The sequence below is a fragment of the Pararhizobium sp. LjRoot255 genome, from assembly GCF_964252905.1.
Classification (GTDB): domain Bacteria; phylum Pseudomonadota; class Alphaproteobacteria; order Rhizobiales; family Rhizobiaceae; genus Pararhizobium.
Genome location: NZ_CAXUPQ020000001.1, coordinates 1960001 through 2016900 on the forward strand (window position 1 = coordinate 1960001; position 56900 = coordinate 2016900).

Consider the following 56900-nt stretch of genomic DNA (forward strand, 5'->3'; position numbering starts at 1 on the left):
TCGATGGGAACCACGTTAATATTCGTGGGCCTGGTGGTAGTGACGGATTGCTTAACTTGTTCAGCCTTATTGGATTGGCTGGGCGGGGACGCGGTTCCAGGAAATAGCTCCACCGTATAGACCGTACCCGAAACCGACACAGGTGGTCAGGTAGAGTATACCAAGGCGCTTGAGAGAACTATGCTGAAGGAACTCGGCAAATTGCACGCGTAACTTCGGAAGAAGCGTGACCCCATCGCACGCAAGTGTGTTGGGGTGGCACAGACCAGGGGGTAGCGACTGTTTATCAAAAACACAGGGCTCTGCGAAGTTGCAAAACGACGTATAGGGTCTGACGCCTGCCCGGTGCTGGAAGGTTAAGAGGAGAGGTGCAAGCTTTGAATCGAAGCCCCAGTAAACGGCGGCCGTAACTATAACGGTCCTAAGGTAGCGAAATTCCTTGTCGGGTAAGTTCCGACCTGCACGAATGGCGTAACGACTTCCCCGCTGTCTCCAGCATAGACTCAGTGAAATTGAATTCCCCGTGAAGATGCGGGGTTCCTGCGGTCAGACGGAAAGACCCCGTGCACCTTTACTATAGCTTTACACTGGCATTCGTGTCGGCATGTGTAGGATAGGTGGTAGGCTTTGAAGCGGGGACGCCAGTTCTCGTGGAGCCATCCTTGAAATACCACCCTTATCGTCATGGATGTCTAACCGCGGTCCGTTATCCGGATCCGGGACAGTGTATGGTGGGTAGTTTGACTGGGGCGGTCGCCTCCGAAAGAGTAACGGAGGCGCGCGATGGTGGGCTCAGACCGGTCGGAAATCGGTCGTCGAGTGCAATGGCATAAGCCCGCCTGACTGCGAGACTGACAAGTCGAGCAGAGACGAAAGTCGGTCATAGTGATCCGGTGGTCCCGTGTGGAAGGGCCATCGCTCAACGGATAAAAGGTACGCCGGGGATAACAGGCTGATGACCCCCAAGAGTCCATATCGACGGGGTTGTTTGGCACCTCGATGTCGGCTCATCGCATCCTGGGGCTGGAGCAGGTCCCAAGGGTTTGGCTGTTCGCCAATTAAAGCGGTACGTGAGCTGGGTTCAGAACGTCGTGAGACAGTTCGGTCCCTATCTGCCGTGGGTGTAGGAATATTGACAGGATCTGTCCCTAGTACGAGAGGACCGGGATGGACATATCTCTGGTGGACCTGTTGTGGCGCCAGCCGCATAGCAGGGTAGCTATATATGGAATGGATAACCGCTGAAGGCATCTAAGCGGGAAACCAACCTGAAAACGAGTATTCCCTTGAGAACCGTGGAAGACTACCACGTTGATAGGCCGGGTGTGGAAGCGCAGTAATGTGTGAAGCTTACCGGTACTAATCGTTCGATTGGCTTGATTGTTCTCATTGCTAGTGCTCATCGAAGCGCCCAAGGCGCTTCAATGATCCCGAGCTGTTTTGTTTTGTCCTGACGCTGTCGGCCCTTTAGGCCTGCGCTCCGGACGGGCCGGGCAACGTTGCCCGACGGCCCTTGGCCTTGCGGAGCTTTCGCTCCGGATGGGCTCAAAACAGCTCTGAAAAGACGTGTTCAAAAGATAAAAGAGGGTTTCCCTCGCCAGCTTCTCATTTTGGTTTTGCGCTGTCGCCAGCGCAATTCTTGCCCTTAGTTGACCTGGTGGTTATTGCGGGGTGGCTGCACCCGTTCCCATTCCGAACACGGCCGTGAAACGCCCCAGCGCCGATGGTACTCCGTCTCAAGACGCGGGAGAGTAGGTCGCTGCCAGGTCTATTAAAGGCAAGAAACAAACCAAACACAGGCGCCAGAAGCCGCTTTCGACGAGCCGCATGTGAAACAAAAATCTTCTCTTCAATCTCCGGCCCAGCCGAACAACCGGGCCGCCCTCAAGCGGCCTTTTTGCTTCGGTAATATATGCCGGTTAAAACCAACGGCATTTGGTTCGGCCAAATGCCGGATGCGACAAATCCCTCCGGGATTTGCACGGATGCGACAAGTCCTTCGGACTTGCACAGATAACGCGGGGTGGAGCAGCCCGGTAGCTCGTCAGGCTCATAACCTGAAGGCCGCAGGTTCAAATCCTGCCCCCGCAACCAAACCAATCGCAAAAAACCCTTGTGTCCAAAGCACAAGGGTTTTTGCGTTTCTGCGTCACCCAACACCAAGGCGCAAGCCCGCCAAAAACAAAAAGCCCTTGCAACATCCGGCTCCCGGCAAAGGGATAGTCGAGATGTAGTTCGTCGATCCGCCGCATCAGGGCCAGATCGCCGTCAGACACAGGACCGGGCGAATAGACGCTGCTCCGACTGAGGCCGAGAAGCTTCGCCTGGCGAACAACCGACAGCTTATGCGCGCGGTTGATCATTTCTTTCCGCTCAGCAACCCGGCTTTGCCGAGCGCACCGGATAAAAAATCATTCTCAAGCGTCAGTTCTCCGAGGCATGCAGGGTTTTGACATCGACGGTGGGTACCGCCGGTTCCGAATACGTCTGTCGTTCCCTCAAGCAGTTGGTCTTTCCATTGCCTGATTTGTTGACGTGCACGTCGAACTGCTGGAACAACTCAACCAGCGTCTGCTCGCCCCTGATGGCGGCTGCAAGCAAGGTGCCGGCGGTAGAGCGCCCCCATCAGGATTCGCGAGAACATGTCGCGGCCGAGCGAGACGCACAATCTGCCAAAGCCGGCTTCGGATATGAAGGAATCTGCTTTGACAATTCGGATTTCGGTAGAGCTCGTGGTCGAGCGTCGGCCTATGATGGTCGCAGATGAAACCCCGCATCAGTTCAGGACCAGTTCATGTCTCACTTCCGTCCGAAATACATCACCTTCGACTGCTACGGCACGCTGACAAACTTCCAGATGGCAGAAGCCGCGCGCGACCTTTACGGCGAACAGCTCGACGAGCCGCGCATGGTCGAGTTCATCAAGAACTTCGCGGCTTACCGTCTGGACGAAATCATGGGTGATTGGAAACCTTACAACGAGGTGGTTCACAATTCGCTCGAACGGGCCTGCAAGCGCAACGGCATAAAATTCCACGAGCAAGCGGCGCAGATGGTTTATGAACGCGTTCCGACCTGGGGGCCACATCCGGATGTGCCGGCCGGCCTTGCCAAGGTCGCCAAGGAAATCCCGCTGGTCATCCTTTCCAACGCGATGAATTCGCAGATCATGTCGAATGTCGAAAAGCTGGGTGCACCGTTCCATGCCGTCTATACCGCCGAGCAGGCGCAGTCCTACAAACCGCGCTTCAAAGGCTTCGAATACATGCTTGATATGCTGGGCTGTGGCCCGGAGGACATCCTCCACTGCTCGTCCTCCTTCCGCTACGACCTGATGTCGGCGCACGACCTCGGCATCAAGAACAAGGTTTGGGTCAATCGTGGCCACGAGCCGGCGAACCCCTATTACGGTTATGTCGAAATCAGGGATATCTCGGGCCTGCCCGGCGTCGTCGGGCTTTGACGGACACATGGCGATGAAGTTTCAATCCTACTGGCACGACACCGCCCCCGGCTTCGGCGATGCCGCTCAAGGCCCGGTCCAGGGGCATTACGACGTCGCTGTCGTCGGCGGCGGGTTCACCAGGCTTGCAGCCGCGCGCCAGTTGGCCAAGGCCGGGTAAAACTCTTGAACAGCGGGATTGTCCTTCAATCGATCGCTTCTCATGTCCCTATGCATGAAAGGCAACGATCCCCGACAGGCGAGGAGCTTCAAATTGGGTGTTTGTAATGATCTCACCGAGGACGACTTGGGACACCGCGAGGGCTCCCAGGCTCTTGATGCCGGCTCGCCTTTCTCGGCAGCTTCAAGCGAAGCCTATTTTCGAGCTGCCACGGCGATCCTGGCCACGCAGCCGAGCGCGATTGGGGCCGAACGGTCCGCCGAACTTCTAAGGCACCACTATGGCTTAACGGGATCGGTAGCGACGTTATCGTCGGAGGTCGAACGTACGGAGGAGGTAAACCTGTCGGATGGCCGCCGACTGATCCTAAAGACATCGACACGGTCGGAAACGATTGACAGTTTCCGTTTCCAGGCCGCAGCTATTGACGGATTGCAAGGAGCGCCTGGCTTCATCGCGCCTGAAATCCTGCGCACCAGCGGCGACACATTGATGTTTGAGGAAGAAGGTATTTGCGGATACCTGCAGACCCGGATTGAAGGAGTTCCGCTGCACCAAGCGAGCATAACTCCCGACCTGCTTTTCCGGACCGGTAGTGCGCTTGCCCGGTTGAACTTGGCTCTTGGGCTTGTCAACGTGCCCGCGATCCACCGCCCAATTCTTTTGCACGTCGGTTGCTGGCCGAGGCTGATGGAACTAAACGAATATCTGCCGTCCGGGCGAATTGCTGACCACGTACGTGTCGCAATGGACAACTATGTCGAACGCGTTGAACCCCAACTCTCAAATGTGGCATGGCAGGTGACGCATAATGATCCGAGCCCATTTAATATACTGGTGACTGACAATGGAATGGGTTTCATTGACTTTGGCGATGGCTGCTGGAGCCCTAGAATTCAAGACCTCGCGATTGCTGCAAGTCACGTGGTAAAGGACCCGACTACAGCTTTGGGCGGGGCAGAATATCTTATTGCTGGTTATGCCTCGGTCATTCCACTTTCGGCGCTGGAAGCAAGACTGCTTGTCGGACTAATGCGGGCGCGACAAAGCGCACTGATCTTGATCAACTACTGGCGGTCCCACCTTTTCCCTGCCGACGCCCAGTACATCAAAAAGAATGTCCCGCGCGCCGAGCACGGCCTTTCCATTCTTACACCCCTTAGTGTCGATGAGGGCGAGGCGGCAGTCCTCGCGGCGATGTCATCGTTCCACCCGTCATGCAATGCCGGTTCGATCGGACCCTGACACGGTGCCCGAAAAAAGAAGAACCGCGAATTGATCAAGGTACTCTCTCAAGCAGGTTGAAGCCCATGTCCACAGACCTCATGCCAAATCGCTACATACCCGGTGAAGCTGATCTTCCTACGCGCGAGTCCGAGCTTATTGCCCGCCGAAACAACGTTCTTGGAGCTTCCTATCGGCTCCAGTATCGGCGACCGGTCCATTTTCTTCGCGGCGAAGGCATGTGGCTCTACGATCCTGACGGCCGGGCCTACCTTGATTTCTACAACAACGTACCGTCTCTCGGCCACTGCCATCCAGAAGTAAACGCTGCCATGGCTGAGCAGGCAGGCCGGATAAGTGCCAACACGCGCTATCTCGAACCAAAACTTGTCGACTATGCCGAGCGACTAGTCGAAACCTTCCCTCAAGAGCTGGACCGGGTGGTTTTTACTTGCACGGGAAGTGAATCCAACGACTTGGCCCTGCGTATCGCGCGATTGGCAAGCGGCAACGAAGGTGTGATCGTCTCGTCCCATGCGTATCACGGCACCAGCGCGGCCACAGCAACGGTGTCACCCAACCTGGGTGACGCGGTCAAGCTCAGCCCGTTCGTGCGCATGGTGTCTCTACACGGCCCCGCAGGCGTGCCGGAATCGCAAGCTGCGGATTTTTTCGAAACGCAGGTTCGCGCTGCCATTGTAGATCTAAACCGCCGGGGCATTGGCGTTGCCGCCCTCCTCATCGACAGCATTTTCTCCAGCGATGGCGTATGGGTCGATCCCCCAGGCTTCATCGCCGGTGGTGTTGCGGCAGTGCGGGAAGCAGGGGGCCTCGTAATCGCCGACGAAGTTCAACCCGGCTTTGGCCGAACCGGCGCTCATATGTGGGGCTTTGAGCGGCACGGGATAGTTCCGGACCTGGTCACCCTTGGCAAGCCCATGGGCAATGGATTTCCGATTGGCGCTGTTGTTGGGCGGAAATCACCGATGGACCAATTTGGTGCTACAGCTCGATATTCAAACACATTTGCCGGAAACACAGTGGGGATAGCAACGGCGGACGCCGTGCTGACAATTCTCCAGCGCGATCAGATCCCTCAAAACGCGCTTGCCATGAGCGAGCGGCTCCGAGCCGGGCTGGAGAAACTTGCAATCCTGCCCTACGGCATATGCGGCATTCGAAACGCAGGTCTGTTCTTTGGCATCGATCTGGGTCTGGAGGGCGCAACGGCTGCAAGCCGGCAGGCCATGGCTTTGAATGTGGTGAATGCGATGCGCGACGACGGCGTCCTTGTTAGCACGACGGGCGCCAATGAAGACTCGCTTAAGGTGCGCCCTCCGCTCGTTTGCCAAGCAGAGCATGTGGACCAATTTCTTGCAGCCATGGAGCGTGCCCTCATCAAAATCGCAGGCTAGATTCTGGGCGTTGCAAAAACATGCTTGTTGCGCCAGCTGGCTCGGCTGTATTCGCAGCGGCATTTTCGCAGACATGATCCTGGCCGTCCGTTGGTACGGCAAATGCGGCATCAGTTACAGCGCCGCGCGTCTTTTCAGACGCGCAAAGGTCGCTGTAACACTTTGGAATGCTGCATAATTTTACCCTTTAACCGATTCCGATTTAAGGAATTATGCAGGAGCGTGCCGTGGTGGGCAGGCTTGTCGGTACCGCTTTCAGTAAGATGGGTGGGAAAGCTGTGGCCCAGCGTGCGTCGAGCGAGCAGTCTCACTCTACAAGGCGTTTGACGCTTCCATCGACACCATCGAGGCGATCATTGCGGAGGAAGGAATAGACTGTAATTTCCGCCGCGCCGGAAAACTCAAGCTCGCTTCCAAGCCACAGTATTTCGATGCCATCGCCCGCAATTTCGACTCTGTTCATCGAGAGGTTGATCCGGACACAGGTCTTCTCAGTGCAAATGACCTTAAGAGCGAAGTCGGATCGCTATTCCACGCGTGATGCTGTCGAAGAAGAGCGCAATGATGCATATGGGCCGCTATGTCGCCGGCCTCGCAACCGCTGCCGCCCGTCACGACGCGGTCATCTTCGAAAAGGCGGCAGTTACAGCCCACAAAAAAGACAACGGTCGCCATAGCCTGACGACTGCGCGGGGCACCGTCAGTGCGGACCATGTTCTCGTGGCGACCGGCGCGTATACGCCGCCTGTCTTTGGCTATTTCCGGCGGCGCATTGTCTCCGTCGGCAGCTTTCTCATTGCCACCCGCCGCTGACCGATGCCGAAATCGCCATAACGATGCCGGGGAACCGGACGTGCGTCACGTCGATGAACATCGGCAATTATTTCCGGCTGTCGCCAGACAACCGGCTGAACTTCGGCGGCCGGGCCTGGTTTTCTGCTACTTCCGATCAGAGTTCAGACGCAAAGAGCGGCGACATTCTCCGCACGAGCCTACTTGGAATCGTCCCACAACTCTCAAGGGTCGAGATCGACTATTGTTGGGGCGGCCTCGTCGATATGACCAAGGACCGCTATCCGCGCGCCGGCTATGTCGATGGCGTCTGGTATGCCATGGGCTATTCCGGCCATGGCGCACAGTTGTCGACCCATCTCGGCATGATCATCGCCGATGCCATTCTTGGCAAAGCTGATCGCAATCCTCTCAAGGGACTCGACTGGCCGGCCGTTCCCGGACCATTTCGGCAAGCCGTGGTTCCTGCCGCTTGTCGGGCTGTACTATAAGACCCTCGACCGATTTTTCAGTAACCGACGCAGCGACAACGAAAAGGGCGCCGGGATGATCTCTCGGCGCCCTTTTCGTTATTCTTTCCAGTCGGTCAGGCAAGCCCCCCGATGTGCAAGCTCTTCATTTCCAGTAAAAAGGGGTGGCTCTGCAAGGCGAACCATCCTCGCGTTTAGAGTCCGAAAACGCCAGGCAGCTCAGAAACATCGCGTATTTCCGTATACTCGTAGTATGGGTTGGCGGGCTCATGGCCACGATTGACCCAGACCTTGCTCTTGATCCCGAGATCATAGGCAGACATCAGGTCGTGGCGGAAAGACGAGGAAACGTGAGTTATGTCCTCTGGGCCGCATCCCAGCATGTCGAACATATATTCGAACGCTTTGAAGTGTGGCTTATAGGCACCCGCCTGTTCAGCGGTGTAGACGGCATGAAATGGCGCGCCGAGCTTTGCCACGTTCGACGGAATTTGGGCCGTCATGGAGTTCGTGAGGATAACAAGCGGAATTTCCTTGGCCAGTTTAGCCAATCCCTCGGGTACGTCCTGATGCGGTCCCCAGGTCGGGATGCGGTTGTAGATCGTTTCAGCGTCTTCGGCACGGAATGTGACATTGTTGCGGCGGCAGGTGCGCTCCAGTGCGTTGTGAACGACATCTGCATAAGGCTTCCAGTCCTGAGTCACCTCGTCGAGACGATAGCCTTGGAAGTTCTTGATGAATTCGTCCATGCGCGGCCGGTCCAGAAGATGACCGAAGAGATCCCTGGCGGCTTCCGCCATTTGGAAATTTATCAGCGTGCCGTGACAATCAAAAGTCACGTATTTCGGCCGGAAGCGGTTCATGTCCTTGGCTCCTGTCAATTTGACTTATGAGCTGAGGATAGCTGCATGCCTGTGGCAGCATGTGCCGAAGTGCATGGTCATTCGGCAGAAGGCCCCATCCGTTCACCGCAAAACCAGCACGACCTTTTGCACTGCTGCCTCAAACGAGTCTTTCGCACTCCACCCGTCCGAGGAAGCGAGAGGATGGTTGGCACCACCGCCACAATCGTTTGCCGGTCCCCCGCCGCTCTGCTGGCTTTGCTGAATGTTGATCATCACGGCGGCCCCCGGATCGATTTCGACAGCGTAGGCGCATGAGTTACTGACACAAAATGCTCGATGCAAAAGTCAGGCGCACAAGTCTAATTTTCTGGGGAGTCCTGCGAAACGATTTTGGCGTGCAACCATTCCTACACTTTCTACATCTTCTTGAACGATCTCTCGGACTCTGCGGTCAGCCAATCGCACAATGCGGATAGGCCGGGAGAAACAATGATCGACTTCGGATGGATCAGGCCGTAGTCGGTCCCGTCGCGATCAAAGCCGAGTGGTGCTTCCAATCGCCCATTCGCGACGTCATCCGCTGCAATCGCCTGTGGTGCAAGAGCAACGCCAAGACCACCCAGCGCCGCTTCAGCCATCAGGAAATGATGATCCAGCAATCGGGTCGTTCGAGGACGCGGCGCATCCATGTGCTCGTCGAACCACGCTTCCCAAGCATTCGGTCGCGTCCGTGATCCGAGCGCCACATAGTCGCCACTCTCGAACCGCTTGCGCAGGGATGGTAGCATCACCGGACCAACACGCTCGGGCATCAACCTCATGATGGTCCATTCCGGGTCCACCGGAAAATCGAGACGACGGATCGCAAGCGTCACCCGGTCGCGCGCGAAGTCGAGCCCACCGCCGCCGGTCGACAGATGCACCTCGACATCCGGGTATCGATCCTGAAACCCAGACAGGCGCGGAATCAGCCAGCGCATCGCCAGCGAGCGCTCGCAGGACAGGATGATCGGAATGGGCGTCGAGCTGGATCTGATTTCTGCCAAAGTATCAGTAATTAAGCTGAACGCCTTGGCGGTCGCCTCCGCCAGCTTCTCGCCATCGGAGGTCAGGCGAACTCCGCGTCCGTCCGCTTCGAGCAAGCGCAGACCAAGATCGGCGGAAAGTTTTGAGACGCGACGGCTGACTGCACCATGCGTCAGAGCGAGTTCGGCAGCCGCAGCACGCACAGACCCGAGACGTGCTACTGTTTGGAAGGCACGCAGATCGTCGAGAGAAGGTATGTCAGATCGTTTCATTGGTGATTTCATATCACCATTAATCGTCAGATCATATGGATATTCGGTTTTGACCGTTCTGCTATTCTCACCAACATGAAGCAGAACACATCTCTCCTCGTCGGGATAATCGCCGACGACCTGACCAGTGCTACCGACGGCGCGGCGGCCTTTCTCGAGAAAGGCCATGCGCCTCTGATCAAGCGAAATGCCGACGGCCCGGAAATTGGGGCCGTCGTTTCGATCGACACCAACAGCCGCGCCTCTGCCATCCAGCAGGCGACAAAGGCTACGGCCGACGCCGTGTCGGCTCTCTCGAGTGCCCGCCTTCTGTTCAAGACGATCGATTCGACCCTGCGCGGCCACATCCGCTTGGAAGTCGCCGCTGCCTTTCGCGCAAGCGGCCGGAGCAGGCTTGTTATCGCTCCAGCCTTTCCCGAAGCGGGGCGGCTCACCGTCGGCGGTATCCAGACGGTGAACGGCATTCCCGTGAGTCAAAGCGTCTACGGCTGTGATCCAGTCCATCCCGCAGGCACATCGCACATTGCCAATCTGATCGACCCGTCCCTGGGAAGACCGATCATTCTCGCCCAAGACAGTTCCGGCGATGCGGCGACGATCGCATCCATTCTGATCCTCGACGCCGACAGCCAAGATGTACTGAACCGGCAAGTCGCCAGCATCCCCGATCCTGAAACCGTCCTGTGGGTGGGCTCTCCTGGTCTCGCCATCGCGCTGGCATCGCTGGTCCCGGCCGTGCCGGATATACGCCCGGTAACGGGCAAAGCCGCCGGGCGCATGGTGATCGTCGCAGGAAGCGCCAATCCGGTAACGCGCGCCCAATGCGAGATCTTGCGGGCACAAGGCGTTCCCGTCGTCGCCGACCTGGCCGACGCTCCCGGCGATGCCCGTGTGATTTGCCTTCGGGCACCGCTGCAACGGCAGGCGAATGCCAGCGCCGTGATGGCGAACCTCGCCGGACAAGCAGCCGCAGCGGTCGTCCGGCATGACTATGACGCGGTGATCGCCACCGGCGGCGAGACGATGGCGGCGATCCTCGACCGCCTCGGCGTCAGCCGTTTCTTTCTCACCCGCGAGCTCGAGCCCGGCTTTCCGGTCGGCCGCGCCGAACGGGCCGACGGAACGTCACTCACCATCGCCATGAAGGCGGGAGGGTTCGGCTCACCCTCGGCACTCCTTGATGCCGCCCGCGACCTGCTGGCCAAACCGTTTTCACGAAAGGCTCTGATCCATGACCGCCCATGACGCTCCTCTCGCCGTGACCATGGGCGATCCCTCCGGCATCGGCCCCGAGATCATCGCAAAAATGTATCTCCGTCGCCCGGACAAACGGCACTGGATCGTCGTCGGTGATCCGCTGGTGATGAACCACGCCCTTGCCGCGCTGGATGCTGATGTGCGGGTCCGGCCGATCGCTTCCGTCGGTGAGACCGTGCTCGAGGACGGAACGCTCAACGTGCTTTGCTCCTCACAGCTTCGCGTCCTGCCACCGGTCAGCCAGGTTTCCGCCATCGGTGGACGCGCGGCGTTTGACGCCATCGTTGTCGCGATCCGACTGGCGCAGGAGGGTCGCGTAAGCGGCATCGTTACGGCGCCGATCCACAAGGAAGCGCTCGCCGCGGCCGGTCTGCACTATCCCGGCCACACCGAAATTTTGGCCGATCATGGCGGCGCTTCCAAGGTCGCCATGATGCTGGCGAACGAGGATATTCGCACGGTCCTCGTCACCATCCATTGTTCGCTGTCCGAGGCGATCCGCAAAGGCGATTTCGCGGCGCAGATGGACGCGATCCGGCTGGCCCATGCCGGTGCGCAGGCGCTCGGCATCGCCCATCCGCGTGTCGCTGTCGCGGGCCTCAATCCGCATGCCGGCGAAGGCGGTCTCTTCGGAGACGAGGAAATCCGCATCATCCGGCCGGCGATCGAGGCGGCCCGTGACGAAGGTATCGACGCATCCGGCCCATGGCCCGGCGACACCGTGTTCATGCAGGCCCGCAAGGGCCGCTTCGACATCGTGGTCGCGCAGTATCACGACCAGGGCCTCATCCCGGTCAAATACATGGGGCTCGACCATGGCGTGAACGTCACGCTGGGTCTGCCGTTCGTGCGCACCAGCCCCGATCACGGCACCGCCTTCGACATCGCGGGGTCCGGCGTTGCAGACCCTTCCAGCCTTGAGACCGCCTTCGACTATGCCCTTCGGCTGAAGGCTTCCCTCCCGAACCTGAAAGCCGACACCCCATGACACCATTCGACTTCATCTTCATGCTGACACGCAACGACCGCACCGTGGCCGACGCCGCCGTCCACGCCGAAACGGCGCTCCAGGCCGGAATCCGCCACATCGGCTTCAAGGACGTCGGCCTGCCGTTCGACGCGCTCGCCGGCCTCGCCCGCCAGATCCGCGAGGGCGGAGCCAGCACCTATCTCGAAGTCGTATCGCTCGACCGCGACAGCGAGATCCGCTCGGTCAAGGCGGCGATCGACCTTGGCGTCGACTATCTTCTCGGTGGCACCCATGCCGAAGACGTGCTGCCGCTTTTGGAAGGGACGCCCATCCGCTACTATCCGTTTCCGGGCCGCATTCTCGGGCACCCGAGCATTCTCGAAGGCTCGCAGGCCGAGATCGTCAAAAGCGCCGTCGCGCTCGCCAGCTACCCCGGTGTCGCCGGTCTCGACCTTCTCGCCTACCGTTCGGCAGGCAATGTGCCATCTCTCATCGACGCTGTGTGCCGGGCCGTGCCCAAGCCCATTATCGTTGCGGGATCGGTGGACCGGCCGGATCAGATCGAGACTATCCGCAAGAGTGGCGCAGCGGGATTTACCGTCGGTACCTCTGCGCTGGACGGCCGGTTCCCGGCAGAAGGTCCCGCACTGGAATTCCAGCTGCGGGCGATCTCGGCGTGCCTCGAACGACATCAAGAGAGCATGCCGCTGTCGCGCAGTTCCTGATTTTTGGCGGAAGCGAGTTGAACTAAAATCGCTGATAATACCTCCGGCGCCTAGCGAGCGGCCTTGAGCGTTGTCAGCCGGAGGCTCGGCTCAGGGGATTCACGAAAAGACATCCAAATCGATGGGCACGGAGAACCCGGTTTTGACCCGATCCATCACAACCATTGTCTTGAAGGGACATTGCGCAGACCGCTGACGGCGTTGCTCGCTCCGGTTTATGGGAAGCGACGCCCGGCGCCTATCGCTCGATCAAGGGCGGGACCTTCGAGGTTTGTGTTATTCTTTCCGGCGTTTCGGAACTGAGCGAGGACGGCTGCGAACCGCGCCGAATCGTCGCCGGTGACACCTTTGTCATGCATCCGGGCTTCGTGGGGACCTGGAAGGTCATTGAGACCACGCGCAAGCTCTGGATCTGCCGCGACTAAATCATCACCGGCATTACGGTATCCGCTCATGACCCAAGCTCTTCAGCATGCGGTTAAATCAACGCCCTACTGGTGGGACGACTGCATCTTCCCCTCCCTGCCGGTTCGAGAGGTGGGTAAGACCTGCAACGTGGCCATCGTTGGGGGGTGGTATACCGGCCTGTCCGCCGCGATCGAACTGGCGCGGGCAGGCAGACATGTCCAACTCTTTGATCGTCAAGCTTTGGGTCAGGCAGCATCCAGCCGTAACGGTGGGATGGCGAGCGGCAGCATCCGGCCGGGAGCCGCACTCGCAGAATTAATTGACGCAACCAAATTGATCTATATTGACACCAATTGCAAGACCAATTCATATATTGATCGCATGTCAACCCTGATTGGTAGCGAATGGTGCTCAACATGAAACTAACTCCCGCACAAGAAACAAACCCTGTTGCCTTTTCGGACGCGACTGCTGCAGTCCGCGATGCTCCTGCGCAACTGTTCATCGGCGGCGAATGGGTCACTGCAAAAGAAGGCCGGACCTTCGAAGTGGTCGATCCCTCGACCGCGGGTGTAATCGCCACCGTTTGCGATGGCGATATCGCAGATGGAATATCTGCGGTCGACGCGGCGGAAAAGGCATTTGCGGCTTGGAAGACGACCTCTCCGCGGCGTCGATCCGACATTTTGATGAAATGCTTTCACCTTCTGCTCGAACAAGCCGAATGGTTGGCGCAACTGATCACCGTGGAAAACGGCAAGGCACTTCCGGACGCTAGGTCGGAGGTCGCCTACGCGGCCGAGTTTTTCCGCTGGTACGCGGAAGAGGCTGTACGGGCACCCGGAGAATTCGGATCTGCACCTTCAGGCGCGAATCAGATCATCGTGAACCATGAGCCAATTGGTATCGCAGTGTTGGTAACGCCTTGGAACTTCCCGGCAGCAATGGCGACCCGCAAGATGGCTCCCGCATTGGCCGCGGGCTGTACGTGCATCCTGAAGCCCGCAGCGGAGACCCCTCTGACGGCGCTGGCGATTGGCGAAATTATGCGGCAGGCAGGCGTTCCGGCTGGAGTGGTCAACATCGTGACAACGAGGAAAGCCGGCCCCGTAGTCAGCGCCATGCTGCATGACAAGCGGGTACGGAAGCTGTCATTTACCGGCTCGACACGCGTCGGCAGGGCACTGCTGCGCGAGGCTGCCGACCAAGTTATCAGTTGTTCAATGGAACTGGGCGGCAATGCACCCTTTGTTGTATTCGACGATGCCGACCTGGAGACGGCTGTCGCTGGAGCAATGGTTGCCAAGATGCGCAATGGCGGCGAGGCATGTACTGCTGCGAACCGCTTCTATGTCCAGAAGGGGATCCTGGGCAACTTCACGCGGCGGTTTGCGGAAGAGATGGCCGCACTCAAGGTCGGACCAGGACTGGCTCCGGACACTCAGCTTGGGCCACTTATCACCGAGGCCGCCGTCGCCAAGGTGGAACGCCTGGTGGACGACGCCGTTGCCAAGGGAGCCCGCCTGATTACGGGTGGCAGCAGGTTGAACGGCGACGGATTCTACTACCCGCCTACCGTACTGGCCGACGTTTCTCCCGAAGCCGAGATACTTGGCGAAGAAATTTTCGGGCCGGTTGCGCCAGTCGTCGCATTCGAAACTGAGGACGAGGTCGTCCACATGGCCAACGACACCGAATACGGACTGGTGTCGTATGTGTTTAGCGGAGACCTCAAGCGCGCGCTTGCGGTCGCCGGACGGCTGGAAAGTGGCATGGTTGGAATCAACCGCGGCGTTGTCTCCGACGCTGCCGCACCGTTCGGCGGCATGAAGCAGAGCGGTCTGGGCCGCGAGGGAAGCCACCACGGCATGCTCGAATATCTCGAAACAAAATACATCGCGGCAAGCTGGTAGGCACCCCCCGATTCGCGCAGGCGCCTGTCGAGGCCTCGGCAGGAGGTTGGGCCTTGTCACGTGAAGCCGGCTGGCCGCACCGGAAGGAAGACTGGGCCATGATATGGTCGCTGACTGAAGGCCGGGTCACGCACTTGGGCGACAGAGTAGTGGGCGCGGCCTTCATGACCCCCTTCGACGACACGTGCACAGCCGTCAATCTGATTATTTGTCGACCAGAGCTTGCGCGGCCTTGGGCTGGACGACGATTGACCACCGCTGTGACGAGCTCGCCGGGAATCGCGAATGCCGTCTGACAGCGACAGCAGGCGGGTTAGGCCCTGGCCGGCGACGACCCAAATCTCGGTGAGCTTGGTCGGCCGGGGCACATGCGCTTTCCTTTAGGGCTCCGAGGAAAGCCACAGAGGCATTCGGTCGGCAACCGGACCGTTGATGGGGGCCTCCACGCAATCGGCAAGACTGCCAGGACGTACCGCGCGACCAGAAAGGCCAGGCCCATAGTGCGCATACTGTTGATTTTCACCAGGAACTGACCCGGCGTTGCGGGATATCTCCATCGAGAATTGATGGAGTGGATGCCCCCTCGATCAATTCTTGGCGGAAACGCCGGGGCAGTTCCTGGTGCAAATCAACAAGCAGTGCGCAGTAGGCATTCCCTTCACGTTCAGCACCATTCGCTACCAATCTGGGTTTAACACGCGATCAAAATAGGATTGGTATTGCCATTGGTGCCAATATAGATCAATTTGGTTTGTGTCCGTAATTTTGCGAGGGCTCATGAGCGTCGTGTTGAAAGATTTCATCGAGGCGGAAGGTCTTGAGCCCGGGGATCGATTGCCGCCTGAGCGCGACCTGGCGCTCAAACTCGGGCTGCCCCGCACCGCACTTCGACGGATGCTGGCTTCTCTGGAGAAGGAGGGCCGGCTTATCAGGCATGTGGGCAGAGGGACATTTATTGCTGGTAGCGGGGTAAGCTCGATAGCGCTGCGTCGGCCGCCAGGCAGTACGGGAGCCGCGTTGCGCACCTATCCGGCCGAAGTTTTCGAGGCTCGGCTTATCATGGAACCCAAGATCGCCGCCTTGGCAGCGTTACGGGCGACGAGGCAGGAAATCGACGAAATGCAGAAATCAATCGATCGGGGCAGCGCGGCGGAAACCCTCGTTGAATTCGAGAAATGGGACGCTGTCTTTCACCGCATCATCGTCGAAGCCGCCCGCAATGGTCTTCTCGCCTCGCTCTACGAGGGTATTCACGTGGTACGAGCGGGAAATCTCTGGGGGAAAATGAAGGAGCAGTCATTAACCCCTGAGCGCATGAAGGCCTATATCGCGAAGCATCAGGCCATTCTTGACGCCATCAAAGATCGGGACAGCGGGGAAGCCGAACTAAACATGTACGACCACATTGTCGAAGCCAGAACAAACATACTTGGCCCAAATAGCTGAGCAGCCGGCCATCTTTGTGGATGCCGCAGTCTCGTCGATGAAGGTCAGCCTTGCGGGATCGAAATCGAATTGGCCATCGAACCAGGCTATGCGGCGACGCAGGACTCACTCGGCCTTCCGTATGCAATACCCGCTACCATGCATCGGCAGAAAGATGGTGAAGCACGCTGTCGCAAGGCGGGTTTCGCCCTGGGTGACACGGATGCCGCTATAGCCAACGCGGGCGCCAGCCTCAGCCAGGGCGAAATTGCCCGCTGCTTTTCCCGCCGGATAGATCTGCGGGCGCGTCAGGAACGGTGCCGAGCACGCCCTGCGTTGTCGGGTCGATGACCTCGATTGTGCGTCCCGCCGCCGCGCCGCGCCGCGCCATTCGCCGCCGATGACCCCGTCTCGCGAAACAGGCTGGGTCCTTCAGCTCGTTCATTGTGTCCTCTCCCTGTCAGTCAAGCGCCGAAAGCACGGCTGTAGTGATTGCTTCTGTTTTGTCCTTGCCGGGGATTGCGCCGATGCCGCGCGCAGTCGTCGCCTCGATGGCAGCCATGACGTTGTCAGCGGCAGTTTTCTCGCCAAGGTGATCCAGCATCATCGCGCCCGACCATATGGCGGCGATTGGGTTGGCAATGCCGAGATGGGCGATGTCCGGCGCCGAGCCATGAACAGGTTCGAACATGGACGGCGCGGTGCGGTCCGGATTGATATTGGCGGACGCTGCAAAGCCAAGCCCGCCCTGGATGGCGGCGCCAAGGTCAGTGAGGATGTCGCCGAACAGATTGGAGGCAACGACGACGTCGAGGCTTTCCGGCGCCATGACCATGCGGGCGGCCATGGCGTCGATATGATAGCTTGTCACCGCGACATCTGGATACTCACGCGCAAGCGCCTGCGTGATCTCGTCCCAGAACACCATCGAATACTTCTGCGCGTTGGACTTGGTGACGGAAGCGAGCTTGCCGCGCCGCGCACGCGCCTGTTCGAAACCGAAGCGCAGGATGCGCTCGACGCCCTTGCGGGTGAAGATCGAGGTCTCGATCGCCACTTCGTTGTCAGCACCCTGATGAACGCGGCCGCCGGCGCCGGAATATTCACCCTCGGTGTTTTCGCGAATGCAGAGGATGTCGAAGGCGTCCGCCTTCAGCGGGCCCTGAACGCCGGGCAGCAGCCGGTGCGGGCGGATGTTGGCATATTGGACGAAGGCCTTGCGGATGGGCAGGAGAAGCCCGTGTAGCGAGACCGAATCCGGCACCTTTGCCGGCCAGCCGACCGCGCCGAGCAGGATGGCGTCGAAGGTCTTCAGCGTGTCGATGCCATCGGCGGGCATCATCGTGCCATGTTGGAGATAATAGTCGCAGGACCAGGGATAGCTGGTGCCCGACAAGGCGAACCCAGCCATCTTCGATGCTTTTTCCAGCACCGCCCAGGCCGCATCGGTCACGTCACGGCCGATACCGTCTCCCGGCAGAAGGGCAATTTTGTAGGTCTTCATCGGTTATCCTTAGAGGCTAATAAGCACTTGCTCTAGCGGTTGGCGAGATAGGCTTCGCGGCCGAGATCCTTGCCGATCCCCGATTGCTTGTAGCCACCGGTCGCGCGAGCGACCGTAACGATTGACCCAAGCGGCCTGCAGCCGCCGCGTCATGCGAATGGCGAGCGACAGGTCGCGAGTGGCCGCCGAAAGTTACAAGCGAGCGGGGATAGCTCAGGATCGTGTCACATGATGGTGACGTAGATCTTGCGGACTGTCTCAATGGTTTTCCAGACGCCGGTAAAGCCGGGCTTCATGATGAAGCTGTCACCCGCCTTGTAAAGCATCGGCTCCCCATCGTCGGGCGTGATCTCAATGATGCCGGACAGGATGTGGCAGAACTCAAACGTCTCGCCCTTGATCGAGCGCGTCTCGCCTGGCGTCGCTTCCCAGATGCCAGTGTGGATCATCTCGCCGCGGGCTATGTCCTGTGGCCAGGTTTTGAAGGACGGGTCGCCGCTGATGAGGCGTTCCGGCAAGGGCTTCGATTCCCGCGGCGTCGCGGCAGGATTGGTGTCGATGGTTTTCAGCAGAGTCATGGTTAACCTTTCTTGGTTGACTGTCAGATCAGTAGCCGCGGGTCCGATTGACCAGGCCGATCGGATCGAGACCTGTGCGGTGGCGCTTGATGTTGTCGATGACGGCGCTTGCCGCCGTTTCCGCCTGGGTGACGCTCGCGATATGGGGGGTGAGAATGATCTTCGGGTGCGACCAGAAGACATGGCCGGGCGGTAACGGCTCCGGGTCCGTTACGTCGATCACCGCATTCGCCAAATGGCCACTGTCAAGTGCTTCGACCAAAGCGGCATGATCGAGCTGCGGGCCGCGTCCGGTGTGGATGAGACTGGCACCGTCCGGCAGCATGCCGAACAGGTCCGAATTCAGGAAACCGCGCGTTTCCTCCGTCAATGGCAGCAGACAGATCAGAATATCGACATCCCTCAGAAAATCTCGCAACCCGTCCTGTCCGCTAAAGGTGGCCACACCTTCGATTTCGCGACAGCTGCGGCTCCATCCGGACAATGAAAATCCAAAAGGCTTCAGGCGATCGAGCACAGCAGTGCCCAGTGCCCCCAGACCGAGAACGCCGACCGTCCGGTCTGCTGCCCGCGCCTGCGGAATGCCCTGCCAGATCTGGTTTCTCTGTTGGAGGAGATAGGCCGGAAGATTGCGGTGCAGCGCCAGCACTGCAAGCGCCACATATTCCTGCATCATGCGGATGATCCCATCCTCGACCATGCGCACCAGCTTTACATTCTCCGGCAGGCGGTCGATCTGAAATTGATCAACGCCGGCGCCGATTGAAAAGAGGATCTCCAGATTGGAGTAACGGTCGAGGTCGTCGGGCGCCGTCCAGGTTATCAGGTAACGGACGTCGTGGGGATCGACGGTTGTCGGGTCCATGGAAAAGGGAACGTCCGGAAGCTCACGGGCAAAAGCTTCCCGGAAAATAAGGCCGCGTTTGGCGTCGGAGTTGAATAGCAAAGTCATTGGTATTCTCTCGTTAGGTCGGCTGCTGCATCCGCGCCCGTCACGGTGCGTGCCTTCTTCATCTGGAAAGCCGCGCGCCGAGCGTTTCGATCATGGATTGGCAAGCGATCAACTCATCCACGAGAATGAACTCGTCCGGTCGGTGTGCGCGGGAGATATCGCCCGGGCCACAGATGATCGCGTCGATCCCAGCCTCCTGATAGAGACCGGCTTCCGTTCCGTAGCTAACCGCCGCAAGCGGCTCCTGCCCTGTCAACTCCCTGAGCAGTTGCGCGAGTGGTGCATCGTTCGCAAGCGACAAGGCTGGATACGCGCTGATCAGATCCCAGTTCACCTGCAGCCCCCGGCTTCGCAGGCTCTCGGCCTTTTCTCTGATTGGGGCGAGCAGTTCAGAGGGGGAAATGCCGGGAATGGCGCGCGCTTCAAGTTCAGCGACGCACAAATCCGGGATGATGTTGACGGCCTGTCCGCCCTTGACCGTACCGACCTGAAGGGAGGAGTAAGGGGGGGCGAAGGCCGGATCGAAAGGACCAAGTGCAAGACGTCCGGCGCCGGCTGCTGCGTCGGCCAGCACCTCCGCCATGGCGTGGATGGCATTCAGGCCTTGATCGGGTCGCGAGGAATGGCCCGACCGGCCGCGGATTTCAACGCGCGCTGCTGCCTTGCCTTTATGGGCGCAGATCGCGCGCATGTTGCTCGGTTCGCCGATAATCGCGCCTTCGGGCTTGGCGCAGAGCTCGGGAAGGCGCTTGATCAAATGCGGCACGCCGCGGCAGCCCGCTTCCTCGTCATACGAAAAGGCAAAATGGATAGGTTGCGAAAGCTGCCTTGATGCGAGTTCCGGCAAGGCGGCAAGTGTTGCTGCAAGAAAGCCCTTCATGTCAGAGGTGCCGCGACCGTAGAGACGATCAGCCTGCGCGCGCAACTCGAAAGGATCCGACGACCATTCCGGTTCGTTGGCCGGCACCACGTCCATGTGGCCCGAAAGGATATAGCCGGGGACGTTCTTCGGACCAATTGTTGCGAAAAGGTTCGAGCGATCGCCTTCCGGTCCCGGAAGAATGGTCACCTCTTGATTGAACCGCGCCACATAAGCGCGAATCCATTCGACGATTGCACCGTTCGCCTGGCCAACGACGGAGGGAAAAGCCACCAGCTGTTCGAGAATTTCAACGGCTTGCATTATCTGAACCTCGACTTGAGGGCTTCTCTGGGCATTGATAGGCATCCTGTCGGGACATGGCAGATGGCTTTGGATCAAAGCTTAGTGGCTTATTGCCCGATTGCGTGCCGAAAGCGGGCCTCTTTTCAGCGTTTTCTTCCGAAGGAAAGGCTGTCTCGAGCAATTCCTGTCGGCCATTCCACTTACATTCCATGCGCGATGAGACTCACATCGCGGGACGCGGTTTTTCCGCCTTGCCGAGCAAACAACAGATCTCTGATGATCGCTTCCATACAGATGGCCATCGCAGATATGTCCGAGGCCGCGCGAAACCTACCGGATCGATGCCCGCATCGCCCGTGCTCCCGCGGACGGTCGATGGTGATTGTCGGGGGCGCTTTGATTGAGCTCACGGCTCGACATTGGTCCGAAGGCTGGCCCTAACGGCTTAACAACGCGTCGCCATCGTTAAGGTTCGCCATCGCGTTTAGCCTTTCGATTTCACACCTTTCGTTGCCGAAAGCCGATGCCGAAGTCGCGTGAGTTAGCCCAACGCGTGGCCGGCAAGGCCAAAAACCGCTGGTTCGCCGTCAATACGGTTCAGGAAGCGGCGTCCTTTGGACATGGTCGTGACGGTCTCGGAAAGCGTCAGCCGGCTCTGCTGAAGAAACTCGGCGAATGGGCCTGTCTCGCGCGTATCAATGCGCACGAACTGGCCTGCCAGATCCTTAAGATGCACGGCTACGAGATGGATTGCATCCTGATCATTGCTTGCGACGATCGGTCCGACCAAATGGCCGCGCCCGAACTCGCGACACATGGAATAGCCAACGATTTCGTCGCCGCGCCGGAGTGTGCAAATGGACGCGCCTTCTGAAAGTAACGCGAGCAGCCTCTCGCGATTGATCCCGAAGGCCTGGGTGTCGAGAGCTTTGATCTCATGGAGCTTGTCGTTCGACAGCTCGCTCAGTTGCCCGTTTAGATCAGGCAGCGGAGGAAGCCCAGGTGTGACGTCTCCCTGGTATTGATAGACAATCGCTTCCTTCGTGAATCCGAGCGAAATATAAAGGTTGTAAGCGGCTTTGGTCGAATTCAGGCTCAGATTTCGGTCGCCGCACTGCTCAAACACTTGTTCCATGAGCCAGCGCCCATTTCCTTGTGCTTGCGTGCGGGGTGAGGTGATCACGAGGCCGATGGTGGCGAAATCGTCCCCATGGGGGAACCACATTGCGCTTCCAAAGACACGCCCTATCCCATCGACCGCAACGATGCCCCGGCCGGCGCGGCGTAGGAAATCCCAGTCTTTGGGCCGGTGTGGCCAACCGACGCCCATCGACAGGGCGTGAAGCAGGCTCACATCAACACTGTTGATATCCTGGGCGATCAATTCGAATGACTTGAGGCGCACTGATTTTTGCATTTCGGCTATCCGCTCCGTTCGCCGGATCGCGCAACTCCACCACGGGCCCAGCAGTGTCTTTGATCCTCGCGCAGATTGCAATCTAGTCACAATATCGCACGCCAAGATCAGCAGATTTGGCCTGTTCGTGGTATTCCTTCGAAATCTTCAGCTGAACCCATTCCCTATTCAGCAGAAAAAACTTTTACCTCGGCGTGTTCTAGGTAGCATCTGGCCAACCCCAAAGGCAACTTGATCGGTCATGAACGTATCAGTCATCGATCGAACTCCGATTTTGGATGAGTTGTTCGTAGAGCTGACGTTGCCATGAGTTGATGTGCGGGATCTACCAAGGCCACGACAGGGTCGTGCCTTGACCTTTTGCGGTGGCCAGGTGCCAAAGCATTTCAGCGACGACCAAGTCCTGAAGGGCTAATCCGGTCATGTCGAAGACCGTAATATCTTCGAGATCACGTGTCGGTTCTACCTTGCCCGTCAACACATCTCCGATTTCGATCGAGGGGCATTCGGGATCCCATTGACCTTCGCCAATCGAACGCGATTGCTCGCGATCGTCTGTAAAGAGCCGCGATTGGCGAAGAATACCCTCGGGGAGCTCGCGCTTGCCTTTCGTGTCGGCGCCCACGCAATTGAGGTGTGTGCCTGCGCGGACCGCGCCGGGCGAAAACAAGGGTCCACCACCCGGCGTTGCAGTCACGACAATGTCGCTTTCGCTGACGGCCGCATCAGCGTCTTGAGCGTGGATGAGGGTGCATAACTGCCCGAATTCCTTTTCGAACCCATCGTCAGGTTGTCCGTTTACCGTCAGATACGAGACATGTTGGATCATCGGCATGTAGCGCAAGGCAAAACTGAGCTGTATCCGCGCTTGAGTGCCAGTGCCGAAAATGCAAACGGATGTACTCTCCGGCCGCGCAAGTAGCGTCAGGCCGACAGCGCCTGCCGCACCGGTGCGGACGGTAGTTATGGTGTTCCCGTCGATCAAGCAACGGGGCCGGCCTGTGTGCGGATCGATCAAAAGAATGGTGGCCTGATGCGGTTCCTTTCCGGCCTTTCGGTTGCTCGGCCAAAAACCGGCTGCCTTGAATCCGAGCAAATCCGCGTTCGGTACATCCCCCGATTTGATGCCGAAAACGCCGCCTGTATGAAGCTGCTCGCGCACGACAGGAAAGACGCGACCTTCGCGCTGGCTATGCAGCGTGAAGGCCCGCTTCATCGCATCGAAGACCTTGGCCGGCTCCATGAGCTGCCCGACGTCATCGGCGTCAAGCAGAAGAAACTTAGCATTACTGGGCATGGGAACACTCCTGCGCAGGATCTGCGCGGTGATTTGATGTAAAATCTTCGTAGATAGTAAACTGCGGTTCCCACAGCCGTGCTGCGGATTTGGCGCGCAAACAGAATATCCTGTGGTTTGCTGCCTGAAGAAAGGCGTTTGTTGCGAAACAGAGCCGTCCGCGCAGCAACGAAATTGGCCTTCCAGAGAATCCGCAACCGCAACCTTGTCCCTCCATAGGGCTCCCCTCGAGGCTGATCTCAAGCCAGTTAAAAGGGAGGCCGTATTAGGAAGCGGCCTTCCGAGAGGCGCTTTCAGTGATGCGAATGCCAGATCCTCAAGTCATGAAAGGAATGAGACAGGCTTTAAATTCAATCGCTTAACCGATCCTCGTGTGCTTTTCGAGTGCTTAACGGTATGCGGTGGTTCTCTCGGGCCACCGATTACCAGTTTTGTATTGTCTTGGGATTTGTCGAACTTAGGGCGGACATCACCCCCAGCCTCGCGGACCCGGGAAATGAGAAAATGCTAATTTCGACCTGCCTTTCGGTAGTTCCTGCTGCGACAGCCGCACGTTTCAGCGATTCCATGGGAACATATGCGGCCATACTGCCTGGCATTCGGAGATTGACACTTCGAGATAGACACGTTCGGGGGCCCGAATGGCCGACAATCGCGGGTCCGTGCCGGAACCGTGAATGCAGGTTTTGATCCCCGGTCACATTCGCTTGCGGAGCAATGAGGACCGGCAGAGAATAAGCAGAGGCTCACATAGATTACCTGCGGGGCGGGAGCACAGTCGTAATCCACAGCATGCTTACCGGCGCCGTTGAAGAGGAGGAGCCTTGATGACCGTTAACACGAAGCCCATACTGGTAGACGATGCGGCACTTTCGGTGCGCGGCCTGACAGTCGACCTGCCGAAAGGCATGGAACGGGCTCATGCCGTCGAGAACATCTCGTTTGATCTCAAGCGGGGTCAGATACTCTGCATTATCGGCGAGTCTGGTTCAGGCAAGTCGGTAACGGCAAATACGATCATGGGGCTCTTGCCGAAGATAATCCGCGTTTCGTCGGGGTCCATTCATCTTGACGGCACGGCGATAATCGGCGCATCGCCGAAAAAGCTGCGGGATATGCGCGGCCGGGTCGTATCGATGATTTTCCAGGATCCGCTGTCGGCGCTCAACCCTCTGATGACGGTAGGCGAACAGATTACCGAAGCCATGGCCGCCCATGGGGTTGGCACGAAGGCATCGCGGCGCAGCCGGGCCGTCGAGTTGCTGACCGAAGTGGGTCTGCCCGATCCGGAACTCATGTACTTCCAATACCCGTTCCGGCTTTCCGGCGGCCAACGCCAGCGCGTGATGATCGCCATGGCGCTCGCGCTCGAACCGAGAGTCCTGATCGCCGACGAACCGACGACAGCACTCGACGTCACGACGCAGGCGCAGATTCTCGAGCTGATCCGGGACATTCAACGTCGCAAGGGCATGAGCGTGATGTTCATCACCCATGACTTCGGCGTCGTTGCAGAGATCGCGGACAGTGTCGTGGTCATGGAGAAAGGGCGCATTGTCGAGCAAGGCAGCGCCGAGCAGGTCCTGAAATCACCCGCTCATCCCTATACAAAGCGCCTGATCGCGGCCGTCCCGCGCCTGACCGGCGAGGATCGTATCCCCCAGGAGACCGTCAGCAAGGCGACGATCCTGAAGGTTGAGGGACTGGCCAAGACATATCGCAGCGGCAGCGCGCTGTTCGGCAGCCAGCGGGTCGTGCCTGCGGTGAACGATGTTTCGTTCGACTTGGCGCATGGGCGCACGCTGGGCGTTGTCGGCGAGAGCGGCTCCGGCAAATCATCGCTGGGAAGACTTCTGATCAAGCTCCAGGACAGCGACGGCGGTCGAATCCTGTTTGAGGGCCACGACATCGCCAAGCTTTCGGAATCCGAGTTCCGTCCGCTGCGGCCTCGAATCCAGATGATCTTCCAAGACCCTTTCGCATCGCTGAACCCGCGTTCGACCATCGGACAAATTCTTACCGTGGGACCCGTCGCGCACGGGATGTCCTATTCCCAGGCGCGTGAGGAGGCACGAGCGTTGCTGTCCCATGTGGGCCTCGATGCCGGCGCCTTCGGCCGCTATCCGCACGAGTTCTCCGGTGGGCAACGCCAACGCATCGGGATCGCCCGGGCTTTGATGTTCAAACCAAAACTGCTGGTTGCTGACGAGGCAGTCTCTGCTCTCGACGTGTCCATCCAGGCTCAGATTCTCGAGCTGCTGGATAAAATCCAACGAGAGACCGGCGTATCGATGATCTTCATCACCCATGATCTGCGCGTCGCCAGCCAGATCTGCGACGAAATCGCAGTGATGCAGAAAGGGCGAATTGTCGAACACGGTCCGCCATCCCAGATCTTCCTGGACCCGCAATCAGCCTACACGCGTGAGTTGGTGGCGGCAATTCCTGGAGAGCGACCGAGGAGCACCCGGCCGATTGCTGCGAACGTTTGAGAGCCACGGCGAATATCGCCACTAGGAGAAGACATTATGACCAAAGATTTCACGACCGGATCGACCTACTCGCGACGCGACGCGCTGCGCCTGATGGCAGCGGGCGGCGTCGCCTGCTTTGCCGCACCCAACCTCTTCGGCAAGCCTGCCTTTGCGCAAAACCTTCCAACAACTCCGACCGGCCGCGTCGTTGTCGGGCTTTCGCAGGAACCCACCGTCTTCAACCCGCTGATGGCGCATACCGAGGTCGACGATGCAGTGCATTTCTCGGTGTTCGATGCGCTCTTTCGAATGGACCCCAAGGGCGTTCTTCAGCCCAATCTCGCGGCCGAAGTGCCCACACAGAAAAATGGCGGCATTTCGCAGGACGGCCTGCAGTGGCGTGTTCGTCTGCGTGACGACGTCCGCTGGCACGACGGCGAACCCTTCACGGCCGAGGACGTGAAGTTCACTCTTGAACTCATCACCAATCCGAAATTCCGCGCGTGGCGCACGAGCGGCCATTCCTTGGTGCGCGATATCACGGTGGTCTCTCCGACCGAGATCACCTGGCGGATGGAGGAGGCCTTCGCCCCATACCTGTCGTTTCTCGCCGAAACCTTCATGGTTCCCAAGCACATCCTCGAAAAAGAGGCCGACCCCAACGCCGCCGCCTTCAATCAGGCGCCTGTCGGCACTGGCGCATTCAAGTGGGCGCAGCGCATTGCCGGCGACCATATCGAACTCGTCGCGAACGCGGACTATGTCGGCGAAGGTCCATATATCGAGCGGCTCGTCCTCAAATACATTCCTGACATGACGGTGCTCTACACCCAGTTTGTAAGCGGCGACATCGACCTTGTCGACCAGGCATACATTACCGCCGACCATTACGAGGAAGCCAGCAAATTGTCGGGTCGCGTGGTGACCCTGGAGCCGGGGGCCTCGGTCGAGTCGATCTATCTCAATCTTGAGAAGCCGCAATTCAAGGATCCGGCGGTGCGCCAGGCGCTCTACGCCGCAATGGACAGGAAAGCGATCCTCGAAGGAATTTATTACGGGATCCACGCCCTCACCGAGACGTTCATGCCGCAGAATTCCTACTACTACAATCCGGACCTGCCGGCGCAGGAGTACAGCCTCGACCGGGCGCGCCAGATCCTCGACGAAGCCGGCTGGGTACCGGGTCCGGATGGAATCCGCGCGAAGGACGGCGTTCGGTTGTCGTTCTCCAACGCAACGACGGCAGGCAACAATCTGCGTGAGCAGGTGCAGCAGTTCCTGCAGCAATCGTTCGCCGAAATCGGCGTCGAGATGACCATATCGAACCTGCCAGGGGCGGTTATGTGGGGCGATTTCTGGCTCAAATCGCAGTTCGACTCCGCCATCTCCGGTGTAACCAATGTCATCGCGGCCGACCCCGACGTCACCAACCGCCTGCACACCAGCGCAATTGTTGCAAAGGGCGGAAAGGGCTCGAACACCGGCCAATACTCCAACCCCGAGGTCGACGCGCTGCTCGAAAAGGGTGCCCGCACCTTCGACCCGGAAGCACGGCGCGCCATCTATCTTCGTGTGCAGGAAATCGTCCGTCAGGACCTGCCCTTCCTGCCGCTGTTTGCCTACACCAACGTGTTCGGCCGCAAGGAAGGGCTCGAGGGTTTCGAGGCCAATTCCAACACCCGCGTCGCATCCTGGCATGCCGCCGGATGGCATTGGAAGAGCTGACCTACGCCGCCGCCGTCGCGACTTGCGGCGGCGGCCCATCCATTGACGCTGTCATGAGGAGAGCTGAATGCGTGGCTTCCTACTTAACCGGCTCTCCCAGAGCCTCATTCTGCTTCTGATCGTTTCGGTCATCGGGTTCGTCGTCCTGAACCTGATCCCGGGTGGCCCCTTGGCGCAATTTGGGCTTGATCCCAGCATGACCCAGGATGATCTCGACCGTCTCAAAGAACAACTGGGGCTCAACCGTCCGCTGTGGATGCAGTATCTGGACTGGGCCTGGCGCCTTGTGCAGGGTGACTGGGGCCACTCCTTTCGCGACGGTGCGCCGGTTCTGGACGTGATCGGCCGGCACCTTTTTGCGACGCTGTTGTTAATGGGGTCTTCCACGGTCATCGCGATCGCCGTCGGAACGTGGATTGGCATCCGTGGCGCCACGCACCGGTATTCGGTGTTCGACTATCTGGGGACGGTCGGCGCCATGGTGGCGCTGTCGATCCCGACCTTCTGGTTCGGGCTTGTCGGCATTTATGTCTTTTCGCTCCAGTTGGGCTGGCTGCCGGCCGGCAACATGTACACGATCGGGGATGGCTCGGCGCTGAATTACATCCATCACCTGATCCTGCCCAGCATAGTGCTGGCGCTGGTCCATGTCGCAATCTGGAGCCGCTACATGCGATCCGCGACGCTTGACGTCATCAACCAGGAATTCGTCAAGACAGCTCGTGCCAAGGGACTGAGCGAGCGGCGGATACTGATGAAACATGTCGTCGGCAACGCCCTGCTGCCAATGATCACGCTGGCGGGAGTGCAGCTTCCCAGCGTCCTGACGGGCGCCCTGGTTACCGAGACTGTGTTCACATGGCCCGGAATGGGTCGGCTGTTCCTGGATAGCCTCGGCTACAGCGACTATCCGGTGGTGATGGGACTGCTGATGTTCTCGGCCATCCTTGTGATCCTGGGCAATCTCATCGCCGACATCGCCGTCGCCGTTATCGATCCCCGTATCCGTTTGAGTTAAGCGCGTCATGAGACGCTCAACAGGAGTCATCATTATGACCGCCATCGCCGCAAATTCGAGCCTGGAGCATTGGTGGAACAGCCGAACCGCACGCCGATTCATGAGCCACCATCTGGCTCTGCTCGGGATGGTCATGATCGCCTTATTAACGCTGGCGTGTGTCTTGGGTCCCCACCTGCTGCCCTATGATTCACTCTATATCGATCTGCGCGCCCGTTTTGCTCCCCCCTTGACCGGCAGTCACTATCTGGGCACCGATCCCCTGGGGCGGGACGTGGCGGCCCGGCTCTTCATGGCGGGACGGATTTCCCTGCTGGTCGGCTTTTCCGCCATGCTCTTGTCGACGCTCATCGGAACGCTCGTGGGCGTGATTGCGGGGTACCGCGGCGGCTGGCTCGGCATGGCGCTGATGCGCACAGTGGATGGCTTTCTGTCCTTCCCGTCGATCTTCCTGGTGCTGGCCCTCGCCGCAGCACTGAAACCCAGCCCGATCATGATTACCGTTGTCATCGCCGTCTCCAGCTGGATGGAGGTTGCCCGGATTGTCGAGGCCGAGGTCCGCTCGCTTCGCGAGCGCGAGTTCGTCCAGGCCGGGCGCATGTTGGGGCTAAGCGGGACGCATATCATGTTCCGCGAGATCCTGCCCAACGCCATCGGTCCGATCATCGTCGCGGCCACCCTGACTGTTGCCCGGGCGATCCTCATGGAGGCCTACATCAGCTTCCTTGGCTATGGAATTCAGCCACCGCTGCCCAGCTGGGGCAACATGCTGAACGGTGCGCAGCAGTATCTGGGCAGTGCGCCTTGGCTGGCGATCATTCCTGGTGCCGCCATTACCATCGCGGTCACCAGCTTCAACTTCATTGGCGACGGCCTGCGCGACGCGTTCGATGTTCGCGGTGACGCCTGACGGCGACGGCCCAGGCCTTCTTTCGTTTTTGTCGACATCCAGATGGCCTTGGCCGGAAATTGCAGAGAACCGATACATGGAACAGAGCAGAATCGCCGACAGGAACACGCCCTACTGGTGGGAAGCGGCACCCGTCAAACCACTGCCGCGACAGCCGCTGGCCAAGAAGCTGGACGTGGCGATCATAGGCGCCGGCTATGCCGGTCTCTCGGCGGGACTGGTGCTGGCGCGTGAGGGGCGGTCGGTCGCGGCCTTCGATGCGATGAACCCCGGCGAGGGCGCCTCGTCGCGCAATGGCGGCATTACCAGCGGCAGCATCCGGCCGGACTACGCCACGATCGCCCGGCGCTTCGGCGAAGACAAAGCCATCGCCATCGAGGCCGAGGGCAAGATCGCCCGCGAGTTCCTCTATGACTTCATCAGGACCGAAGGGCTGGACTGCGACTTCAATCTGGTCGGCCAGTTCAAGGGCGTCATCGGGTTCGACCAGTACGAGAAGACCGCCCGCAGCGCCGAGACCCTGGCCAAACGACTGGGTATCGAGTCTTACGCCGTTCCGTATACCGAACAGCGCAACTACATCGGCACCGATTTCTATCGCGGCGGCATGGTGCGGATGGATATTGGTGGGCTGCATCCGGCCAAGTTCCACGCGGAACTCCTAAGGGTGGCGCTGGCTTCGGGACTGACAGTCCATTCCGGGACGCGTGTGACTTCGGTAGAGAGAGATGGCTCCGAGTTCCGCGTCATGACGTCGGCCGGCACGGTCCAGGCGCGCCAGGTCCTGGTCTGCACCGACGGCTATACCGATGGTGCGGTGCCTTTCCTGCGCCGCCGGCTGGTGCCGGTTCGCAGCCGCATTATCGTAACAGAGGAACTCGCACCGGACGTCATGGCGCGGCTGATGCCGAAGCAGATGATGATGACGGAGGGCCGCCAGCTCGGATTCTATTACCGGCCGACGCCGGACGGCAAACGCATCCTGTTGGGCGGCCGCGACAGCTCTCGCGCCGGCGATCCGGATGGGCCGAAGCTCGTTCTGCGCAACGGGCTCGTGAATCTCTTCCCCGAACTGGAAAACGTCCGTCTGTCGCACACCTGGTTCGGCAATGTCGCGATGCACCGCGACATGCTGCCCCGCATCTTCGAAAATGACGGTGTGGTCTATGCCACCGGATTCTGCGGTTCGGGGGTCGTCTGGGCACCGTGGGTGGGTATACACGCGGCGCACAAGCTGCTGGGCCATCGCCAACAGGCGCGCACCGCGTTCGACTTCCGACCGCCGGCCTTCATTCCGTTTTACAACGGCAATCCATGGTTCATGCCGGCCATTATTCAAGGCTATCGCATCCAGGACCAAATCGCCTTGTACCGTGCCAGCCGCTGAGAAGACGTCTGGCACCGTTCGGCGGGCGTCGGCCCCTCCGCAGAAACCTCGTCGCACCGACCGAAGATGTGACTGCCGCGCGGCGCAAAACGCTATTTTCCACCGCGCCCGCACTGCTAGTCGATACATGCTGCTTCTCTTCCTTCGCTAGTCTCAGCTGAGGAACACGTCGAGGGGGTTCCGACTCTCCATCCGCGATCAGGCGCGCCGTCGGTGATCCTGTGTTGAGGGCGCTGCCGTCGGCGCGGAACGGAACTTCATTCACCGCCTCGGTTTTTTGCAGCCGACGACCGATCGTCAGAGAGGAACAATATGTTTCAGTTGAACGACAAAGATCTATTCCGGCAGGCCGGCCTGATCGGCAGTGCCTGGTTGGGTGCTGCCACGGGCAAGACGATTGACGTCGTCGATCCCGCGAGCCAGACGACTCTGGGCACCGTTCCGGACATGGGTACCACCGAAACCCGCGCAGCCATCCAGGCAGCCAGCGCCGCCTTTGCACCATGGAAGAAAAAAACCCATGCCGAGCGCGCCGCCCTGCTCGAGCGCTGGCATGCGCTGATGATCGAAAATCTCGAGGATCTTGCGCTGCTCCTCACGCTTGAACAGGGCAAGCCACTCGACGAAGCCCGCGCCGAGATCCGTTATGGCGCGTCCTTTGTCAAATGGTTCGCCGAGGAAGCCCGCCGCATCGGCGGCCACACCATTCCCTCGCCGACGGCGGATCGCCGCATCGTCGTGCTCAAGGATGCGGTCGGCGTCTGCGCCATCGTCACACCGTGGAACTTTCCGAACGCGATGATTACCCGCAAGGTGGCCCCCGCATTGGCGGCCGGTTGTACGGTGGTGATCAAGCCCTCTGAGTTCACGCCCTATTCGGCGCTCGCCCTCGGTGTCCTTGCCGGGCGCGCTGGCATTCCGGCTGGCGTCATCAACATCGTCACCGGCATGCCGACGGAGATTGGCAACGAGATCATGGCGAACGAAACGGTGCGCAAGATCTCCTTCACCGGCTCCACGCGCGTCGGTTCGCTGCTGATGCGCGGCGCGGCGGACAGTATTAAGCGATTGTCGCTCGAACTCGGCGGCAATGCACCCTTCATCGTCTTCGACGATGCCGATCTTGACCTTGCCGTCGAGGGTGCCATTGCGTCCAAGTTCCGAAATGGCGGGCAGACCTGCGTCTGCGCCAACCGGATTCTCGTTCAGGGCAGCGTCTACGCCGCCTTTGCCGAAAAGCTCAGCGCGCGCGTCAACGCGATGAAGGTCGGCCCGGGAACCGAGCCCGGCAACACCATAGGTCCAATGATCAACGCTGCGGCAATCGAGAAGATCAACCTTCATGTCGAAGACGCGCTGGCAAAGGGCGCGAAGGTGGTGGCACGGGGTAGTTCGCTGCCGGAAGGCAAACAGTACATCGCGCCGATCGTCCTTACCGGGGCGACGGCCGACATGCTGCTCGCCAGCGAGGAAACGTTCGGCCCGGTTGCTCCACTCTTCCGCTTCGAAACGGAAGAAGAAGCGATCGCTATCGCCAACGGCACGCCCTTCGGCCTCGCGGCCTATTTCTACACCGAGAGCCTCAAGCGCTCCTGGCGCGTCGGGGAGGCGCTCGAATTCGGCATGATCGGCCTCAACACAGGGGCTATTTCCACCGAAGTGGCGCCTTTCGGCGGCGTCAAGCAGTCGGGGCTAGGGCGCGAGGGCGCACAGGTCGGCATCGAGGAATATCTCGAAATGAAGTGCTTCCACATTGGCGGCCTGAGTTAAGCCGGCTCTCTCGCCGGATAGCTTTTGTCCGATGCCTGCACCCAATTACAAATCCGGCGGCGCATACTCATGCACCGCCGGATTTGTCCCTGCGAAGAGGCTGCACGGGCGACTGACTTCCGCCCGGGCTTGCAGCGATTTTCCACGTTTCATGCGCAAACACCCATATCGGCTGGCCGGTGATGCCCCACAGCCTGCCTGAGTGATCCCGATGCACTTAGACGGATAGAGGCTTCGGTGGCCGGCCGGCGGAACTGCTCTCGAGGCCTGCCCTGGTGGCTCCCCATGCCAGCAGAAGATGCGGCGGCCGATGAGGCGAAAGCGATAAGATACCGCTCAGCACGCCGTCTTCAGATGATCTGCCAACCGGCTTTCCTGCAAACTTTGGCTCAGCAACTTAAGGAAGTGCCATGCAGACACGTCAGATCGATATTGCCGCTTTCGGCCCAGAACATCTGGATGCCGCCATCACCCTCTCGCGGCAGGTCGGTTGGCCTCATCGCCCCGAGGACTGGCAGATGGCGCTTGCCTTGAGCGAAGGCGCGGTCGCGATCGAGGACGACAAGATCGTAGGCACCGTGCTCGTGACGCGCTACAAGGAAGAAAGCGCTACGATCAACATGGTCATTGTCGACCAGACCATGCGCGGCCGCGGCCTTGGCCGGCGGCTCATGGACGCCGCTCTCGACCTTTCCGATGGGTGCCCGCTGCGGCTCGTAGCGACAGAAGACGGCTTGCCGCTCTATGAAAAGCTCGGATTTCGCGAGACCGGGCGGGTGCTGCAGCACCAGGGCATTGCCGCGAAGGTAGCCGCTCCGGCGATCACGTCTGAGGCGACGTCGGCCGATCTTTCCGCCATTGCGGAACTTGACCGGCAGGCCTTCGGTGCCGATCGCAGTGATCTGATCGCCTATCTGGCCAATGTGGGCACATTCGCCGTGATCCGGCGCGACAACCGCATCGTCGGTTTTTCGGCCCTTCGCTGTTTCGGCCGTGGTGAGGTCATCGGCCCCGTCGCCGCCGGGAACCTGGAAGACGCCAAAGCGCTCGTCGCTCACTTCATCGCCCTGCGACCCGGCCGGTTTCTCCGCGTGGATATCACCGGCGTCGCCGACCTGTCGGACTGGCTCGCCGAGCGGGGCCTCGGCCACGTCGGCGGCGGCATTGCCATGATGAAACCACCGATTCCCCATGCCGATTCCGTCCCCACCATCTTTGCCCTCGCCAACCAGGCGCTCGGCTGATCCGGAGAGTATCATGTACAGCAATTCCCTTATCGAGCTCGACCGCGCCCATCTCGTACATCCGGTCGCCTCCTATCGCAATCACGAGAAGCTCGGCGTGCGCGTGCTCGCATCCGCCAAAGGCGCGGCGGTCACAGACGCCTCGGGCAAGCAGCTGATCGACGGTTTCGCAGGCCTGTGGTGCGTCAATGCCGGCTACGGCCAGGAATCGATCGTCGAAGCGGCAACCCGCCAGATGCGCGAACTTCCCTATGCGACGGCCTATTTCGGCCTCGGTTCGGAGCCGGCGATCCGGCTCGCCGCGGCATTGGCCGAGCGCGCTCCGGGCGATCTCAACCATGTTTACTTCACACTCGGCGGATCGGATGCGGTCGACAGCACAGTCCGTTTCATCCGCTATTACTGGATCGCCCGTGGTGAGCCGAAGCGCGACCAGTTCATCTCGGTCGAGCAAGGCTACCACGGCTCGTCGACCGTCGGGGCAGGCTTGACGGCGTTGCCCTTGTTCCATGCAGGTTTCGGCATTCCCTTCGACTGGCAGCATAAAATTCCCTCGCACTACGCCTATCGCAATCCCGTCGGCGATGATCCGCAGGCGATCATCAACGCCTCGCTCGCGGCACTGCGGCGCAAGGTCGAGGAAATTGGCCCCGAGCGCGTCGCCGCCTTTTATGCTGAACCGATCCAGGGTTCGGGCGGCGTGCTGGTGCCACCGAAGGGATGGATGAAGGCGATGCGCGAACTCTGCCGCGAACTGGGCATCCTCTTCGTTGCCGATGAAGTGATCACCGCTTTCGGCCGCACCGGCCCACTCTTCGCCTGCGAGGAGGACGACATCGTGCCGGACTTCATCACCACGGCAAAGGGTCTGACCTCCGGCTATGTTCCGATGGGTGCAGTGTTCATGGCCGACCACGTCTATCAGACCATCGCGGATGGGGCCGGTGCTGCAGCCGTCGGCCACGGCTATACCTATTCGGCCCATCCGGTATCCGCGGCTGTCGGCCTCGAAGTTCTGAAGCTTTACGAAAACGGTTTGCTTGCGAACGGCCGGAAGGCGGGCGCTAGGCTGATGGAAGGGCTTGAGAGCCTCAAGGACCATCCGCTCGTCGGTGATGTCCGCGGCCGCGGAATGCTTGCCGCCGTGGAGCTCGTGGTAAACAAGGAGAAGAAGACCCCGCTGCCGGCGGCGGCCGATCCGGCACGCCGCGTCTTCGACCGGGCGTGGGAAAACGGCCTGGTCCTCCGCGCCTTCGCCAACGGCGTACTTGGCTACGCGCCGCCACTCTGCTGCACCGACGCCGATATCGACGCGATCATTGAGCGCACCCGCAAGACGCTGGACGATACCCTGGCGGACCCGGATGTGCGCGCGGCCATCAAGGACTGATCACGGCAGGCGACAGAGGCAGCAAGCCGTCAAAATCGACATTCTGACCGCGCCATGACCTCTACCGGGAGGTTACGGCGCGGTACAGATTTGCAACGTATTGGCCGGTTGGCTCTTTCGGCATAAGCAAGTGTCACAATTCATCATTGCGGCATTGCCTCGAAAATATCTGGGATCTAGGCGATGTGGCGCGGTTTGAATTGCGCAGCCATGATACGGGCCAACCAGCGGGGAGTGTCCGGCGCAGGAGCGAATACCGAACTCAAAGGGGAAACAGGCTCGTCAATGGCATGTGCGACTTGACGATGGGCGACTTCAAGACGACGAAGCTGAAATACCTGTCGATGCCGATCTCCATGTCGGTAAGGCGCTCCATGATCGCCTGATATTCACTAATGCCGGATGTGACGAATTTCAGGAGATAGTCGTAGCCGCCAGACACCAGGTGGCATTCCATCACCTGGTCGATCTTTTCGATCGAGGTCAGGAAGCGGGCGAAGTCGATCTGCCGGTGGTTTTTCAGGGTGATTTCCGTGAAAACTGTCAATGTCTGCCCGAGCTTGTTCACGTTGATCTGTGCGGAGTAGCCGTCGATATAGCCCTCCGACTGCAGTTTTTTCACGCGCATCAGACATGGGCTCGGCGAAAGATTGACCAACTCGGACAGTTCCACGTTGGTGACGCGGCCATTCTTCTGCAGTTCATGCAAAATCTTTATATCGATACGGTCGAGTTTCAATAGCCTGCTCCGATTGTCGACGACGATTATGGCGCAGCATATCGTGCCGTTATGTTCCCCACAGTCAGATTAACATGTTGCAGTAACGTGTCGACGGCGTTTCGCGTGTCTGCGGCGCATGAACATTTTGCGGCGGCCGGTGCGACGGCATTATATGCTGCGGCGGGAACCAAAGGGCGAGCAGCCCTGCCGCGACCGCGGTCCATCTGTTGCGCCAAAGCTTAGATCGGCACAGTCCTACTGCGAAACTGGACCGTCAGACGTAAGTGCCTTTTGGTCAGCAGCGATTTCAGCAAATATTGGTTGATTCCGATCTCCAGATGGCTTGAATCCGCATTTCCCAGATCGCGGACTAGGCAACTATCGCCAATAGGGTTGCAGCCGGGGTCTCGCTTTCGTTCCCCAGTGGCCGCTACGCTTGCGGCTGGTTCGCTTTTTTGCTGCTAGCCATTCGGCCGTTCAGGCGCTTCATCGCTGCAGAGTGTCCCGGTCCATGGCGTTCGTCAGTCCATTATGGACGGCGTCGCCGTCGCGCCGGTCGCAAAGTCGCATATCAGGAATTCTCGTTCGACATGCACCATCCGTCGTGCCGAGGGACGGCTCAAAACGAATGATTCCGCCGAATTGAAGGGGCAGAACAGCAGGGAAATCTGCTTGCCCGGCGCAACTATGAATTCGACCTTTAACCAAGAGACAGTATTTCACCTATGGCCGTAGACCATGAGAGCGACACAGTCAGCGCCCGGATCGAGCTGATGAAATTCGAAACCCGGCATTTGCAGGGCGCGCTGAGGCTATCGCAGGAGATGGGCTGGCCATATCGCCGTGAGGACTGGGAATTTGCCGCGACGGTCGGCGAGGGTCTGGTCATCGAGCGGGCAGGCGAAGTGATCGGCACGGCCATGTGGTGGAACTACGGGCAGGCCTATGCCACCGCTGGGATGATCATCGTCACCGCCTCGGCACAGGGCGGTGGCTACGGCTCGCGGCTCTTCAATGGGTTGCTTGAAGCGACGGACGGTCGCAACGTGCTGCTCAACTCAACCGAAGAGGGGCTTGCGCTCTACAAGCGACGCGGCTTTACAACCTGGGGCACCGTGCTTCAGCACCAGGGCCCGCTGACCGTTGCGGTGACGCTTAATGCCTGCGACGACATCCGTCCGGCCACTATCTCGGACCTTACGAAGATCCAAGCCTTTGACCAGCGGGCCACGGGCATGCCCCGGCAGTCGATGGTGGCCGAGCTCGCCGACGTGGGCAACGTGGTGGTCATCGAACGCGCGGGACGGGTCGCAGGCTACGCCATCGCCAGGAAGTTCGGCCGCGGCTACGTGGTCGGCCCTTGTGCAGCCGAGAGCGCACAAGACGCGCGTCTCCTGATCCTGGCCCAGCTATCGAAGCTTCATGAGCAATTCGTTCGAATCGATGTCTATGCGGAAGATGAATTGGGCGATTGGCTGGAAGGCCTCGGCCTCAAGCAGGTCAGTTATGCGACCGCTATGGTCAAGGGGCAGCGACCCGAACCCGACGGGCCGGCCCATATGTATGCCTTGGCAAACCAGTCGTTCGGTTAGGAAATCAGGATATGGACAAGATGACGGCAAACCTGCAAGGTCCAGAGACGGCTAAAACGATCGACGCCCTGGTCACCCCAGCGCTGCTTGTGGACCGAGGACGGCTTGAGCGCAATGTACAGCGCCTGGCCGAGCACACCAAGAAGCTTGGCGTGGTGCTGCGCCCGAACATGAAAACGGCCAAGAGCATCGACGTCGCCCGACAGGTGTTCCCGCGCGAACCCGGCCCGATCACCGTCTCGACCATCCAGCATGACTTCTACAACGTGATCAACGGTGAGAGCCCTGACATTGAAGCACGGTGGCAGCGAATCCGCGGCTGGTAGGAATTCCGATGTTTCCGCTTTGCATGGCGCCCATGCAAATTAACGCGCTGGTGTTGCAAAATGAAGCTTACCTCTTACTGGCTGGATACGTCGCAGCCGTTCAATGATGGATCATCCAAACCCCTTGAAGGCCAGTACGACGTGGCTGTGGTGGGAGGCGGTCTGACCGGATCTTCCGCCGCACTGGCGCTTGCCAAGAAGGGCGCCCGGGTCGCCCTGCTCGAGGCCGAAACAATCGGCAACGCCGCATCCGGACGCAATGGCGGTATGTGCAACAATGGTTTTGCCCAGAACTACGCGATCATGGCCGGCAAGTACGGCACGGACGCCGCAAACGCGCTTTACAAGGCTTTCGACGCCGGCGTCGATATGGTCGAGCGGATCGTTGGGGAAGAGCAGATCGACTGCAGCTTCTCCCGAGTAGGCAAGCTCAAGCTTGCCGCCAAACCCGAGCACTACGACATGCTGGCGCGCAGCCAGGAACTTTTGGCGGCCAATGTCGATCCCGACGCGAGGATGATCGCCCGAACTGACCTGCATAGCGAGGTCGGAACTGACCGTTACCACGGCGGTCTGCTCTTTCCCAAGAGCGCCAACATGCATGTCGGCCGGTTCGTCCGGGGCCTGGCGACCGCAGCTGCGCGGCGGGGCGCGGAGGTCTATGAACGCGCGCCCGTCCTGGCCATGCACAAGGTTCCCGCCGGGCATGAGGTAACCACCTCCAGAGGCAAGATCGTTGCGCGGCAGGTTCTGCTGGCCAGCGGCATTTCCCAGGTTGGACCACTCGGATGGATCCGTCGGCGCATCGTGCCGGTCGGCGCATTCCTGATCGTGACGGAGCCGTTATCACCGTCGGAGCTTGAGCGCCTGATGCCGGCCCGTCGCAATGTCGTCGACACGCGCAATCTTGTTGTCTACTGGCGGCTGACACCGGACAACCGCATGTTGTTCGGCGGGCGGGCACGCTTTGCGGCGTCCAATCCACAATCCGACGAAAAAAGCGGCCGGATCCTGAAAGCTGCGATGGTCGACGTTTATCCCGAACTGGCCGGCGTCCGGATCGACTACTGCTGGGGCGGCATGGTCGATATGACCCGCGACCGCTTACCCCGCGCCGGGGAGCGCGACGGAATCTTCTACTCTATGGGCTATAGCGGCCACGGCACTCATATGTCGACGCTGATGGGCAGCATCATGACCGACGTCATGGACGGGCGTCCCGACCTCAACCCCTGGAAGGATTTCGACTGGCCAGCGATCCCTGGATATTTCGGGCGTCCCTGGTTCCTGCCGATCCTCGGTGCCTATTACCGCCTGAAGGACCTAGTACAATGATCGCGCCCCTCGAACACCTGTCCCGAAACGGCCACCTGCAGAAGTTCTTCATCGACGGCAAATGGCGTGAGCCGAGAGGCACCGCCAGGGGCGTTGTGGTGAACCCGGCCACGGAAGAGGTTGTGACCCAAATTCGGCTCGGAAACAGCGAGGACGTGGACGCGGCCGTTTCAGCGGCCCGTCGTGCGTTCGCCACCTGGAGCCGTACCAAGCCGGAATACCGCGCGGGTCTGCTTGATCGCCTGCACGCGGTGCTTGAAGCGCGCAGCGAACTGCTTGCACAATGCATCACCCTCGAGATAGGTGCGGCGATCGGATATGCGCGCACCGCGCAGGTGCCCCTGGCAATGGCCCATGTGGAGGTCGCTCGCGATGTCCTGGAAGCCTTCCCCTTGGTCAAGCAGCGCGGCCGCACAGCCGTCACCCACGAACCGATCGGTGTCTGCGCAATGATCACTCCGTGGAACTGGCCACTTTACCAGATCACGGCCAAAGTTGCGCCGGCGCTCGCGGCGGGCTGCACGGTCGTGCTGAAGCCAAGCGAGCTTTCTCCTCTAAACGCCCTTCTGTTCGCTGAGGCGATCGAGGAGGCTGGGTTCCCGGCCGGGGTTTTCAACCTTGTCAATGGCGACGGCCCATGCGTCGGCGCGGCTCTGGCCTCCCATCAAGATGTCGACATGATCTCCATTACCGGCTCTACCCGAGCGGGCATCGCGGTTGCCGAGGCAGCCGCGCCGACTGTCAAGCGGGTCGCGCAGGAGCTCGGCGGCAAGTCGCCGAACGTAATCCTACCGGACGCCGACCTCGATCGCGCCGTTTCTTTGGGCATAGCCGCTGCGTTTCGCAATCTCGGCCAGTCATGCAGCGCGCCGACGCGTATGATTGTCCCGCGCGCGCTGCTTTCCGAGATCGAGTCACTTGCCAAAAGGGCCGCGGATGAAATCGTCGTGGGCGATCCTCTCTCGGAGACCAGCACCCACGGCGTGATCGCCAACCGAGCCCAGTTCGACCGGATCCAAGCCATGATCAGGGTCGGCATTTCAGAAGGCGCAAAGCTCATTGCCGGCGGAGAGGGCCGTCCGGGCGGTCTGGATGTCGGGCTCTACGTTAAACCGACGATTTTTTCCGAGGTGGGCACCGGCATGCGCATTGCCCAGGAGGAGATCTTCGGGCCGGTTCTGTGCCTCATCCCCTACGACACGGTGGAGGAGGCCGTCACCATCGCCAACGATACTGTTTACGGCCTGGGAGCGCATGTGCAGGGCAAAGATATGAACATCGTCAAGGATGTCGCGTCGCAGATCCGCGCTGGTCAAGTGCACCTCAACTACCCGGCCTGGGATCCACACGCGCCGTTTGGCGGCTTCAAGCAATCTGGAAACGGACGCGAATACGGCATCGAAGGCATGTTGGAGTATCTTGAGGTCAAGTCCATCCTCGGCTTTTTCTAAGCGGCATCTTCGCCGTTGCTGAACGCGCAGCCAGAACCGCGGCGGTTATTGTGCCTGTATCGTCCCTGCCGGACACGGTGCTGGTTCCAGCCGTCGTCACGTGTTTCGAGCGTCGTCATCACGCAGCACGCGGCGGTGGTTTCCCCGAGCCGAGGATCAATCACCTGAGGACACGTCGTCTGAATTCCGAATTGCCATCGGGGTGCCGCCGTAGAGAATCTGCGGCCCGTCATGCTGGATCCGAATAATGCCCTGCCGTGCCGGGCGAGTTCAGAAGAATCTATCGGTCAAACGGTCATAAGCTTCAGTGTCAGCAACGACCAACTGGGAGAACTTGCCATGGAACTCATCATCAGCATGCCGATCCTCCTCGCTTTTGCCAGTCTTCTTCTGACGCGAACGCCCGGATCCGACATGGTGTTTTCGGCCAGCCGGGCCGATCAAGGAAAGACGATCATCTAGGCCCTGCGAACCGCTCACTCGCGCGCCAGGCCGGACCATTCTGCCGAGTACAATAGCGGGTTTCCCGCAGTGCGCTCGTGACGTGAAGTGCCGAGCGGATTATTTTGCCCAACCCACCAAATGCAGCAAGCTTGCCCGTTCCCTAGGAATGGCCATTACTTGGAATGAGGGAAGCATGAACGAGAAAATCTACGTTGCGTCGCATAACAGGAACCGCACGCTTGTCGACAACGAGACCTATCTGAGATGGTATGCGGAGAGTATTGCCGACCCAGAGACGTTCTGGGGCGAACATGGCAAGCGCATCGACTGGTTCAAGCCCTATACCAAGGTCAAGAATACAAGTTTCGAAGGCAAGGTTTCGATCAAATGGTTCGAGGACGGCCTCACCAACGTCTCGTACAATTGCATCGACCGGCATCTGGAAAAACGCGGCGACCAGGTGGCGATCATCTGGGAGGGCGACAATCCCTATGACGACAAGAAGATCACCTATCGCGAGCTTTACGACCATGTCTGCCGCCTTGCCAATGTGCTGAAGGCAAACGGTGTCAGACGAGGCGACCGCGTCACCATCTATATGCCGATGATCCCGGAAGCAGCCTATGCGATGCTCGCCTGCGCCCGCATCGGTGCCATTCATTCGATCGTCTTCGGCGGTTTCTCGCCCGACGCGCTGGCCGGCCGCATCGTCGACTGCCAATCGACCTTCGTCATCACCGCCGACGAAGGCTTGCGCGGCGGCCGGTCGATCCCGCTCAAGGCCAACACCGACCAGGCGATCGAGATCGCCAGCCGGAACGGCGTCGAGGTGAAGTCCGTCGTCGTCGTCCGCCGCACCGGCGGCAAGATCAACTGGTCCGCGGGTCGCGACATCTGGTATCATCAGGCCGTCACCACGGTGAAAGCCGATTGTCCGCCGGCGAAGATGAAGGCGGAAGACCCGCTGTTCATCCTCTACACCTCGGGCTCGACCGGCAAGCCGAAGGGTGTGCTGCACACGACGGGCGGTTATCTCGTCTATGCCTCGATGACGCATCAATATGTCTTCGATTATCATGACGGCGATATCTACTGGTGCACGGCCGATGTCGGCTGGGTCACCGGCCATTCCTACATCGTCTACGGACCGCTCGCCAATGGCGCGACGACATTGATGTTCGAGGGCGTGCCGACCTATCCGGATGCCGGCCGGCTGTGGGACGTGGTCGACAAGCACAAGGTCAACATCTTCTACACGGCGCCGACGGCGATCCGCGCGCTGATGGGCCAGGGCGATGCCTTCGTCACCCGCTCGTCACGCCAATCGTTGCGCACCCTCGGCTCGGTCGGCGAGCCGATCAACCCGGAAGCCTGGGAATGGTACTATCATGTGGTCGGCGAGGGCCGTTGCCCGGTGGTCGATACCTGGTGGCAGACGGAGACCGGCGGCATCCTGATCACGCCGTTGCCCGGCGCGACGGCGTTGAAGCCGGGATCGGCCACGCGGCCCTTCTTCGGCGTCCAGCCGCAGCTGGTCGATAATGAGGGCAAGGTGATCGAGGGTGCGGCCGACGGCAATCTCTGCATCACCGACAGCTGGCCCGGCCAGATGCGCACCGTCTATGGCGACCACGAACGCTTCATCCAGACCTATTTTTCGACCTACAAGGGCAAATATTTCACCGGCGACGGCTGCCGCCGTGACGAGGATGGCTATTACTGGATCACCGGCCGCGTCGATGATGTCCTCAACGTCTCCGGCCACCGCATGGGTACCGCCGAGGTCGAATCAGCGCTGGTCAGCCATGATGCGGTTTCGGAAGCCGCCGTCGTCGGCTATCCGCACGATATCAAGGGCCAGGGCATTTATAGCTACGTGACGCTGATGGTCGGCCAGCAGGGGTCGGAAGAGCTGCGCAAGGAGCTGATCTCCCATGTCCGCAAGGAAATCGGCGCCATTGCCTCGCCGGACAAGATCCAGTTCGCCCCCGGCTTGCCGAAAACCCGCTCCGGCAAGATCATGCGCCGGATTTTGCGCAAGATCGCCGAAGACGATTTCGGCTCACTCGGCGATACCTCGACGCTTGCCGATCCGCACGTGGTCGATGATCTCATCGCCAACCGGCAGAACAGCTGACTGGAAGCGCTCTTTGGCTCACAACACCTCGTCGTTGTGGCCATCGAAAGCGGACGGCGCTGCTGCGATACACGAGGGGTGGCGTAGATTTTGGGAGCCGTCGCCGGGGGCGCTGCCAGACCCGTCTGATGGCAGGCCACGAGGCGGCCGGCTATCAAGGGGATTTTGGCCAGGTAATCGCCGGGGCATCCTGCGTAGTTTGCGACGCCACCGCATTTCCTGCGGTTTCCGGAACGTGGTCGGGAATTTTGAAGCATTGGCTTGGCAGCACATCGAAATACCAGGCAAAACCACCATTGACGTGCGGACGACGGGCCGCAGACCCATGAAAATGGCATTCTCGCAGACGTTCATTCGCCCCTTGAGACATCCAGCACACGAAAAGCAAGGCCGAACTGGATTCACAGCAACGCGATTGCCCACCTCAAGAGAAAGGAGATTTCCGTTCCCGCCTGGAACTTGATACGCACCATTCCCGCTGCGAGAGGCGGCAGCTCGGTTTCGACAGGCGGACATCGCGTCGGCCGAACAATATTGCGGCAAGTCTCAGGCTTTTGCATCCTCTCCCAATTTTGTCCTATCGCTGCTCTAAACGCCGTTTCACGTTTTCAACCCCAAGTACGGGGCTTGTCAGAACTGGAAGACTGTGGGCCGTACCCCGCACTGCACGGGCCATCGAGGCCTGCGCCAAAACGACCACATCGACCTTCTGCGACAGCTCTTCGAGAGCTTGGCGGATTTGCGCGTCATGAGCTTCGACGTCCCCGCCGGCGAGGAGTTGAAACGCTCCCTGAACAAGCACATGGTCGATCGCTACGTCCTTGCCCGCCTCGCATGCCTGGCGCTTCAGTAGATCCACTGTCGGCACCAGCGTTGTGGATAAGGTCGCTAGGACGCCTATGCGGTTTCCTTGCTCGACAGCGGCTTTGGCCATGCCTTCATCAATACGGAACAGCGGCACAGGGCAAAGCGGCGCAATGGCATCGACTGCCGGTCCGAGGGTCGAGCATGTGACGACAATCGCATCTGCCCCGGCGTCGACTGCCGACCATACGTAGGTCGCGAGCCTTCGTTTTGTCAGATCGGATAGCGACCCGCGCTCAATGGTATCCCTCAAGAGGCTCTCGTCGAGGATCGCGAACGGCTTCCAGTCGGGCAGATGTTCTTTGGCGAGGCCCTCGAACTCGGAAACAAGGCCGGAAACCGTATGGATGAAAGCCAACTTTCTGACGGAAGCGCTCGTCGTTTGATCTGACATATGATTTCCCCTCTGGTTGCTGGGAACTGAGCTGGCGGAACGGGATGTCTGGACCAGTTCATCAACCTGGTCCCGCGTGCTAGTCCTCTTCTGGCGGCCTTCCAGCCGAAGTTTAGCAGTTTCTTCCAGTTCCTCGGCTCCGTAGACGGCGCTCTTCAGGTCTTGGGCCGCCATGCCGAGCCGTGAGTTGCCAGAAGGACCGCTGCGTCAGAAGTCGCCAACTTCAATTTTCGATCTGTCGGTGAAGCGCGACAGGCGGAATGGAGTCGGATCGATGCTTGTCGCGTCGCCCGCGACCAGATCCGCCGCCAGATGGCCAATGCCAGGGCCGGCGCCGAAGCCGTGTCCCGAGCAGCCTGCGGCGACGAATACTCCGCCAATGCTGTCCACCGGGGAAATCACCGGTACTGCGTCCGGTGTGGAGTCGATATACCCGCCCCAGGCGGACACGACGCCGGCATCGGCAACGGTGGGGAACAGGGTTCTTACCCGCGCCATGATGGTTGCCAACATCCGCTTGTCCGGAGCGGGATCGAGGACGCGGATGCGCTCAAAGGGGGTTGGCCTGTCGAGATGCCAGCGACGGAGTGAGTCCGGGCCCTCGAAGAACGAGCGGCCTATGCCGATCTCGACGGCCTTCAACCGTTTCATGAACATCGGCAGAAACGGGCGGACATAGCGGATCCCCTGCGGCGTGATCTCGAGGGTCGCCCTGCCGCTGACCGCGATCGTGTAGCCGCCATCGAGCCGGCGCGTCATGGCAAAGTCGGATGTATAGACTGCCTCACCAAAATCCGGTGCAGGAGCGGTCCGCAAGGCGGTCTGGCGGACGCTGGCCTGCGGCAGCGAAACCGCATGCATGCGCAGGAAAGCAGAAGCCCAGGCGCCGGCGGCACATAGGACCGCGTTGGTGCGGATAGTGCCTTTCTCGGTGACGACGCCGCTCACTTGCCCATTGGTGATATCCAGGCCGCGTGCCGCGCAGTTCTGATGAACGGTCGCGCCATGCATGCGCGCGCCCTCGGCGATCCGAGGGGCGGCGAGCGCGGGCTCGGCCTTGCCATCGTCTGCAGCATGGACACCGCCCAGCCATTTGCGGCCGCCAGCCGCAGGAACGGCGGCAGCGGCCTCGTCGGCCGTAAGCATCCGCGTATTGACGTCGAACCGTCGGGCAACCTCGCGCCACTTGTCCCATTCGGCGAGCTGCTTTTGATCGGCGGTCGCATAGATAAGCCCGCAACGGCGAAAGCCAAGGTCATGCCCGATCTCTTTGGTGAGCTCTTCCCACAGCCGTAGCGCCAGATTGGCAAGCGGCAACTCACGTGCGTCGCGGTTCTGCCGACGGCACCAGCCCCAGTTCCGGCTCGACTGTTCGCAGCCGACATAGCCCTTTTCGATAAGCGCCACCGACAGGCCGCGCCGTGCCAGGAAATAGGCCGCGCTGGCGCCGACAATCCCACCGCCGATTACCACGACATCTGCTGACTTGGGTAGAGTTTCATCGCTGCTGATGTGGTGGATTAACGGGGACATGGGGGCCTCGGAGTCAATGATAGTGGCAGTATCGCGAAAGGGTGCCGCAGAATGCACTGACTGCAGCGGCAATTCGGTATTTTGCACCGAATATCGTCGCCATTCGGCAAGTAACGCGGAGAAGGCGTTTTTATCGTCGTCCAGAGGTGCGGTGCTGCCGTGATCGACGATTAAAATCAAAGTCATAATTTCTTGAGAAGTTCCGTAAATGCTTACGCCTCAGATGGCGATAAATTTAGCCTGTAATGTGCAAGTCTCGGTACATTGGGGCCCCGCAACCAAACCAATCGCAAAAAACCCTTGTGTCCAAAGTAGGGTTTTTGCGTTTCTGCGTCGCGCAACACCGAGGCGCAAGCCCGCCAAAAACCAAAAAACCACTGCACCAAAGGCCGCCGCTTCAAGTATGCGGCGGCAACGGCTCTGTCATCTTGCGGCGAGCGCGGCGACGTCTTCGTGGAAGTACGAGAGCCGGATCGTAGGCTGGGTCCCGCCATTTGACCAGTTCATCATGGCGTTCATGGGCGAGGTTCAGCGCAGGGCGAGCACCGGGAGTGCTGCGATGACCATGATGACGCCGTAGGGAACCTTGCGCGTTGCGCGGATTTCCTCGATGCGCATGAAGATGGAAATGTGCGCCAGTTGCAACGGCATCGGCAACCGCAGCGCCAGCAAGGCGAGGACACCGCCAATCAGGAGAAAGATGGCGAAGGGCAGCATGCCGTGCCAGCCGATGAACAGACCGATCGGCAGGAAGAGCTTGGCATCGCCGGCGCCGAAGAGGCCGAACGCCCAAAGGGCCACGCCAAGCGCGAAAAGCAGGAGGCCGGCGGCGGCATCGCCGCCGATGCCGGTGGAGGAGAAGAGTGCCGCGCCGACATCATCCGTCATCAGCAATGCCGCCACGGCACGCAGGCAATAGAGGGCGAGCAGGGCGAGAATGGCGCCATTCGGTATTTTCCAGCTGCGGAAATCGCTCCAGGCCGCATAGAGGAAAAGTAATACTGATGCGGCAGTAACAATGTTGATGGTTTGCGTCATATTTGCCCTCCGTCTGTTCAAAATGCCAGATTGTCACAAAAAGCGAAGATACCGGACCGAGGCTAAGTCTTTAGAGGTAGATGAAAGTCGATAAATACTACCACTAGTCACGGTTGTACAGCATATTGACCGGTCCAGACAGCCTTTCTCTCCGAGCGGAATTTAACTATAAATATAGGTGTCAAGAAATGATGCGTTTTAGCAGTTGACGATGTAATAATTAAGTGACTATTAATATTAACAGTCGGAGAGGCGGTCTCGACGACATGGCGGGCCGGAGGACATTTGCGGGCGCGCCGAATATCCTGGAGGTAATTCTCGATGAAAGCACTTTTGTCTGCAGTACGCGCTTTCGCGCGGGAAGAAGATGGCGTGGCGCTGACTGAATATCTGATTCTTCTTGCCTTGCTTATCGGCGGCGTGATCACGGCGGTGACCTTGGCCGGCGACAATCTGGCAGCCGTCTGGAATGCATGGGCAGGCTGGTTCACGACTGCACTGGCAGTTCCCGCCTGATATTATTATTCATAAAAATGGAGAGGGGATTTTTGTTAACCCCTCTCCTTTAAAATAAATTTTAGAAACGGGCGTATTTCCGTCCATTGTTGCGAGTACCGGCGATGCGTTTCTCAACGATCCTCAGTCTTGTTGTTTCCATTATACTTGCCGGCGCCGCTGTTTTTGCGATGCGCAGTTACCTCGCCGACCAGCAGGCGCGGCTTGTGGCCGAAGGCGATACGAAGGGGCAGGAGCAAATTCTCGTTGTCGCCGCCAAGGAGATGCGCTTCGGCGACGTGGTTCGCCCCGAAAGTCTGAGAGCCATTCCCTGGCCCGCGGGGGAGCGGCCGGACGGATCGTTCGACAGCATCGAGGCGGTGGTCGGCGACGCCGACAAGCCACGCTACGCCATGGCGGCGATCGATCCCGGCGAGCCTATGCTTGCCTCGAAGATCACGGGTGCCGGTGAGCGGGCAACATTGTCGGCGGCGCTTGACCAGGGCATGAAGGCCGTGTCGATCCGCGTCAACGACGTTCTCGGCGTGGCAGGCTTCGTGCGCCCCTCGGACCGGGTCGATGTGCTGCTCACCCGTGTCATCCAGAACCGGCAGAACAACAGCGAGCAGACCTATGTCGATGTGCTTCTTCAGGGCGTGAAGGTGCTGGCGGTGGACCAGACCGCGGATGAGCGCAAGGACGAGCCCTCCGTCGTCAAGACGGTGACCTTCGAGGTCACGACCGAGGAGGCGCAGCGCCTGACGCTCGGCGCCAATATCGGCACGCTGTCGCTTACCCTGCGCAATGTCGCGTCTGCTTCGGCCGAACAGACGCGGCCGATCACCGTTGCGGACCTCGGCGGGGGGCCGATCGCGACGGAACTCAGCGAGGGGCTTGCGAAAAAGACGGAAGACGGGCGATTCGACATGATCGAACGGCTGGTTCGAAAGGTTGGGGATGACCTGGGGGGCCGTCTCAACTCGGTCGAAAACCAGATGAAGACGCCTTTGCGGGAAAAACAAGTACAGATTGTTGAACGCAAAGTAGGTCCGGTCTTGCCGATTGAGCCAAAGTGGGCGACGGTAGGCGTCTGGAACACGACGAAGCGCGAGGAGCACCGAGTCGGCCTGATCCAATGACTTCGAAATGCGGCATGCCCGCATGCGCAGTAGCCGAGCGAGAGAGGGGCTTAAGCGGAATGACAAGGGGAAGCATGAAGGGGGCGGCGAGAGCCAAAACCCTCGCGGCGGTGACCGCGGTAATTTTTGCCTATAGCTGCTGGGGCCCTGGCCTCGCCGGCCGGGCCGAGGCCCAGGAGAAATTCATCAGCCTGACCGGCTCCGTGCAGCAGGTGACGATCCCTCCGAACGACACGATGACGATCACGACCGGCAAACCCTTTGGCGATCTGGTGATCGGCAGCGCCGATCTGATCGATGTGGTGCCGCTGTCCGACAAGTCGCTGTTCATTCGCGGCAAGAAGAATGGCGCCACCAATATTTCGGTTTATGCCGACGACAAGTCGCTTCTCGGCGTCATCGATATCCGCGTCGCCAGCGATTTCACCGAAGTCGCCTCCGCCATTCGCTCCACCGCGCCGTCTTCGCAGGTGAGGGTGTTCAATTCCAACGACCGCATTCGCCTCACAGGCATGGTGCGCGACGCCGTCGAACTGCAGCGGGTGATGGAGATCGCCCAGTCCTATTCCGATCAGCCCGTGCTCAACCAGCTGCGGGTCGCCGAATCGCAGCAGGTCATGCTGGAGGTCCGGGTGATCGAGGCCGCGCGGTCGACAGGCCGCGACCTCGGCATCGGCTGGGCCGGGAGTAATCCGAATGGCAGTAAGGGTACCGCCAGTTCGCGGGTCGGCCTGACGACCGACGACGATGGCGTCCTCCAATTCAGCCTTGCCGACGGTGCGGGCGCTGCGACGGGCATGCTGCCCTTCGGTCAATTGATCGCAAAGGTGCTGGAGATTTCTGGCACGCGCATCGACGTTGTCATCAACGCGTTGGAACAGAAGGGGTTGGTGCGTCGGCTGGCGCAGCCGAACCTGATCGCCATGAGCGGCGAAACCGCGAGCTTCCACGCCGGTGGTGAAGTGCCGATCCTGTCGACGACGAACAACGGCGCGACGGTCGCAACGGAGACCGACTACCGGCCGTACGGTGTGCGGCTCACCTTCACGCCGGTCGTGCTCGACGGCGGGCTGATCAACCTGAAGATCGAACCGGAAGTCTCCGAGCTCGATACGTCGGTCAGCGTCAACGGCAATCCCGGCTTCATTTCGCGGGCTGCGAGCACCACGGTGGCGCTGCGCGACGGCCAGAGTTTCGCCATGGCGGGTCTGCTGCAGTCGATCAATGCCAAGGACATCCAGCAATTGCCGGGACTGGGCAAGCTCCCGATCATCGGCGCGCTGTTCCGCTCGACCAGCTTCGCGAAAAGAGAATCCGATCTCGTCATCGTCGTCACGCCGCATATCGTGCGGCCTGCGGCACCGGGCGAGGATCTCTACAGCCCGCTCGACCAGACGCGTTCGTCGAATGACGTCGAACTCTTCGCGCTTGGCATGCTGGAGGTCGACAAGGATATGCTGCGCCGCTTTCGCAATGGCGAAGGCGTGAAGGGCCCCTATGGCCACCGTCTCGATCTCGAAGTGGGAGGCACCCTTGCTGTTGTCAAGAAATAAGCGCGTCCTGCTGGTCCTCGCTGCCGTGAGCATTGTCTCGGGCTGTGCCGACTACATGAACCATCGCGATTCGATCACGTTTGGATTGGGCAATGCGGTGGAGGCCAACAAGGGCATCCACATCCAGGATCCTTTCCCGCGGGTGGCCGAGAACACCCGCATCACCAGTGATGGCAAGACTATCTATAAGGTGATGCGCAACTATAACGGCGCCAGCCAGCCCGCCGCGACGCCGCAAACGACGGTGATCCTGCCGGCGGCAACACCGGGAATGAACGGAGCGTCGGGCGGGCAGTAACGGGGAGCCGGCGACGAGCGGGAATTGACGGGCGGGAATTGACGGGCGGGAATTGACGGGCGGAATGAAGAAGCAGCGGCGGAAAGGAATGCAGTAAACGCAACACGTCACGGCGAAAGAGGCGCCGCGATGGGGGGATATGCCAATGTTGTTGAGTACGGCTATCAAGCGGTTCTGGAATGATCATCGTGGATACGTCGTCGCTTTGACGCTGATATCCATGCCGATGCTGCTGGGCTTTTCGCTGCTCGTGATCGATGTCGGGCGCAGCGGCAATCTTCACACCGACCTTCAAAACGCCGTCGACGCGATGGCGCTCACCGGCGCCCGCGAGCTCGACGGTCGTGACGACGCGATCACGCGGGCCGAGGCGGCGATCGAGAAGCTCGCCAACACCGCTGCATTTGGCGGTGGCGGAGCGGGCATGTCGCTCGGCACCAGCCTCACGGTGTCCTATGAGGCCGGTAACGACGCGGCAAGCACGGTCACGGTCACATTTCTCAAGGCCATTCCGGATGATGATGACGATCCCATCCCCGGTTCCATGGTGACGACGGACCCAAATGAAGCATCCTATGCCTGGGTCGCCGCCAAGCCTCAGGCGATGCAAACGATCTTCCCGCTGCCGGTCGGCTTCACGCGCGATACGATCAATGTTTCGGCCGATGCGGTCGCTGTCTATCACGCAAGTGCCTGTGACATCACGCCGATCTTCATCTGCAACCCTTACGAGCCGGCGGGCAATACGAGCGAGGCCGTCAACGAACAGGCTGCAGCGGACCTCCACACCAACTTTGCGGCAGGGAATCTCTACGGGCGGCAGATCGAGATGCACACCACGTCTTCGTCCAATCCCGGCCCTGGCAATTTCGGATTCCTGAGAACCCCTCTTGGCAATGGCGCGAACGTGCTGGCAGAGGCTCTCGCAACCGGAAATCCGGGGGCCTGCTATACGCAGGATAGTCTGGATACCAAGACGGGTGCCGTCGCCGGGCCGGTCGAAGCGGGAGTGAACACACGCTTCGGTATTTATGAGGGTTCGTTCAAGAACGCGCGCAGTGACGGCCGTTATCGCCCGTCCCAGAACGTGCGCTCCGCACAAACGAAAACGGGAACTGCTGCCTGCAAGGGCTACGAGCCCGTGATGGTCGGCGACACCGTCGGCGATGTCACCAAGGCGCTGCCCTTGGGCTACGGGGCAAACATGACCCCCCTCGGCGGCGGCAAGATCAGCAGCGGCAACGATTGGCAGTACGGACCCTATTGGGACGTCCAAAATTGGCCGAGGCCATTGGTCAGCACGATCCTCAGCAACTATTCCAGCTATCCGGCGCAGGCCACCGGAACACCGAGCCAGCCCTCAGCCTACGATGTCTATCGCTACGAGCTCAACACCGCGGCGCTGCTCGGCAATCCCTCGCTGAACGGGGAGATCGGCTCACCCGCGACGGGCGGCTCCCAGTGCTATTCCGGGCCTGACCTTTCGGATTACGCGGCAGACGAATACGGCGATCGCCGCGAGATATTCGCCGCGATCGTCAATTGCGGCTACGAGGCATCGGTTGATCATCTTAACGGCCACAAAACCACGCAGGCTGTTGCCTTTGCCCGCATGTTCATGACCAAACCGGCGCTCAAGGCCGGCAGCGAGCGGTATCTTTCGCTCGAAATAATCGACATCACGGGCAAGGGCGGCCGCGGTACGCTTGATGAATTCCTGCGGGAAGAAGCGGAGCTGGTCAGATGATGGCGCTCAGAACCTTCATTCTCCGCCGGCTGCGGTTCGGCTTCTGGCAAAGGCAAGAGGGGGCCGTGCTTGCCGAGGCGCTGCTGGCTGTGCCCTTCGTGACGCTGTTTGCCGCCGGCATCCTCGAGTTCGGCAATATCTTCTGGGAGCGAATGCAGATCGACGCGGGTCTGAGGGATGCCGGGCGCTACATGTCGCGCTGCAGGCCAACCTCGCCGACCTATACGTCAAGCTGTTCGACGGCGACCGCGAAACTGATCGCTTTCTATGGAACCCAGAGCCCGGCTGAGGGCGCTGCGCTGCGCGTGCGGGGCTGGGGACCCGATCTTGCCGATATCACCGTCATTCCGGTCGATGCCGATGGCACGATCACCGTGCAGACGGCACATCTCTATGAAACCTCTCCGCTGTTTGCCTGGCTCGGTGTCGACGAGATCACCATCAATTCCGCGCATGAAGAGAGGTATATGGGATGGTAGATCCTCGCGCCCCCTTTTCCTTCTGGCGGGACGATCGCGGTGTGTCCCTGGCTGAGGGTCTGATCACGATCCCGATCGTGCTCCTGGTCTTCGCCGCCTTCGTCGAGTTCGGTTATGCCATGTCGCAGTGGAACCAGACGGTGAAGGCGCTGCAATATGGTGCACGTCTTGCGGCCGTATCCGATCCGCTGGTGCCGGCGGCGGACTTCGCCGATGCCTTCCCGAGCGATGCCGACGATCCGCTGAACAATGGCGACGCGACACCGAACGATTCGACGATATCCCTGACTTGCGGGCCGGCGCTCGCCAACTGCGATGCCGCGGCGTTGAGCCGGATCGTGCAGGGAAGCGACGGCGCCTGCGCGGCAGGGGATCCGCGGCCGGGCATTTGCGATTTAAACTGGCGCATCCAGCCGGAGAACCTGGTGGTTACCTATCAGCGCTCGGGTCTTGGCTATTGGGGCCGGCCGGACGGGCCGGTGCTGACCATGCGGCTGGAAGTCCGCGATATTACATTTGATCTGCCCGTTCTTGGCGGACTGCTCGGGCTCAATGACGTCACCATTCCTGCCCATCCGGTGACGATTACGACCGAAGACTTGAAGACGTGTTCCACCTGCTAAACCCATAATGCTTAACTCATAATATTGCGTGGTAAAGCGAGATGACAGCTCATATGAATTTTGTAGCATCCACAAAAATTCTTGTTCTTTCCGATGATGCGGCTGCGGCGAGCTTCATGCTCGATACGTTCGGTTCGCTTTCGCGTTACGACGTGCGTCATATGGCGCTCTCGGCACTCAGAGATGCAGGACGGGCCGACCTGGCGCAGTTCAATCTGATCGTGCTCGACGTCGACAACGGGGATATGTTGAGCCATCCGGAGCTGTTTACCTTCCGCAACAGCCATCGAAATACGCCATTGGTGGTCGTCTCCGAAGAGCTGCCCGATGATATGTTGCGGCTGCTGTTCCGCTTGAACGGCAATGACTGGCTGAAGAAGCCGCTCGAACGCCGCTCGCTGATCGATATGATCTCGACCCACGCGCCGACCGAGGGGGCCAGCGAAAGCCGGGTTCATGCCATCGTCTCGGCTGTGGGCGGCGCGGGCGCCAGTGTGATTGCCTCCTCACTCGCGTATGTGCTGGCCCAGCCGACGAAAAACTCCACGCCGCGCGTCGATCTGTTCGACATGGATTTCTCCTCCGGGTCGCTTGGCTACTATCTCAATCTTGTCAACGACTACGATCTGAAGCCGATCATGGCCAATCCGTCGCGGGTCGATCTCGAATTCATCGATCTCGTGCGCAAGCGCCATCCGGGCGGATTTTCCCTGCTGTCGTTCAAGCAACCGTCGGTCCTTTTGACGCCCAAGGGTGCGGAACTCGTGTTGCGGATGCTGGATGTCGCGGCCTTCGAAAGCGATCACACGGTCCTCGATGTCCCCTATTACAACACGCCATGGAAAGAGGATGTGCTGGGATCTGCCAACAGTGTCTGCATTGTCACCGAGATGACGATCCCCGCCCTTCACGAGGCCAAGGATCTTTTTCTCAACCTGGTGCGGCAGCGTGGCACCTCGGACCAGATCTTTATCGTCGTCAACAAATACCGCACCAAGCTCTTCAGCCTTGGTGTGCGCCGGCAGCAAATCGACAAGATCTTCAAGGATGTCCGCGCGCAAGTCATTACCGATGATTGGGAAACCCTGAACGAGGCGGTGAACCGCGGCGTGTTGCCTTTCGAGGTCAATGCGCGTTCCCGTTTCTGCGGCTCGGTGAGCAAGCTCGGAGCGCTCGTTAAATGAACTCGCGCAACGGCAGCGACGGACCAGAGGCGAAGTGCAGCAACGGGGCGGCGCGCGGTCGGGCGTTGCGGGGGATCCTGATCGCGGCGTCCTTCTGGCTCGCAGCCTCTTTTACGCAGACCTTGGCGAGCGGGTTGGTGCCGCGAAACCTGGGGCCCATGACTGGCGTCATGGTGACGACCGATGAGAACTATCCGGCCGGCACGATCGTCATCGTCAGCAAGAACCGGACGCTTGATCTTGTCGTCTCCGGCAGCCATGCGATCCGCTACAGGATCGGCGTCGGCCGCGACGGCTTTCGCTGGAGCGGCGTTGTCAAGGTCGGTCACAAGGCCGAATGGCCAGACTGGCGGCCACCGGCCGAGATGAAGGCGCGCGCACCGGACCTTCCCGAGCTTGTGCCTGCCGGCCCGCTCAATCCGCTCGGCGCGCGCGGGATCTACCTCTACCGGGGAAATGCCGACACGCTTTATCGCATTCATGGAACCAACGATCAGTCGACCGTCGGCGGATTCGCGTCCTCGGGATGCTTCCGCATGAGCAATGCCGACGTCATTGATCTCTATAGCCGGGTGAAGGTCGGAGCCACGGTGATCGTGAAATAGCCGAACAGGGGGGAAGCTGATGACAAACGGGTTCATCGGACGTTTTTACAAGCAGCGGCAGACGGAAGGCGAGGAGCATTCGGAGGTTGCCGATCTTTCCACGAACGCAGCGGAGACGACGCCGCAATTGCAGGCTGTCGGCGGGCCCGTCACGCCGGGACAGGAAACAGCGCTTGGCCGGGATATGGTGGCCGAGCGGGTCAACCTGCATCGTTATCTGTTGGACCGCATCAATCTCGGCATCCTTGACATGCTCGACAATGAGGAGATTGCCACCGAGATCCGGCCGTTGGTCAAGGATTATATCCGGCAGAACAACTTCCCGCTCAATGCCAAGGAAATCAATGATCTGATCCATGACATCACCGACGAGATGCTCGGGCTCGGGCCGATCGAGCCGCTGCTGACCGACGATACCATCGCCGATATTCTGATCAACGGTCACAACAGCGTCTATGTGGAGCGGTCCGGCAAGCTCGAGAGCACGGCTGTCCGCTTCAAGGACGAGGACCACTTGCTTCGCGTGATCAATAAGATCGTCTCCGCCGTCGGGCGTAGGGTCGATGAATCGACCCCCCTCGTCGATGCCCGCCTCAAGGATGGGTCGCGCGTCAACGTCGCCATCAGGCCGATCGCGGTTGACGGGCCACTCGTTTCGATCCGCAAATTCACGCGTTCACCCCTGACGCTGGAGCGTCTGGTCGACTATGGCGCCATGGCCAACGCGATGCGCATCCTGCTGAGCGCTGCGGTCAAAGGCAAGGTGTCGATGATCATCTCGGGCGGTACGGGTTCGGGCAAAACGACCTTGCTCAATGCCCTGTCGTCGCAGATATCCCCGAAGGAGCGTTTGGTCACCATCGAAGACGCGGCCGAGCTGCAGCTACAGCAGCCGCATGTCGGGCGGCTGGAAACCCGGCCGCCGACGCTTGACGGTCGCAATGAGATTCGTCAGCGCGAACTCCTCAAGAACGCGCTGCGCATGCGCCCGGATCGCATCATCGTTGGCGAAGTGCGCGGCGAAGAGGCCTTCGACATGCTGCAGGCGATGAACACGGGTCACGAGGGATCGATGACGACCATTCATGCCAACACGCCGCGCGATGCCGTCGGTCGCCTCGAGCAGATGGTCGGCATGGCCGGCATGCCGATGTCCCAGCTCAGTGTCCGTTCACAGATCGCGTCGGCGATCTCGCTCATCGTCCAGGTTCAGCGTCTCAGCGACGGCACACGCAAGATCGTCTCCGTTTCCGAAATCACCGGCATGGAGGGCGAAGTCGTCCAGATGCAGGAGATCATGAAATTCAAGAAAACCGGTACAGACGACAATGGCCGCATTCGCGGGGAATTCCGAGCTACCGGCCTTCGCCCCCGGTTCGTCGAAGAATTCGCGGAACTCGGCATTATCGTCCCCGCAGCAATTTTCGATCCCGGGACACCTTTGCAAACGGGGGCTAAATGATGTCTCTGACCCTGCTCCTCGTCTATGGCACTGTCTTTATCGCCGCGCTGATTTCCGCCGAAGCGCTGTTGCGCGGCTACTTCAGGAAATCCGAACGCCACAGGGCGGTAAACCATCGCTTGAGCCTGCTTGGTGAAAGCGTCGATCATCGCAAGACCTACCGCGACATGCTGAAGGAGCGCGGTGCTGACGAAGACTGGCGATCGCTTCCGCTGATGCAGAGGCTCCAGCGGTTCTATACGCAGTCGGGGATCAAGTTCGATGTGAGTCGATTTGTGCTCTAT

General features: G+C 60.0%; 47 protein-coding genes, 1 tRNA gene, 2 rRNA genes and 6 pseudogenes (2 of these 56 running past the window's edge). 40 read left to right on the forward strand and 16 right to left on the reverse strand.

All coding sequences use genetic code 11. From position 1 onward, the window contains the following. From ACSQ2W_RS09510 to ACSQ2W_RS09520, 3 genes are all read left to right on the forward strand, one after another. Positions 1-1384: ribosomal RNA gene (locus tag ACSQ2W_RS09510) — 23S ribosomal RNA — on the forward strand (it extends 1413 nt beyond the left edge of the window). A 269-nt stretch (positions 1385-1653) separates the two neighbouring features. Further along, positions 1654-1768: ribosomal RNA gene (rrf, locus tag ACSQ2W_RS09515) — 5S ribosomal RNA — on the forward strand. A 249-nt stretch (positions 1769-2017) separates the two neighbouring features. After that, positions 2018-2094 (forward strand) — tRNA-Met (locus ACSQ2W_RS09520). A gap of 92 nt (positions 2095-2186) precedes the next feature. Here the strand turns inward: ACSQ2W_RS09520 and ACSQ2W_RS09525 are convergent. Then, positions 2187-2592 (reverse strand): annotated as a pseudogene (locus ACSQ2W_RS09525) (IS3 family transposase); the annotation flags it as partial. 202 nt (positions 2593-2794) lie between these two features. Here ACSQ2W_RS09525 and ACSQ2W_RS09530 point away from each other — a divergent pair. The 5 genes and pseudogenes from ACSQ2W_RS09530 to ACSQ2W_RS09550 form a co-directional block, all read left to right on the forward strand. Then, the gene (locus ACSQ2W_RS09530) at positions 2795-3463 is read left to right on the forward strand and encodes a haloacid dehalogenase type II (RefSeq protein ID WP_436086029.1); all 669 of its coding nucleotides are present in this window, start codon (positions 2795-2797) and stop codon (positions 3461-3463) included. Between the two features lie 13 nt (positions 3464-3476). Beyond that, positions 3477-3620, forward strand: a pseudogene (locus tag ACSQ2W_RS09535) (FAD-dependent oxidoreductase); the annotation flags it as partial. A gap of 57 nt (positions 3621-3677) precedes the next feature. Beyond that, positions 3678-4868, forward strand: coding sequence for a phosphotransferase enzyme family protein (locus ACSQ2W_RS09540; protein WP_436086030.1), 1191 nt, complete (start codon positions 3678-3680; stop codon positions 4866-4868). 65 nt (positions 4869-4933) lie between these two features. Further along, positions 4934-6262, forward strand: a complete 1329-nt coding sequence (locus ACSQ2W_RS09545) for an aspartate aminotransferase family protein (RefSeq protein WP_436086031.1) — start codon at positions 4934-4936, stop codon at positions 6260-6262. Positions 6263-6554: 292 nt separating this feature from the next. Then, positions 6555-7561: pseudogene (locus tag ACSQ2W_RS09550) on the forward strand (NAD(P)/FAD-dependent oxidoreductase); the annotation flags it as partial. Positions 7562-7718: 157 nt separating this feature from the next. On the opposite strand, the gene ACSQ2W_RS09555 reads toward ACSQ2W_RS09550, so the two are convergent. After that, positions 7719-8387: a haloacid dehalogenase type II gene (locus ACSQ2W_RS09555; protein ID WP_436086032.1), complete on the reverse strand. Its 669-nt coding sequence runs from the start codon at positions 8385-8387 to the stop codon at positions 7719-7721. Between the two features lie 398 nt (positions 8388-8785). Next, positions 8786-9835, reverse strand: coding sequence for a LysR family transcriptional regulator (locus ACSQ2W_RS09560; RefSeq protein WP_436086033.1), 1050 nt, complete (start codon positions 9833-9835; stop codon positions 8786-8788). Here ACSQ2W_RS09560 and ACSQ2W_RS09565 point away from each other — a divergent pair. From ACSQ2W_RS09565 to ACSQ2W_RS09595, 7 genes and pseudogenes are all read left to right on the forward strand, one after another. Then, a complete protein-coding gene (locus ACSQ2W_RS09565; protein ID WP_436086034.1) occupies positions 9743-10912 on the forward strand; it encodes a four-carbon acid sugar kinase family protein in 1170 nt (389 codons plus the stop codon). The genes ACSQ2W_RS09560 and ACSQ2W_RS09565 overlap by 93 nt on opposite strands. After that, complete coding sequence (gene pdxA, locus ACSQ2W_RS09570; protein WP_436086035.1) at positions 10899-11912, forward strand: 4-hydroxythreonine-4-phosphate dehydrogenase PdxA; 1014 nt, start codon at positions 10899-10901, stop codon at positions 11910-11912. Before ACSQ2W_RS09565 ends, pdxA begins: the two co-directional genes overlap by 14 nt. After that, positions 11909-12619 (forward strand): 4-hydroxythreonine-4-phosphate dehydrogenase, encoded by a 711-nt coding sequence (locus ACSQ2W_RS09575; RefSeq protein WP_436086036.1) that lies wholly within the window; start codon positions 11909-11911, stop codon positions 12617-12619. Before pdxA ends, ACSQ2W_RS09575 begins: the two co-directional genes overlap by 4 nt. Positions 12620-12795: 176 nt before the next feature. Further along, positions 12796-13044, forward strand: a pseudogene (locus tag ACSQ2W_RS09580) (cupin domain-containing protein); the annotation flags it as partial. 28 nt (positions 13045-13072) lie between these two features. Beyond that, entirely contained in the window at positions 13073-13447 is a 375-nt protein-coding gene (locus ACSQ2W_RS09585) for an FAD-dependent oxidoreductase (protein ID WP_436086037.1), read from the forward strand. Next, positions 13432-14940: an NAD-dependent succinate-semialdehyde dehydrogenase gene (locus ACSQ2W_RS09590; protein ID WP_436086038.1), complete on the forward strand. Its 1509-nt coding sequence runs from the start codon at positions 13432-13434 to the stop codon at positions 14938-14940. The genes ACSQ2W_RS09585 and ACSQ2W_RS09590 overlap by 16 nt, the downstream gene beginning before the upstream one ends. 777 nt (positions 14941-15717) lie before the next feature. Beyond that, positions 15718-16386, forward strand: coding sequence for a FadR/GntR family transcriptional regulator (locus tag ACSQ2W_RS09595; protein ID WP_436086039.1), 669 nt, complete (start codon positions 15718-15720; stop codon positions 16384-16386). A gap of 6 nt (positions 16387-16392) precedes the next feature. On the opposite strand, the pseudogene ACSQ2W_RS09600 reads toward ACSQ2W_RS09595, so the two are convergent. The 9 genes and pseudogenes from ACSQ2W_RS09600 to ACSQ2W_RS09640 all read right to left on the reverse strand — a co-directional run. After that, positions 16393-16491: pseudogene (locus ACSQ2W_RS09600) on the reverse strand (IS630 family transposase); the annotation flags it as partial. Between the two features lie 127 nt (positions 16492-16618). After that, positions 16619-16810, reverse strand: coding sequence for a hypothetical protein (locus tag ACSQ2W_RS09605; protein WP_436086040.1), 192 nt, complete (start codon positions 16808-16810; stop codon positions 16619-16621). 15 nt (positions 16811-16825) lie between these two features. Further along, positions 16826-17869, reverse strand: a complete 1044-nt coding sequence (locus ACSQ2W_RS09610) for a tartrate dehydrogenase (protein ID WP_436086041.1) — start codon at positions 17867-17869, stop codon at positions 16826-16828. Between the two features lie 32 nt (positions 17870-17901). Further along, positions 17902-18049: pseudogene (locus tag ACSQ2W_RS09615) on the reverse strand (aldehyde dehydrogenase family protein); the annotation flags it as partial. A 44-nt stretch (positions 18050-18093) separates the two neighbouring features. Further along, positions 18094-18447 carry a cupin domain-containing protein gene (locus ACSQ2W_RS09620; RefSeq protein WP_436086042.1) on the reverse strand — a complete coding sequence of 118 codons (354 nt, stop codon included), beginning with the start codon at positions 18445-18447 and terminating at the stop codon, positions 18094-18096. Between the two features lie 28 nt (positions 18448-18475). Next, positions 18476-19399, reverse strand: coding sequence for a 2-hydroxyacid dehydrogenase (locus tag ACSQ2W_RS09625; protein WP_436086043.1), 924 nt, complete (start codon positions 19397-19399; stop codon positions 18476-18478). 58 nt (positions 19400-19457) lie between these two features. After that, positions 19458-20582 (reverse strand): acetylornithine deacetylase, encoded by a 1125-nt coding sequence (gene argE, locus ACSQ2W_RS09630; protein WP_436086044.1) that lies wholly within the window; start codon positions 20580-20582, stop codon positions 19458-19460. 523 nt (positions 20583-21105) lie between these two features. Then, a complete protein-coding gene (locus ACSQ2W_RS09635) occupies positions 21106-21981 on the reverse strand; it encodes a GNAT family N-acetyltransferase (RefSeq protein WP_436086045.1) in 876 nt (291 codons plus the stop codon). Positions 21982-22306: 325 nt separating this feature from the next. Then, complete coding sequence (locus ACSQ2W_RS09640) at positions 22307-23278, reverse strand: ornithine cyclodeaminase family protein (protein WP_436087730.1); 972 nt, start codon at positions 23276-23278, stop codon at positions 22307-22309. Positions 23279-24105: 827 nt separating this feature from the next. Here ACSQ2W_RS09640 and ACSQ2W_RS09645 point away from each other — a divergent pair. From ACSQ2W_RS09645 to ACSQ2W_RS09680, 8 genes are all read left to right on the forward strand, one after another. Continuing rightward, positions 24106-25770 (forward strand): ABC transporter ATP-binding protein, encoded by a 1665-nt coding sequence (locus ACSQ2W_RS09645; RefSeq protein ID WP_436086046.1) that lies wholly within the window; start codon positions 24106-24108, stop codon positions 25768-25770. Between the two features lie 36 nt (positions 25771-25806). Beyond that, positions 25807-27477, forward strand: a complete 1671-nt coding sequence (locus ACSQ2W_RS09650; RefSeq protein ID WP_436086047.1) for a peptide ABC transporter substrate-binding protein — start codon at positions 25807-25809, stop codon at positions 27475-27477. A gap of 67 nt (positions 27478-27544) precedes the next feature. Next, on the forward strand, positions 27545-28495 hold the full coding sequence (locus tag ACSQ2W_RS09655) for an ABC transporter permease (RefSeq protein ID WP_436086048.1): 951 nt from the start codon (positions 27545-27547) through the stop codon (positions 28493-28495). 34 nt (positions 28496-28529) lie between these two features. Further along, a complete protein-coding gene (locus tag ACSQ2W_RS09660; RefSeq protein ID WP_436086049.1) occupies positions 28530-29405 on the forward strand; it encodes an ABC transporter permease in 876 nt (291 codons plus the stop codon). A 76-nt stretch (positions 29406-29481) separates the two neighbouring features. After that, a complete protein-coding gene (locus ACSQ2W_RS09665) occupies positions 29482-30792 on the forward strand; it encodes an NAD(P)/FAD-dependent oxidoreductase (protein ID WP_436086050.1) in 1311 nt (436 codons plus the stop codon). A gap of 312 nt (positions 30793-31104) precedes the next feature. After that, complete coding sequence (locus ACSQ2W_RS09670; protein ID WP_436086051.1) at positions 31105-32562, forward strand: NAD-dependent succinate-semialdehyde dehydrogenase; 1458 nt, start codon at positions 31105-31107, stop codon at positions 32560-32562. 410 nt (positions 32563-32972) lie between these two features. Beyond that, positions 32973-33806 carry a GNAT family N-acetyltransferase gene (locus ACSQ2W_RS09675; RefSeq protein WP_436086052.1) on the forward strand — a complete coding sequence of 278 codons (834 nt, stop codon included), beginning with the start codon at positions 32973-32975 and terminating at the stop codon, positions 33804-33806. Positions 33807-33819: 13 nt separating this feature from the next. Continuing rightward, positions 33820-35196, forward strand: a complete 1377-nt coding sequence (locus tag ACSQ2W_RS09680; protein ID WP_436086053.1) for an aspartate aminotransferase family protein — start codon at positions 33820-33822, stop codon at positions 35194-35196. Positions 35197-35458: 262 nt separating this feature from the next. Here ACSQ2W_RS09680 and ACSQ2W_RS09685 read toward each other — a convergent pair whose 3' ends face one another. Then, positions 35459-35935, reverse strand: coding sequence for an Lrp/AsnC family transcriptional regulator (locus ACSQ2W_RS09685; RefSeq protein WP_436086054.1), 477 nt, complete (start codon positions 35933-35935; stop codon positions 35459-35461). Between the two features lie 755 nt (positions 35936-36690). Here ACSQ2W_RS09685 and ACSQ2W_RS09690 point away from each other — a divergent pair. The 6 genes from ACSQ2W_RS09690 to acs all read left to right on the forward strand — a co-directional run bounded on the left by ACSQ2W_RS09690 (position 36691) and on the right by acs (position 43202). After that, positions 36691-37509: a GNAT family N-acetyltransferase gene (locus ACSQ2W_RS09690; protein ID WP_436086055.1), complete on the forward strand. Its 819-nt coding sequence runs from the start codon at positions 36691-36693 to the stop codon at positions 37507-37509. Positions 37510-37520: 11 nt separating this feature from the next. Continuing rightward, positions 37521-37835, forward strand: a complete 315-nt coding sequence (locus tag ACSQ2W_RS09695) for a hypothetical protein (protein WP_436086056.1) — start codon at positions 37521-37523, stop codon at positions 37833-37835. Positions 37836-37895: 60 nt separating this feature from the next. Further along, entirely contained in the window at positions 37896-39170 is a 1275-nt protein-coding gene (locus tag ACSQ2W_RS09700) for an NAD(P)/FAD-dependent oxidoreductase (protein WP_436086057.1), read from the forward strand. Next, positions 39167-40621: an aldehyde dehydrogenase family protein gene (locus ACSQ2W_RS09705; protein ID WP_436086058.1), complete on the forward strand. Its 1455-nt coding sequence runs from the start codon at positions 39167-39169 to the stop codon at positions 40619-40621. Before ACSQ2W_RS09700 ends, ACSQ2W_RS09705 begins: the two co-directional genes overlap by 4 nt. Positions 40622-40960: 339 nt before the next feature. Then, positions 40961-41083 carry a hypothetical protein gene (locus ACSQ2W_RS09710; protein ID WP_436086059.1) on the forward strand — a complete coding sequence of 41 codons (123 nt, stop codon included), beginning with the start codon at positions 40961-40963 and terminating at the stop codon, positions 41081-41083. 175 nt (positions 41084-41258) lie between these two features. Continuing rightward, positions 41259-43202, forward strand: coding sequence for an acetate--CoA ligase (acs, locus tag ACSQ2W_RS09715; protein WP_436086060.1), 1944 nt, complete (start codon positions 41259-41261; stop codon positions 43200-43202). A 577-nt stretch (positions 43203-43779) separates the two neighbouring features. On the opposite strand, the gene ACSQ2W_RS09720 is transcribed toward acs, so the two are convergent. The 3 genes from ACSQ2W_RS09720 to ACSQ2W_RS09730 all read right to left on the reverse strand — a co-directional run bounded on the left by ACSQ2W_RS09720 (position 43780) and on the right by ACSQ2W_RS09730 (position 47031). Beyond that, on the reverse strand, positions 43780-44460 hold the full coding sequence (locus ACSQ2W_RS09720) for an aspartate/glutamate racemase family protein (RefSeq protein WP_436087731.1): 681 nt from the start codon (positions 44458-44460) through the stop codon (positions 43780-43782). 207 nt (positions 44461-44667) lie between these two features. Further along, a complete protein-coding gene (locus tag ACSQ2W_RS09725) occupies positions 44668-45993 on the reverse strand; it encodes an NAD(P)/FAD-dependent oxidoreductase (protein WP_436087732.1) in 1326 nt (441 codons plus the stop codon). 528 nt (positions 45994-46521) lie between these two features. Beyond that, complete coding sequence (locus tag ACSQ2W_RS09730; RefSeq protein ID WP_436086061.1) at positions 46522-47031, reverse strand: prepilin peptidase; 510 nt, start codon at positions 47029-47031, stop codon at positions 46522-46524. Between the two features lie 321 nt (positions 47032-47352). Here ACSQ2W_RS09730 and ACSQ2W_RS09735 point away from each other — a divergent pair, with 321 nt between their 5' ends. The 11 genes from ACSQ2W_RS09735 to ACSQ2W_RS09785 form a co-directional block, all read left to right on the forward strand. Beyond that, positions 47353-47547 carry a Flp family type IVb pilin gene (locus ACSQ2W_RS09735; protein ID WP_436086062.1) on the forward strand — a complete coding sequence of 65 codons (195 nt, stop codon included), beginning with the start codon at positions 47353-47355 and terminating at the stop codon, positions 47545-47547. 104 nt (positions 47548-47651) lie between these two features. Further along, positions 47652-48665 (forward strand): Flp pilus assembly protein CpaB, encoded by a 1014-nt coding sequence (gene cpaB, locus ACSQ2W_RS09740; RefSeq protein WP_436086063.1) that lies wholly within the window; start codon positions 47652-47654, stop codon positions 48663-48665. A gap of 59 nt (positions 48666-48724) precedes the next feature. Continuing rightward, a complete protein-coding gene (locus tag ACSQ2W_RS09745; RefSeq protein ID WP_436086064.1) occupies positions 48725-50218 on the forward strand; it encodes a type II and III secretion system protein family protein in 1494 nt (497 codons plus the stop codon). After that, on the forward strand, positions 50202-50516 hold the full coding sequence (locus tag ACSQ2W_RS09750; RefSeq protein WP_436087733.1) for a pilus assembly protein: 315 nt from the start codon (positions 50202-50204) through the stop codon (positions 50514-50516). The genes ACSQ2W_RS09745 and ACSQ2W_RS09750 overlap by 17 nt, the downstream gene beginning before the upstream one ends. 145 nt (positions 50517-50661) lie before the next feature. Next, on the forward strand, positions 50662-52263 hold the full coding sequence (locus tag ACSQ2W_RS09755) for a TadE/TadG family type IV pilus assembly protein (RefSeq protein WP_436086065.1): 1602 nt from the start codon (positions 50662-50664) through the stop codon (positions 52261-52263). Further along, positions 52260-52742: a TadE/TadG family type IV pilus assembly protein gene (locus tag ACSQ2W_RS09760; RefSeq protein WP_436086066.1), complete on the forward strand. Its 483-nt coding sequence runs from the start codon at positions 52260-52262 to the stop codon at positions 52740-52742. Before ACSQ2W_RS09755 ends, ACSQ2W_RS09760 begins: the two co-directional genes overlap by 4 nt. Next, entirely contained in the window at positions 52736-53365 is a 630-nt protein-coding gene (locus tag ACSQ2W_RS09765) for a TadE/TadG family type IV pilus assembly protein (protein WP_436086067.1), read from the forward strand. Before ACSQ2W_RS09760 ends, ACSQ2W_RS09765 begins: the two co-directional genes overlap by 7 nt. A gap of 41 nt (positions 53366-53406) precedes the next feature. After that, positions 53407-54549, forward strand: a complete 1143-nt coding sequence (locus ACSQ2W_RS09770) for a pilus assembly protein (protein ID WP_436079899.1) — start codon at positions 53407-53409, stop codon at positions 54547-54549. Then, complete coding sequence (locus ACSQ2W_RS09775; protein ID WP_436086068.1) at positions 54546-55154, forward strand: L,D-transpeptidase; 609 nt, start codon at positions 54546-54548, stop codon at positions 55152-55154. Before ACSQ2W_RS09770 ends, ACSQ2W_RS09775 begins: the two co-directional genes overlap by 4 nt. A 19-nt stretch (positions 55155-55173) precedes the next feature. Next, a complete protein-coding gene (locus tag ACSQ2W_RS09780; protein ID WP_436086069.1) occupies positions 55174-56616 on the forward strand; it encodes a CpaF family protein in 1443 nt (480 codons plus the stop codon). 5 nt (positions 56617-56621) lie between these two features. Further along, positions 56622-56900, forward strand: the 5' portion of a protein-coding gene (locus ACSQ2W_RS09785; protein WP_436087734.1) for a type II secretion system F family protein. It continues 675 nt past the right edge of the window; 279 of the gene's 954 nt are visible here — the first part of the coding sequence; its start codon is at positions 56622-56624; its stop codon lies off the right edge, out of view.

Excerpts from the sequence above, each read along its gene's own strand:
- ACSQ2W_RS09530 (WP_436086029.1), top strand. The coding sequence starts at position 2,795 with ATGTCTCACTTCCGTCCGAAATACATCACCTTCGACTGCTACGGCACG.
- ACSQ2W_RS09540 (WP_436086030.1), top strand. The coding sequence starts at position 3,678 with ATGAAAGGCAACGATCCCCGACAGGCGAGGAGCTTCAAATTGGGTGTT.
- ACSQ2W_RS09545 (WP_436086031.1), top strand. The coding sequence starts at position 4,934 with ATGTCCACAGACCTCATGCCAAATCGCTACATACCCGGTGAAGCTGAT.
- ACSQ2W_RS09555 (WP_436086032.1), bottom strand. The coding sequence starts at position 8,387 with ATGAACCGCTTCCGGCCGAAATACGTGACTTTTGATTGTCACGGCACG.
- ACSQ2W_RS09565 (WP_436086034.1), top strand. The coding sequence starts at position 9,743 with ATGAAGCAGAACACATCTCTCCTCGTCGGGATAATCGCCGACGACCTG.
- ACSQ2W_RS09560 (WP_436086033.1), bottom strand. The coding sequence starts at position 9,835 with ATGGCCTTTCTCGAGAAAGGCCGCCGCGCCGTCGGTAGCACTGGTCAG.
- pdxA (WP_436086035.1), top strand. The coding sequence starts at position 10,899 with ATGACCGCCCATGACGCTCCTCTCGCCGTGACCATGGGCGATCCCTCC.
- ACSQ2W_RS09575 (WP_436086036.1), top strand. The coding sequence starts at position 11,909 with ATGACACCATTCGACTTCATCTTCATGCTGACACGCAACGACCGCACC.
- ACSQ2W_RS09585 (WP_436086037.1), top strand. The coding sequence starts at position 13,073 with ATGACCCAAGCTCTTCAGCATGCGGTTAAATCAACGCCCTACTGGTGG.
- ACSQ2W_RS09590 (WP_436086038.1), top strand. The coding sequence starts at position 13,432 with ATGGTGCTCAACATGAAACTAACTCCCGCACAAGAAACAAACCCTGTT.
- ACSQ2W_RS09595 (WP_436086039.1), top strand. The coding sequence starts at position 15,718 with ATGAGCGTCGTGTTGAAAGATTTCATCGAGGCGGAAGGTCTTGAGCCC.
- ACSQ2W_RS09605 (WP_436086040.1), bottom strand. The coding sequence starts at position 16,810 with ATGAACGAGCTGAAGGACCCAGCCTGTTTCGCGAGACGGGGTCATCGG.
- ACSQ2W_RS09610 (WP_436086041.1), bottom strand. The coding sequence starts at position 17,869 with ATGAAGACCTACAAAATTGCCCTTCTGCCGGGAGACGGTATCGGCCGT.
- ACSQ2W_RS09620 (WP_436086042.1), bottom strand. The coding sequence starts at position 18,447 with ATGACTCTGCTGAAAACCATCGACACCAATCCTGCCGCGACGCCGCGG.
- ACSQ2W_RS09625 (WP_436086043.1), bottom strand. The coding sequence starts at position 19,399 with ATGACTTTGCTATTCAACTCCGACGCCAAACGCGGCCTTATTTTCCGG.
- argE (WP_436086044.1), bottom strand. The coding sequence starts at position 20,582 with ATGCAAGCCGTTGAAATTCTCGAACAGCTGGTGGCTTTTCCCTCCGTC.
- ACSQ2W_RS09635 (WP_436086045.1), bottom strand. The coding sequence starts at position 21,981 with ATGCAAAAATCAGTGCGCCTCAAGTCATTCGAATTGATCGCCCAGGAT.
- ACSQ2W_RS09640 (WP_436087730.1), bottom strand. The coding sequence starts at position 23,278 with ATGCCCAGTAATGCTAAGTTTCTTCTGCTTGACGCCGATGACGTCGGG.
- ACSQ2W_RS09645 (WP_436086046.1), top strand. The coding sequence starts at position 24,106 with ATGACCGTTAACACGAAGCCCATACTGGTAGACGATGCGGCACTTTCG.
- ACSQ2W_RS09650 (WP_436086047.1), top strand. The coding sequence starts at position 25,807 with ATGACCAAAGATTTCACGACCGGATCGACCTACTCGCGACGCGACGCG.
- ACSQ2W_RS09655 (WP_436086048.1), top strand. The coding sequence starts at position 27,545 with ATGCGTGGCTTCCTACTTAACCGGCTCTCCCAGAGCCTCATTCTGCTT.
- ACSQ2W_RS09660 (WP_436086049.1), top strand. The coding sequence starts at position 28,530 with ATGACCGCCATCGCCGCAAATTCGAGCCTGGAGCATTGGTGGAACAGC.
- ACSQ2W_RS09665 (WP_436086050.1), top strand. The coding sequence starts at position 29,482 with ATGGAACAGAGCAGAATCGCCGACAGGAACACGCCCTACTGGTGGGAA.
- ACSQ2W_RS09670 (WP_436086051.1), top strand. The coding sequence starts at position 31,105 with ATGTTTCAGTTGAACGACAAAGATCTATTCCGGCAGGCCGGCCTGATC.
- ACSQ2W_RS09675 (WP_436086052.1), top strand. The coding sequence starts at position 32,973 with ATGCAGACACGTCAGATCGATATTGCCGCTTTCGGCCCAGAACATCTG.
- ACSQ2W_RS09680 (WP_436086053.1), top strand. The coding sequence starts at position 33,820 with ATGTACAGCAATTCCCTTATCGAGCTCGACCGCGCCCATCTCGTACAT.
- ACSQ2W_RS09690 (WP_436086055.1), top strand. The coding sequence starts at position 36,691 with ATGAAATTCGAAACCCGGCATTTGCAGGGCGCGCTGAGGCTATCGCAG.
- ACSQ2W_RS09695 (WP_436086056.1), top strand. The coding sequence starts at position 37,521 with ATGGACAAGATGACGGCAAACCTGCAAGGTCCAGAGACGGCTAAAACG.
- ACSQ2W_RS09700 (WP_436086057.1), top strand. The coding sequence starts at position 37,896 with ATGAAGCTTACCTCTTACTGGCTGGATACGTCGCAGCCGTTCAATGAT.
- ACSQ2W_RS09705 (WP_436086058.1), top strand. The coding sequence starts at position 39,167 with ATGATCGCGCCCCTCGAACACCTGTCCCGAAACGGCCACCTGCAGAAG.
- ACSQ2W_RS09710 (WP_436086059.1), top strand. The coding sequence starts at position 40,961 with ATGGAACTCATCATCAGCATGCCGATCCTCCTCGCTTTTGCCAGTCTT.
- acs (WP_436086060.1), top strand. The coding sequence starts at position 41,259 with ATGAACGAGAAAATCTACGTTGCGTCGCATAACAGGAACCGCACGCTT.
- ACSQ2W_RS09720 (WP_436087731.1), bottom strand. The coding sequence starts at position 44,460 with ATGTCAGATCAAACGACGAGCGCTTCCGTCAGAAAGTTGGCTTTCATC.
- ACSQ2W_RS09725 (WP_436087732.1), bottom strand. The coding sequence starts at position 45,993 with ATGTCCCCGTTAATCCACCACATCAGCAGCGATGAAACTCTACCCAAG.
- ACSQ2W_RS09730 (WP_436086061.1), bottom strand. The coding sequence starts at position 47,031 with ATGACGCAAACCATCAACATTGTTACTGCCGCATCAGTATTACTTTTC.
- ACSQ2W_RS09735 (WP_436086062.1), top strand. The coding sequence starts at position 47,353 with ATGAAAGCACTTTTGTCTGCAGTACGCGCTTTCGCGCGGGAAGAAGAT.
- cpaB (WP_436086063.1), top strand. The coding sequence starts at position 47,652 with ATGCGTTTCTCAACGATCCTCAGTCTTGTTGTTTCCATTATACTTGCC.
- ACSQ2W_RS09745 (WP_436086064.1), top strand. The coding sequence starts at position 48,725 with ATGACAAGGGGAAGCATGAAGGGGGCGGCGAGAGCCAAAACCCTCGCG.
- ACSQ2W_RS09755 (WP_436086065.1), top strand. The coding sequence starts at position 50,662 with ATGTTGTTGAGTACGGCTATCAAGCGGTTCTGGAATGATCATCGTGGA.
- ACSQ2W_RS09760 (WP_436086066.1), top strand. The coding sequence starts at position 52,260 with ATGATGGCGCTCAGAACCTTCATTCTCCGCCGGCTGCGGTTCGGCTTC.
- ACSQ2W_RS09765 (WP_436086067.1), top strand. The coding sequence starts at position 52,736 with ATGGTAGATCCTCGCGCCCCCTTTTCCTTCTGGCGGGACGATCGCGGT.
- ACSQ2W_RS09770 (WP_436079899.1), top strand. The coding sequence starts at position 53,407 with ATGACAGCTCATATGAATTTTGTAGCATCCACAAAAATTCTTGTTCTT.
- ACSQ2W_RS09775 (WP_436086068.1), top strand. The coding sequence starts at position 54,546 with ATGAACTCGCGCAACGGCAGCGACGGACCAGAGGCGAAGTGCAGCAAC.
- ACSQ2W_RS09780 (WP_436086069.1), top strand. The coding sequence starts at position 55,174 with ATGACAAACGGGTTCATCGGACGTTTTTACAAGCAGCGGCAGACGGAA.